Annotated in this window: 38 protein-coding genes, 1 tRNA gene and 1 pseudogene; 15 read left to right on the top strand and 25 right to left on the bottom strand. The window is 68.9% G+C overall.

Annotation, left to right across the window (positions count from 1 at the left end):
* A partial coding sequence (locus tag F8M74_RS29845) for an MYXO-CTERM sorting domain-containing protein (protein ID WP_141607780.1) occupies positions 1-1,608 on the top strand: 1,608 nt, incomplete at its 5' end.
* 31 nt (positions 1,609-1,639) lie between these two features.
* On the opposite strand, the gene F8M74_RS29840 is transcribed toward F8M74_RS29845, so the two are convergent.
* Positions 1,640-2,437 carry a TIGR00266 family protein gene (locus F8M74_RS29840; RefSeq protein ID WP_140860201.1) on the bottom strand — a complete coding sequence of 266 codons (798 nt, stop codon included), beginning with the start codon at positions 2,435-2,437 and terminating at the stop codon, positions 1,640-1,642.
* 55 nt (positions 2,438-2,492) lie between these two features.
* Positions 2,493-3,017, bottom strand: coding sequence for a hypothetical protein (locus tag F8M74_RS29835; RefSeq protein ID WP_141256200.1), 525 nt, complete (start codon positions 3,015-3,017; stop codon positions 2,493-2,495).
* 179 nt (positions 3,018-3,196) lie between these two features.
* Here F8M74_RS29835 and F8M74_RS29830 point away from each other — a divergent pair, with 179 nt between their 5' ends.
* The 4 genes from F8M74_RS29830 to F8M74_RS29815 all read left to right on the top strand — a co-directional run bounded on the left by F8M74_RS29830 (position 3,197) and on the right by F8M74_RS29815 (position 7,115).
* Entirely contained in the window at positions 3,197-4,414 is a 1,218-nt protein-coding gene (locus F8M74_RS29830; protein WP_141256199.1) for a metallophosphoesterase, read from the top strand.
* A gap of 51 nt (positions 4,415-4,465) precedes the next feature.
* Positions 4,466-5,560, top strand: coding sequence for a type IV pilus twitching motility protein PilT (locus F8M74_RS29825; RefSeq protein WP_141256198.1), 1,095 nt, complete (start codon positions 4,466-4,468; stop codon positions 5,558-5,560).
* 237 nt (positions 5,561-5,797) lie between these two features.
* Entirely contained in the window at positions 5,798-6,331 is a 534-nt protein-coding gene (locus F8M74_RS29820) for a hypothetical protein (RefSeq protein ID WP_228560223.1), read from the top strand.
* Positions 6,332-6,341: 10 nt separating this feature from the next.
* Positions 6,342-7,115, top strand: coding sequence for a hypothetical protein (locus F8M74_RS29815; protein ID WP_141256197.1), 774 nt, complete (start codon positions 6,342-6,344; stop codon positions 7,113-7,115).
* 196 nt (positions 7,116-7,311) lie between these two features.
* On the opposite strand, the gene F8M74_RS29810 is transcribed toward F8M74_RS29815, so the two are convergent.
* Entirely contained in the window at positions 7,312-8,193 is an 882-nt protein-coding gene (locus tag F8M74_RS29810) for a LysM peptidoglycan-binding domain-containing protein (RefSeq protein WP_141256196.1), read from the bottom strand.
* Positions 8,194-8,253: 60 nt separating this feature from the next.
* Here F8M74_RS29810 and F8M74_RS29805 point away from each other — a divergent pair, with 60 nt between their 5' ends.
* Both F8M74_RS29805 and F8M74_RS29800 read left to right on the top strand, forming a co-directional pair.
* Positions 8,254-8,817: a dual specificity protein phosphatase family protein gene (locus tag F8M74_RS29805; RefSeq protein WP_228560227.1), complete on the top strand. Its 564-nt coding sequence runs from the start codon at positions 8,254-8,256 to the stop codon at positions 8,815-8,817.
* 204 nt (positions 8,818-9,021) lie between these two features.
* The gene (locus F8M74_RS29800) at positions 9,022-10,137 is read left to right on the top strand and encodes a hypothetical protein (RefSeq protein WP_141256194.1); all 1,116 of its coding nucleotides are present in this window, start codon (positions 9,022-9,024) and stop codon (positions 10,135-10,137) included.
* Positions 10,138-10,203: 66 nt separating this feature from the next.
* Here the strand turns inward: F8M74_RS29800 and F8M74_RS29795 are convergent, their stop codons facing one another.
* The 9 genes from F8M74_RS29795 to F8M74_RS29755 all read right to left on the bottom strand — a co-directional run bounded on the left by F8M74_RS29795 (position 10,204) and on the right by F8M74_RS29755 (position 20,849).
* On the bottom strand, positions 10,204-12,018 hold the full coding sequence (locus F8M74_RS29795; RefSeq protein ID WP_141256193.1) for an acyl-CoA dehydrogenase: 1,815 nt from the start codon (positions 12,016-12,018) through the stop codon (positions 10,204-10,206).
* A 55-nt stretch (positions 12,019-12,073) separates the two neighbouring features.
* Complete coding sequence (locus F8M74_RS29790) at positions 12,074-13,198, bottom strand: slipin family protein (protein WP_141256192.1); 1,125 nt, start codon at positions 13,196-13,198, stop codon at positions 12,074-12,076.
* Positions 13,199-13,511: 313 nt separating this feature from the next.
* Positions 13,512-13,576, bottom strand: a tRNA-OTHER gene (locus F8M74_RS29785).
* Positions 13,577-13,867: 291 nt separating this feature from the next.
* Complete coding sequence (locus tag F8M74_RS29780; protein WP_228560229.1) at positions 13,868-14,836, bottom strand: hypothetical protein; 969 nt, start codon at positions 14,834-14,836, stop codon at positions 13,868-13,870.
* Between the two features lie 240 nt (positions 14,837-15,076).
* On the bottom strand, positions 15,077-15,862 hold the full coding sequence (gene bla / locus F8M74_RS29775) for a subclass B1 metallo-beta-lactamase (protein WP_141256191.1): 786 nt from the start codon (positions 15,860-15,862) through the stop codon (positions 15,077-15,079).
* Positions 15,863-15,968: 106 nt separating this feature from the next.
* Positions 15,969-16,343 (bottom strand): hypothetical protein, encoded by a 375-nt coding sequence (locus F8M74_RS29770; protein WP_228560231.1) that lies wholly within the window; start codon positions 16,341-16,343, stop codon positions 15,969-15,971.
* Between the two features lie 264 nt (positions 16,344-16,607).
* Positions 16,608-17,258: a class I SAM-dependent methyltransferase gene (locus tag F8M74_RS29765; RefSeq protein ID WP_228560233.1), complete on the bottom strand. Its 651-nt coding sequence runs from the start codon at positions 17,256-17,258 to the stop codon at positions 16,608-16,610.
* Positions 17,259-17,384: 126 nt separating this feature from the next.
* Positions 17,385-19,511, bottom strand: coding sequence for a glycogen debranching protein GlgX (gene glgX, locus F8M74_RS29760; RefSeq protein ID WP_141256188.1), 2,127 nt, complete (start codon positions 19,509-19,511; stop codon positions 17,385-17,387).
* A 66-nt stretch (positions 19,512-19,577) separates the two neighbouring features.
* A complete protein-coding gene (locus F8M74_RS29755) occupies positions 19,578-20,849 on the bottom strand; it encodes a hypothetical protein (protein WP_141256187.1) in 1,272 nt (423 codons plus the stop codon).
* A 257-nt stretch (positions 20,850-21,106) separates the two neighbouring features.
* On the opposite strand from F8M74_RS29755, the gene F8M74_RS29750 reads away from it, so the two are divergent.
* The gene (locus F8M74_RS29750; RefSeq protein ID WP_228560235.1) at positions 21,107-21,325 is read left to right on the top strand and encodes a hypothetical protein; all 219 of its coding nucleotides are present in this window, start codon (positions 21,107-21,109) and stop codon (positions 21,323-21,325) included.
* Positions 21,326-21,474: 149 nt separating this feature from the next.
* Here the strand turns inward: F8M74_RS29750 and F8M74_RS29745 are convergent, their stop codons facing one another.
* From F8M74_RS29745 to F8M74_RS29730, 4 genes are all read right to left on the bottom strand, one after another.
* A complete protein-coding gene (locus F8M74_RS29745) occupies positions 21,475-22,008 on the bottom strand; it encodes a hypothetical protein (protein ID WP_228560237.1) in 534 nt (177 codons plus the stop codon).
* A 152-nt stretch (positions 22,009-22,160) separates the two neighbouring features.
* A complete protein-coding gene (locus F8M74_RS29740; protein WP_228560238.1) occupies positions 22,161-22,862 on the bottom strand; it encodes an MOSC domain-containing protein in 702 nt (233 codons plus the stop codon).
* 128 nt (positions 22,863-22,990) lie between these two features.
* Positions 22,991-23,488, bottom strand: coding sequence for an Erp protein (locus F8M74_RS29735; protein WP_141256183.1), 498 nt, complete (start codon positions 23,486-23,488; stop codon positions 22,991-22,993).
* Between the two features lie 28 nt (positions 23,489-23,516).
* Entirely contained in the window at positions 23,517-26,048 is a 2,532-nt protein-coding gene (locus F8M74_RS29730) for an RND family transporter (RefSeq protein ID WP_228560248.1), read from the bottom strand.
* Between the two features lie 399 nt (positions 26,049-26,447).
* Between F8M74_RS29730 and F8M74_RS29725 the strand changes: the two genes are divergently transcribed.
* Positions 26,448-28,928 (top strand): RND family transporter, encoded by a 2,481-nt coding sequence (locus F8M74_RS29725; RefSeq protein ID WP_141256182.1) that lies wholly within the window; start codon positions 26,448-26,450, stop codon positions 28,926-28,928.
* 52 nt (positions 28,929-28,980) lie between these two features.
* Positions 28,981-29,259, top strand: a complete 279-nt coding sequence (locus F8M74_RS29720) for a hypothetical protein (RefSeq protein WP_141256181.1) — start codon at positions 28,981-28,983, stop codon at positions 29,257-29,259.
* Between the two features lie 12 nt (positions 29,260-29,271).
* Here the strand turns inward: F8M74_RS29720 and F8M74_RS29715 are convergent, their stop codons facing one another.
* Positions 29,272-30,144: a hypothetical protein gene (locus F8M74_RS29715; RefSeq protein ID WP_141256180.1), complete on the bottom strand. Its 873-nt coding sequence runs from the start codon at positions 30,142-30,144 to the stop codon at positions 29,272-29,274.
* Positions 30,145-30,346: 202 nt separating this feature from the next.
* Here F8M74_RS29715 and F8M74_RS29710 point away from each other — a divergent pair, with 202 nt between their 5' ends.
* The 3 genes from F8M74_RS29710 (at position 30,347) to F8M74_RS29700 (ending at position 33,792) form a co-directional block, all read left to right on the top strand.
* Positions 30,347-31,396 carry an NAD(P)/FAD-dependent oxidoreductase gene (locus F8M74_RS29710; RefSeq protein ID WP_141256179.1) on the top strand — a complete coding sequence of 350 codons (1,050 nt, stop codon included), beginning with the start codon at positions 30,347-30,349 and terminating at the stop codon, positions 31,394-31,396.
* Positions 31,377-32,303 (top strand): AraC family transcriptional regulator, encoded by a 927-nt coding sequence (locus tag F8M74_RS29705; protein WP_141256178.1) that lies wholly within the window; start codon positions 31,377-31,379, stop codon positions 32,301-32,303. The genes F8M74_RS29710 and F8M74_RS29705 overlap by 20 nt, the downstream gene beginning before the upstream one ends.
* Positions 32,304-32,394: 91 nt before the next feature.
* On the top strand, positions 32,395-33,792 hold the full coding sequence (locus F8M74_RS29700; RefSeq protein WP_141256177.1) for a DUF4340 domain-containing protein: 1,398 nt from the start codon (positions 32,395-32,397) through the stop codon (positions 33,790-33,792).
* A gap of 16 nt (positions 33,793-33,808) precedes the next feature.
* Here the strand turns inward: F8M74_RS29700 and F8M74_RS29695 are convergent, their stop codons facing one another.
* From F8M74_RS29695 to F8M74_RS29660, 8 genes are all read right to left on the bottom strand, one after another.
* The gene (locus F8M74_RS29695; RefSeq protein WP_141256176.1) at positions 33,809-34,237 is read right to left on the bottom strand and encodes a hypothetical protein; all 429 of its coding nucleotides are present in this window, start codon (positions 34,235-34,237) and stop codon (positions 33,809-33,811) included.
* A 77-nt stretch (positions 34,238-34,314) separates the two neighbouring features.
* A complete protein-coding gene (locus tag F8M74_RS29690) occupies positions 34,315-34,863 on the bottom strand; it encodes a hypothetical protein (protein ID WP_228560240.1) in 549 nt (182 codons plus the stop codon).
* A gap of 135 nt (positions 34,864-34,998) precedes the next feature.
* Positions 34,999-35,580 (bottom strand): dual specificity protein phosphatase, encoded by a 582-nt coding sequence (locus F8M74_RS29685; protein WP_011550581.1) that lies wholly within the window; start codon positions 35,578-35,580, stop codon positions 34,999-35,001.
* On the bottom strand, positions 35,577-36,575 hold the full coding sequence (locus tag F8M74_RS29680; RefSeq protein WP_141256174.1) for a hypothetical protein: 999 nt from the start codon (positions 36,573-36,575) through the stop codon (positions 35,577-35,579). Before F8M74_RS29680 ends, F8M74_RS29685 begins: the two co-directional genes overlap by 4 nt.
* Complete coding sequence (locus F8M74_RS29675) at positions 36,565-37,815, bottom strand: GtrA family protein (protein ID WP_141256173.1); 1,251 nt, start codon at positions 37,813-37,815, stop codon at positions 36,565-36,567. Before F8M74_RS29675 ends, F8M74_RS29680 begins: the two co-directional genes overlap by 11 nt.
* The gene (locus F8M74_RS29670; RefSeq protein ID WP_141256172.1) at positions 37,808-38,734 is read right to left on the bottom strand and encodes a phosphatase PAP2 family protein; all 927 of its coding nucleotides are present in this window, start codon (positions 38,732-38,734) and stop codon (positions 37,808-37,810) included. The genes F8M74_RS29675 and F8M74_RS29670 overlap by 8 nt, the downstream gene beginning before the upstream one ends.
* A complete protein-coding gene (locus F8M74_RS29665; protein ID WP_011550585.1) occupies positions 38,712-40,046 on the bottom strand; it encodes an inositol-3-phosphate synthase in 1,335 nt (444 codons plus the stop codon). Before F8M74_RS29665 ends, F8M74_RS29670 begins: the two co-directional genes overlap by 23 nt.
* Before the next feature lie 397 nt (positions 40,047-40,443).
* Positions 40,444-40,971: a pyridoxamine 5'-phosphate oxidase family protein gene (locus tag F8M74_RS29660; protein WP_141256171.1), complete on the bottom strand. Its 528-nt coding sequence runs from the start codon at positions 40,969-40,971 to the stop codon at positions 40,444-40,446.
* Between the two features lie 124 nt (positions 40,972-41,095).
* Here F8M74_RS29660 and F8M74_RS29655 point away from each other — a divergent pair, with 124 nt between their 5' ends.
* On the top strand, positions 41,096-41,590 hold the full coding sequence (locus F8M74_RS29655) for a hypothetical protein (RefSeq protein WP_141256170.1): 495 nt from the start codon (positions 41,096-41,098) through the stop codon (positions 41,588-41,590).
* A 379-nt stretch (positions 41,591-41,969) separates the two neighbouring features.
* A pseudogene (locus F8M74_RS29650) lies at positions 41,970-42,507 on the top strand (hypothetical protein); the annotation flags it as partial.

Raw genomic sequence — 42,507 nt, 5'->3', positions numbered from 1 at the left:
GGCCGGGGCGGTGTCGGGGGCCGCACGTCGGAGGCGGACATGATGCGGGACGAGGGCGGTTTCGGTGGCGCGCCCGCGAAGTACTCGCTCATCGACAAGTTTGTCTTCGGGAGTGGCGGTGGCGCGGGAGAGGGCAACGACGACCTGGGCTCAAGTGGCGGCGCGGGCGGCGGAGTTGTGTTCATCCGGGCCAGGGCATTCTCGGGCGCCGGGCACTTCTCCGCGGATGGGCTCGCCGCCAGCCACACGCCGGGCGACGATGGCGCGGGCGGTGGTGGCGCGGGCGGTGTCCTCATCCTTCGCGCGCAGGACGCACTGTCCTGCGGGAGCGCCCGAGCCGTGGGCGGCAACGGTGGCAATGTCAGCTACCCGGGCTGGGTGCTCGGCCCGGGCGGCGGTGGTGGTGGTGGCGGCGTGCTGCTGCAAGGGGCGACGGCGTCGTGTCCCGGGAGCGTGTCGGGCGGCGCTGCCGGGACCCTCACCCCGTCGGATGGCGGAACGAATGGCGCGGGTACGGGGAGCGAAGGCTTCGCCGAGGAATACCACGTGGCCTACCGCACGCCCGGGACGCCGTCTGTCAGTGCTCCCGTGTCCGGAGCGGTGGGCGTTCCTCACCGTCCTCGCTTCGAAGGCCGGGCGGACCCTGGCGTTCGAGTCCTCGTGTTCATCGATGGCGTGGAGCGGCTTCAGGTGAGCTCTGGCGCGGATGGTGTGTTCACCGCAGGCATCCCTCCGCAGCAGGCGCCGCTCGATGTCGGCACGCGCACGGTCCACGTGGTGGCGGAGGCGATGGGGGCGTACAGCGCGCCCTCCGCGCCTGTGCCGTTCTCTGTCGCGGCCACCCTGGAGGATGGTGGCGTGGTGGTGGAGCCCATCCTGGTGATTCCGCAGGACGGGGAGACGGTGGGAACCACGCCGCTGTTCGCGGGCGTCGCGCCCAACGGGCAGACGGTGGGCATCGAGGTGGACAATGGCCCCGAGGTCATCATCCCCGTGGATGGCGCGGGCCGCTTCCGCTACCAGTGGCCTGCTGAATCGCCGCTGACGCCGGGCCCTCATTTCGTCACCGTTCATTCGCACAACGAGGCGGGAATCAGCGGGCCCTACTCGCAGCCCATCCGGTTCGAATCCCAGGCGGTGAGTGGCGAGGGTGACGGAGGGACGTCCGGGCAGGATGCGGGCACGTCCCAGGGAGATGGCGGCACCCAGGTCCCAGAGGACGGTTGGCCGGTGCTGGTGGTTCCCGCTGATGGCGAGGTGGTGGACTCCACGCCGCTGTTCGCGGGCGCGGCGACGGCTGGCGCCACGGTGGTCATCGAGGTGGACGGCATTGAAGTCACCACGGTGACGGCCGATGACACCGGGGCCTTCCGTTACCAGGTGCCCCGCGAGAGCGCGCTGTCCGTGGGCTCGCACAGCGTCGCGGCGCAGGAGCGCCTCGTCACCTCCAGCCGCGTGCCGGCGCGCTCGCGGACCACGGGCTTCGAGGTGCGGGGGCCCGCGGCGCTCGACGTGGGGTGTGGCTGCGGCGCATCGCCCGTGGGCGTGGTGGGCCCCTGGGTGCTGCTGGCGGGACTGGCCGGCCTGTCGCGGCGGCGGCGCGGATAGCGGTCCGCGAACGGCCGGCCTGCCCAGCGCGTTAGTCGTCGCCGAGCAGGCTGCCCAGGCCGACACCCCCCAGCACGCTGCCCTCGTCGCGAGCGCCACCCGGGCGCGAGGCGGAGAGAATGCGGCCCGCGAGCCGGCTGAACGGGAGCGACTGGAGCCACACCTTGCCGGGGCCGCGCAGCGTGGCGAAGAAGAGGCCCTCGCCGCCGAAGAAGGCCGTCTTGATGCCGCTCACCATCTGGATGTCGTAGTCCACGGTGGGCTGGAACGCGACGATGCAGCCGGTGTCCACGCGCAGCAATTCACCCGGGCCCAGCGTGCGCTCGTGCAGCGTGCCGCCGGCGTGGATGAAGGCGAGCCCGTCACCCTGGAGCCGCTGCATGATGAAGCCCTCTCCGCCGAACAGGCCGGTGCCCAGCTTCTTCTGGAAGGCGATGCCCAGCGACACGCCCTTGGCCGCGGCGAGGAAGCTGTCCTTCTGCGCAATGAGCTCGCCGCCGAGTTCGCTCAGATTCACCGGGATGATTTTTCCCGGGTAGGGCGCGGCGAAGGACACCTTGCGCTTGCCGCTACCGCTTTTGTTGAGGAAGACGGTGGTGAAGAGGGACTCACCCGTCAGCAGGCGCTTGCCCGCGCCGAGCAGCGAGCCGAAGAAGCCGCTCGTCTTCTCCGAGCCGTCACCGAAGATGGTCTCCATCTCGATGCCGTCCTCCATGTACATGAGGGTGCCGGCTTCGGCGACCGCGGCTTCTCCCGGGTCCAACTCCACCTCGACGAACTGCAGGTCCTCGCCGTAGATGTGGAAGTCCACTTCGTGCATGCGTGCCATGGATGCGCTCCGTCGTGAGGGAAACGGCGCGCACCATAGCCGCCCCGCGGTGGGGCTACCGCGACAGAATCAAAGCCAGGGTGGCCACGAGCCGGGCGTCGTCGCCGCCAATGGCAGGCGGAATCGACAGCGATACCGGGTTCTCCAATCCGGCGAGACACGAACGCCAGCCTTGATAGCGGCCTTCTTCGGAGGCCGTGAGCTGGTAGCTGCACCGGCCCACGTCGCCCTTGAACGTTTGCGGCGTCACCTGGAAGTCGGTGAGCTGCCCACCGAACGTGCCCTTGGCGCGCAGGGCTCCTTCTGCCTGCGTCATCCGCAGGTCCACGGGACCGCTTCCATAGATGCCGCGGATCCGCGCGGCGTCCAGTGTGAGGTTGAGGGGCCTGCCGAAGGCGCGGCCTCGAAGGGAGTTGTCGCTGAAGCCGACCTGCAGGTCTGGGCTGGTGAGGTCGCGGTCGGTGACGCGCGCGTTGAGCGCGACCCGAGGCGTTCGCAGGTCCAGGTACTGGACGGGCTGGGCCCAGGCCGAGCCAGCCGCTGCAAGCAATGCGGCTGTGAAGATACGTGAAGTTCTCATGCTTTGAACGTAGCTGGCTCGCCAACCCGTCGCCCGTGTCTTAGGTGTGGTGCACGAGATGAGGCGTTGACCCGCCTGGCGTACGGGCGGGTTGCCGGGCATCGGCCATGGGCGGTCGTTATTTCCCCGCGTTCCGGGCGCGGTCATGGCGGGCACTGGTGAGAAGGAGGACGTCGTTCGTGGCGGAGCTGACCCCAGGTGTGGAGCAGGAGGCCCGGCGGCCCAGAGTGTCCCTGTCGCTGGCATTGCGGTGGTTGATGTCGCTGGGTGGCATCCTCACGCTGATGGGCGGGCTGCACGCGTACATCGCGGTGCGCTTGTTCGTGAGCCCGCAGCTGCCCCTGCCGTGGACATGGCTGGGGCCCGTCCTGGTGGCGCTGCTCTTCCTGTCGCTGCCGGTGGGAATGGTGGCGTCGCGCCGCGAACCGACTCTCTGGGCGCAGGTGCTCCAGTGGACGTCCTACGTGTGGCTGGGCGCCTTCGGCATCCTGCTGAGCGCGGTGGTGGTCGCGGACCTGGTGGGGCTGGGCCTGTCGTGGTCGGGCGTGGTGACGGACGCGTTGGCCCTGGCCCGGGGCAAGGCCCTGGTGGCGGTGGGGGTGACGGTGCCGGCGGTGGTGTACGCCTTCATCACGGCGCGTGGCCGGGCGACGGTGGAGCGGGTGACGGTGCCGGTGGCGGGCCTGGCGCCCGGGCTCAGTGGCCTGAAGGTGGTGCAGATTTCGGACATCCACGTGGGGCCCACGTTGGACGGCCGCTGGCTGCGGCGCGTGGTGGAGCAGGTGAACGCGCTCCAGCCGGACGTGGTGGCGGTGACGGGCGACCTGGTGGACGGCACCGTGGACGCGCTACGGGACGAGGTGAAGCCCCTGTCGGAGCTGCGCGCGTCACTGGGCGTCTTCTACGTCACCGGCAATCACGAGTACTACCACGGGGGACCGGCCTGGGCAGCGGAGGTGGCGCGCCTGGGTCTCACCGTCCTTCAGAACGAGCACCGGGTGGTGGAGCGCGACGGAGCGCGGCTCACCATCGCGGGAGTGACGGACCATGACGCGGGCCACATCATTCCCTCGCATGCCAGCCGTCCGGAGCTGGCACTGCGCGGGGCGCCGCAGGGGGTTCCGCGTCTGTTGTTGGCCCACCAGCCCCGGTCCGCCCTGTGCGTGGCGGAGGCTGGCGTGATGGTGGACCTTCAGCTTTCCGGGCACACGCACGGCGGACAGGTATTTCCCTTCATGTTCCTCGTCAAATTGCAGCAGCCGGTGGTGCGCGGTCTGGCAACCATTGCCGGGGTGCGCGTCTATACCCACAGGGGGACAGGCTATTGGGGGCCGCCGCTGCGGTTGGGGCCCTCGCCTGAGATTGCGGAACTGACCCTGGTGTCTGCCCCGGGGTGATTGCGCACCATGTGCAACTGTTGAGTATCCGCCTAGAGTCCGGGACTTTCCTTGCTGAAGAGGTTCACTCCCCTGGATCTGGCAACGCTCAACAAGCTGCTCGCGGTCGGTGTGCAGAACGGTGCATCGGACATCCACTTCCGGCCAGGGGACCCGCCCATCTACCGGGTCAATGGCGCGCTCCGGCCCTTGAAGATGGAGAAGCTTCACGCGGACCACACGCGACAGGTGGCAGTCCATGTCGTTTCGGACCCCGAGGTGAAGAAGCAGATTGACACGCTTCAGGAGTGCGACGCGTCCTACAGCCTCCCGGGCGTGGCGCGCTTCCGGGTGAATATCTACCGGCAGCGGGGCTCGCTGGCGTGCATCCTGCGCATCATCCCGGATGAAATCCCAACCATTGATGGACTGGGATTGCCGCAGGTGTTGAAGAAGATTGCCGGCAACGAGCGCGGGCTGGTGCTGGTGACGGGCGCGACGGGCTCGGGGAAGAGCTCCACGCTGGCGGCGATGATTGACCACATCAATCGCACGGAGAACCTGCACGTCCTCACCATCGAGGACCCCATCGAGTTCATCTACAAGAACATCAAGTCCTCCATCTCCCAGCGGGAGATTGGTCCGGACACGCAGAGCTTCGCGATTGCGCTGCGCGCGGCGCTGCGCCAGGACCCGGACGTCATCCTGGTGGGCGAGATGCGCGACACGGAGACCATCGACATCGCGCTCAAGGCGTCGGAGACGGGCCACCTGGTGCTCTCCACGGTGCACACGACGGATGCGTCACGCACCATCAACCGCCTGGTGTCGGTGTTCCCCGCCGAAGAGCAGACGATGGTGCGCATGCGCCTGGCGGACTGCCTCAAGGCCACGGTGTCGCAGCGCCTGCTGCCCCGGGCCAGCGGCAAGGGCCGCACCGTGGCGTTGGAAATCATGGTGCAGACGAAGACGGTGGAGCAGTACATCCGCGACGACCGCGCCAACGAGCTGAAGGACGTCATCGAGAAGGGCCGCGACATGTTCGGCATGCAGTCCTTCGACCAGCACCTGACGCAGCTCTACCGCGAGGGGCTCATCACCCTGGAGACGGCGCAGAGCGCGGCCTCCAACCCGGCCGACTTCCAGCGCGCGCTCGAGTTCGAGTGAGCGGCGCGGCTGTTGTCCTGGGCGCGCCCGCGAAGGCCGCGGGCACGCGGCAATCCCTTGCGGAAAAGCAGGGTCATTCAGGACCCGATACGCCTGGATAGGTGTTACTTCCGACTCACTGAACGGGTGTGTCAAGGCGCCCACCTCCACGGGTTTGGAGGTCCCGAAAACCAGGAACTGTGCCCAGAAATTGAAGCAAAGATTGATATTTCCGCTATTGCTGGTTATTGTCGCGTTGTGTCCAGCGCCCCCGCCCCCCTGATTCGCCGTGCGCAGTCCCTCCTCGATGCCCGCCATCTGGTGGAGGCTGGCGCACTGCGTCTTCCCATCGAGCCCACTCCCGCGCCCGCACGGCGTCACCGGAGCGTGCCCAAGGGGCCTCGGGTGATGCTCGTCTCGGAGGAGCCGCTCTTCCGGCTGGCGATGGGCCGCGAGCTGGCGTCAGACTTCGAGCTGGTCCCCACGTTGGGCATCGCGTCGGCGGATCGCCGGATGGACCTGGGCGTGGTGCCCGAGGCGGTGATCGTGGATCTGGACTCCGTGGAGCGAGCGGCGGTGCCGACCTTCCTGGCACGGCTGGTGGAGCGCGACCTGGCGGGGCCACGCATCCTCGTGTCGTCCTACTTCCGTCCCGAGGTGGCGGCGGCCTACAGCGCCTCCAGCCTCACGCACTTCGCGCTGTCCCGCCCGTGGCGCCCGGGTGCGTTGCGCACGCTGGTGGAGTCCGTCATGGGGCTCTCCGGGCTGTGCGCCATGACGGCGGGGCGCTGAGGAACATGGCATGAGCCACGCGGCCACCTTCTCCGAGCGGCTGGTGGATGCGGGCCGGGGTCTGCTCACCGGTGTTTCGAGCGCTTCGGTGGGAGTGGCTCGCAGCGTGGGTGTGGTGCTGAAGGCGATGGGCGGAGGCGTGGCGCAGTGCGCGCGCGGCCGGCCGCGCGAGGGACTGCCCCAACTGGGCCAGGGCCTGACGCGCGTGGCGCAGCTTCCCGCGGATGCCGTGTTGATGGTGGGCGGGCGCGTGCTCAGCTCGGTGCAGGTGCTGGTCGGTCTGGAGCCACCGGGCCGCCGCCTCTCGGCGGATGAAATCGTCCGCCTGCGGCCCATCTTCGGAGACAGCCTGAACTACGCGGTGGTGCGGGTGAAGGTCGGCCGGCTGGGCCTGCTGGGCCTTCCCGGGCGGGCCTTCGCGCACGGCAACACCGTCTTCGTCCCGCCTCGGAGCGGGGGCGTGGACTTCGGCCTGCTCGTTCATGAGCTGACGCACGTGTGGCAGCACCAGCACGGCGGCACGGCCTACCTGAGCGCCGCGCTGGCCGCGCAGTGGTCCGGCGATGGATACGACTGGCGCAAGGGTGTGAGCCGCGAGAAGCGTTGGGCCCAGCTCAACCCCGAGCAACAGGCTCAGCTCATCGAGGACGCCGCCGTCGCCGGCCTCATCCCCGTCACCACGTCTGTGTCCTCGCGCATGAAGCTGCGGGGCTGGTCAGACGCGGCGCTCGACCTGCTGGACGAGGCCGTGGTCTGCCTGCACGCGGGCCGCGGCGCGCCCTGAGCGCTCACAGCTTGGGCGGGGCGAGCGGGTCGTGCTCGGAGAGGAGCCGGGACACGCGCGCCTCACCCAGGCCGCGTTGTCGCTGGCGCCCCGCCTCTGAGCCGCCGCGGGCGCCTGAACGCCAGCGGGGCCCCGTGTCCGCCTGGAAGGTCGGACGCGGAGCCCCGTGGGTGCTCGCTCATGTCTGTGCGGGCGCTCAGCCCTGGTACTGGTGCACTGCCATGATGGGGTAATTCATGCTGGAGATGGTGACGCGCTGCGAGCCATCCGAGTTGACGTTGTTGGAGCCGATGAACGTCGGCTTGCCGTCCTTCCAGCCCGCGAACATCACCACGTGCTGGCCGCCGTTGGTCTTCATGGAGACCACGTCACCCGGCTTCGCGTCCTTCAGGTCGATGCGCTTGAAGTTGGGGTCCCTGTCCAGCTTGGCCATCAGGCCCATCACGCTGTTGTCGTGTTGCGCGTCGGAAATCTGGCCGGCCTGCTCCAGCACGGCGGACACGAAGTTGGCGCAGTTGACGTTGTTGGGGACCCAGTCCTCCATGTCCGCGCCCACGCCATTCTTCTCCAGCTTCAGCGAGCTCGCGTTCTTGTTCAGGTGCTGCGACGCGATTTCGAAGGGGCTGCCCTTGGGGCCGCGGATGCCGGGGCCGGAGCTGCTGGGGCCCTGCACGTCCTGGGCACCGCCGCTGCTGCCGCCGCCGCCCGTGGCGCCACCCGCACGGCCCGCGGAGCCGCTCTCGAAGGAGTCCTTCGAACCGGGGATGTTCAGCGACTTGCCGGCGTAGATGAGGTCCGCGTTCTTGATCTGCGGATTCGCCTTCATCAGCGCGCTGACACTGGTGTTGTAGCGCTGCGCCAGGTGGGAGAGGGTGTCGCCCGACTTGATGCGGTAGCTGCTGCTCATGGGGGGCTCCGTAGGGGTCTGGAGCGGCGCGAGGGCGCCGCATGTACGTCTTGCACCTATTCTCGGAGCTTGAGACCCGGAGTTGCGTGCCTCTTGATTTTCAAGGCCAGCGCCCGGAACCCCCCGTGATTCCAGCGAATTTTCCAGAAGGTGGGTCGAAAAACACTTCAAAATGCGTCCTGGCGTCCGTGGAGGCTGCCAGCGCCAGCGAGCTGCCCTACCTTGGGCCGTATGAGCGCGCTGTCCCGGAGATTGAACCTGGACTGGGTGCTGCCCTCGCTGGCGGTGGGGGGCCGCTTCCCCATCGATACGGCGGAGCACCTCGCGGGGGCGCTTGGCATCCGCTGTGTGGTGGACGTGCGGGTGGAGGCCTGTGACGACGAGCACGTCCTGCGTGAGCACGGCATCACCTTGTTGCACCTGCCCACCGAGGACCTCCGGGCCATCCGTGGCGACCGGCTGGATGACGGCGTCGCGTGGGTGACGGACCAGATGGCCCGGGGTAACAAGGTCTACATCCACTGTGAGCATGGGGTGGGGCGCAGCGCGCTGCTCGCCTTGTGCGTCCTGGTGGCGCTGGGGCATCCACCATTGGAGGCGCTGTCCCTGGCGAAGCGGCGGCGCTGGCAGGTGTCACCCAGCACGGAGCAACTGCGCACCTTCATGGCGTGGGCGGATGCCTGGCGTCAGCGGCACGCGGCGACGTGGCGTGTGCCCAGGTTGGAGGAGCTGGCCGCGATTGCGCACAGCCACCTGACGCAGCCGCCACCCGCTTCCCGCGGGAATGAGGACTGAGGGAGCGCCGCGATGCTGGTGTCCGGAGAACATCCTACGTCGTGAGCTGGCCCCGGCAGCAGCCGCCCACGGCTGGGCGGAGTGGGAGTGGACGCGCGGATGTAATGACGCGCAATCCCGGCTTTACTGTCGTCCCCTGACATCTGGTGGCCCGAGGATGCCGAGGCGCTTGAAGCGGGCCAGGGCTCCGCGCATGGTGCTGGTGTGAGCTCCATTCCTCATCCTGACTTCACGGCCGCGCGTTTCTCCTCCTGTCCGGATGCGCGCTTCCAGCCTGCGCCCGCGGACGGCGTGTTGCCGGAGGGCTTCTTCACCACGACGAATCTACCCACCTACGTGCGCGTGGGCGGCGCGTGGCGCATGCCGCGCGAGCCGCGCATGGACGGGGCGCTGGTGCTGGATGCCCAAGGCGAGCTGTGGATTCGCGAAGGCCGTCGCGTGCGTGCGGGCGAGCGCGTGGTGGTGGGCCTCGCGGAGGACGGTAGCGAAGGCGTGTTTGTGAACTCCGCCTACCTCGCGGGTGAGGGCGAGGGGGAGTTCAAGTTCATGACGAGCGCGGTGTCCCGCGAGAAGCCCATCGACTACGCGCACATGGCCCGGGTGCTGGTGGACGAGCGCGAGCGCGGGGGCTACCCCATCTGGGTGACGGGGCCGGCGCTGGTGCATTCGCGGGCGCGCGCGGACATGACGTGGTTCGTCGCCAATGGCTTCGTGGGCGCGCTGCTGGCGGGCAACGCGGTGGCGGTGCATGACATCGAAGCCTCCATCTTCGGCACCACGCTGGGGATGAGCGGCTCGGGCGAGGCCACCTCGGGCGGCCACGGTCTGCACATGCGCGCCATCAACAAGGTGCGGGCGGCGGGCTCCATCGCCAAGGCGGTGGAGGCCGGGGTGATTACCAGCGGCATCATGCATGCGTGCGTGGTGCACAAGGTGCCCTTCGTGCTGACGGGCTCCATCCGTGACGACGGGCCGCTGCCGGACGTGGTGACGGACAACCTGGAGGCGCAGGTGGCCATGCGCGAGCACGCGGTGAAGTCCACCATGGCGGTGATGATCGCCACGGCGCTGCATGCCATCGCCACCGGCAACATGCTGCCGGCGTTCGTCACGGAGAAGGACGGCTCGCTGCGGGAGTTGCCCACCATCTGCGTGGACTCGTCCGAGTTCGTGGTGAGCAAGCTGAAGGACCGCGGCACGCACCAGGCCTTCGGCGTGGTGACGAACGCGCAGGACTTCATGCATGTCCTGCGGCTGTACGTGGAGCGTGACCTGGCGGCGCGCGGATTGCCGGTGCCGGGCGACGCGCTGAGGAAGTAGCGAGCGCCTCCCGGCCGCGACGGCGGGCCTGGCACCAGTGGCCAGGCTCGCCTGGGTGTCTCTTCGTCAGAACGACTCTTCCGGCACCTCCATCAGGTCCAGGTTGCCGTGCTCCACCATGCGGGCGGCGTGGGCGACGCCGGGCAGCACCTCGTGGCAGAACCAGCGGGCGCTGGCGAGCTTGCCCACGTAGAAGGCGCGGTCCCCGGAGTTGCTCTTCATGCGCTCCAGCGCGACCTCCGCGTGGCGCACCAGCAGCCAACCGATGACGACCTCCGCGACGGCGGCCAGCACGCGGTTGCCCTGCAATCCCACGTGGTAGACGGACTCGCCCAGCTTGCCCATCAGCGTGCCGAGCATCGTCTCCAAGTCGCCCAGCGCACGGCCCAGCGCGGCGCGCTCGGCCTCCAGCTCCTTGCCCTCTCCGGTGCGCTCGGCCGTCTCGCGAATCTGGGACAGCAGGCCCTGGAGCGTCGCGCCGCCGTCACGCGCCACCTTGCGCATGAGCAAGTCGAGCGCCTGGATGTGCGTGGTGCCCTCGTAGAGCGTGTCGATTTTCTGGTCCCGGATGTACTGCTCCACCGGGTAGTCCTGCAGGTAGCCGGAGCCGCCGTGGACCTGGAGCGACAGCGCCAGCAGCTCGTAGGCCTTCTCCGAGCAGTAGCCCTTCACCAGCGGCAGCAGCATGTCGTTGAGCGTGTCCAGCTCGCCCGCCTCGGTGGCGCGGTGGCCGCCCTTGCGCTCCACTCCGTCCTGGATGAACGCGGTGTAGAGGCACAGCGCGCGCATGCCCTCCGCGTGGGCCTTCTGCGCCATCAGCATGCGTCGCACGTCGGGGTGACGGAAGATGGGCACGCGGGGCGCCGTCTTGTCCCGGGCCTGCATCAGGTCCGCGCCCTGGAGGCGGTCCTTGGAGAAGGCCAGCGCGCGGCCGTAGCCGGCGGACAGCGTGGCCATGGACTTCACGCCCACCGCCATGCGGGCCTGCTCGATGATGTAGAACATCTGCCGGATGCCGTCGTGGACCTCGCCCAGAAGCAGGCCGCGACAGGGCTTCGCGTCGCCGAAGGTCATCTCACAGGTGACGGAGCCCTTCAGCCCCATCTTCTTCTCCAGCTTGGTGCACACCACGCCGTTGGCGTCACCCAGGCTGCCGTCCTCGTTCACCCAGTACTTGGGCACGACGAACAGCGACAGGCCCTTGGTGCCGGGCGCCGCGCCCTCCGGACGCGCGAGCACCATGTGGATGATGTTCTCGGACATGTCCGAGTCACCGTTGGTGATGAAGCGCTTCACCCCTTCGATTTCCCAGACGTCGTCGGAGACGCGGCGGGCCTTGGTGCGGGCGGCGCCCACGTCACTGCCGGCGTCGGGCTCGGTGAGCACCATGGAGCCACCCCAGCGGCGGTCCAGCATGTGCGGCAGGAAGCGCTGCTTCTGCGCGTCCGTGCCCAGCCGGTCGATGATGCGCGCAAGCAGGTTGCCCAACGTGTAGAAGGCCAGCGAGGCATTGGCGCCCACCAGCAACTCGAACGCGGCCCAGCCCAGGGAGGGCGGCGCGCCCAGGCCGCCCAGGTGTGGCGGCTGCTCCAGCAGGTGCATGCCCGCGTCGAAGAATGCGTTCATCGCCTTCTTCAGTCCGGGCGGCAGCGTCACCTCGCCATTCTCGAGCTTCGGCGGGTTGTGCTCCGGCTCCTCGAAGCTCTGGGCCAGCTCGTTGGTGCTGAGCTGGGCGAACATCTGGAGCATCTGGCGTGCGGCCGTCTCGTCCAGGTCGCCAAAGGGTGCGTGGCCCAGCGATGCTCGGCCGATATCGAGGAACTCGAAGAGGTTGAACTCGATATCGCGCAGGTTGGGGACGTAGTGGTTCGAAGACGACATCTCGGGCTCCTCGCGGGTGTGGGTCCGCGAGGCTAACCCGAGATTGATTCGCGAGTCAGTGACTCTTGAGCTGCAGGGTGGGCACCGCGCCCTCGCCGAGGACGAGGTGCACCTGCCCCACCTTGGACGCGAGGTCCTTGTAGGCTTCCAGTTCCTTGAGGCGCACCAGCAGCGGGTTCTCCGCCAGCACCTTGGCCGTCTGCGCCATGGAGCGGGTGGCGGCCGTCTCCTCGCGCCGCAGGATGACGTTGGCCTCCGCTTCCTTCTGCGCCTGGATGACGCGGTTGAGCAGCTCCTTCATCTCACCCGGGAGAACGACGTCCTTGATGCCGAAGCGCAGCAGGTCCAGGCCCACCGTGTGGGCGCGGTCCTTCACCTGGGTGAAGAGGCTTTCGGCCACGGCTTCTCGCGAGGCGAGCAGCTCATCCAGCGTCCGCTCCGACACGGCCTCGCGCGCGGCCAGCTGCATGGCCAGGTAGAGGACGTCATCCGGAGCGCGGGACACGACGGCGAGCCGGCGCGCGTCCGAGACGCGTAAGGCCGCTGACAGGTTGAGGCGCAGCGTGACGCGGTCTTTCGTCATCACCTCCTGGCCGGTGACGTGGAGCAGGCGCTCTCGCAGGTCGATGACGGCCAGCTGCACCTTGCGGGCGACGGTCCACGCGGCGTGGCGGCCCGGAGGAAGTTCGGCGTCCAGCACGCCATCCACATAGCGGAGCACGACGGTGCCCTCGGTGGCGGTGGCCTCTGTGTAGTCGCTGGCGGGGACCAGGGCACGCACGTCGTCACGCAGCGGCGCCGTGGTGACACCCGAGGTGTCCACGCGCTCCACGCGCACGGTGGGCGCGCCGGGCGTCAGTTGACGGCTGGGAAGACGCTCCACCGTCCACACCTGGTGCAGGCCCCGGCCGAGCCACCGCACGGGGCGGCCCTTGTGGAAGAGGATGGCGCGCTCGTCGGCGCTCAGCTCCACGACCTGCAGGTCCGTCTCCGGCACGAGGGCCAGGAACGCCGGGTCGAGCTGGACGAGCGGCTGCTCGGTGCTCACGCGCACCAGCCGCACCTTTCGGAAGGGGTGGAGCAGCCAGTACCGGCCGGGAACGAGGTAGCGCTCCGGCTTCTCGTCCACCAGCACGAACGCCCGCTCATTCTGCCCGACATCCACACGCATGATGCTCATCGCGCACCTCCTTTCCCCCTCCGGGGGAGCTTGAAGAACCGGGACGTTTCAGTGCGCGTTGTCGCGCGTGTCCCGGGTACTGCTGAAAAGTGAGGGCCCCACCGTTCACGGACGTGGAGCGCGGACTGCCTGTCCTGGCCGCTTCCTGGCTGCTCGCGCCTGCGCGCCGGGCACCTCCGCGGACGGCGACAGGGGCTTCCGCTGACGGCTCGGAAGGGGCCCTGTCGCCCTGGCGGAACGCCGGGCATCGAGGTGGGAGGAGTGGGAAGCAGTGGACCCGCGCTCACGTCAGCTCGCGGCGGAACCCTCTGGATTGAACGAAGGAATCGAACCTTCTCCGCAGGATTTGGACCTGTGCTCTACCAGTGAGCTAGTTCGGAGCCAGGCGCATCTGGCGCCTGCTGCCTGTTGGACCCGACGGGGGCCCGGCCGGGCGGTCCGATATGAGGAAACCACTGCGAGCGATGGACACGGGAACACCCTCGCCGGCACCTGGGCGCAGCGCGCCCCTGCCCGGAGTTGGGAGCCCGGGGACAGCCCCGTGACACCTCTGGATTCCGCCGAGGTCGAGCGACGGGACGCGGCGTGGAGTCTGACAACGTTGATGGCGAGCACGCTGGAGGCCGCCCACTTCGTGTGAAGGGCGGCCCGCGGCTGCGTGCCTCGGAGTTACTTCACGGCGTCAGCGTCCTGGGGCACCAGCGGGATGGGCGCCTTCGCCGTCTGCTGTGCGGGCGTTGCCAGGATGGCCTCCTCCGGCTCGGTGGGCTGGAAGGACGGTTCAGGCTTCATCGGCGAGCACTCGGCCGCGTTCCGGACGCCGGGCCGCTTCTTCCCCGAGGACGACCGCGACTGATTCGCCTTCGCCATCGTCGCCGAAGACAGCTCGCACATGGGCGGCGTGTCTGTGTCGATGATGGGCTTCATCACCTTCGGCGGTGGCGCGGTCTGAGTTCCCTGTGATGACGAGCTCCGTCGTGCCGAGGACGACACGTCACCCCGGAGCGCCGCGTCGCTGCGCTGCGTGGAGTCGGTCTGCGTGTTCGCCATGCCCTCGCTGCTGGACGTGGAGGTGGCCGTCGCCACCGCGGAGGGCGCGGGCTTCTTCGCTGCTTCGCCCAGCGCCTCCGCGAGCAGGTTGTTGCTCTCATGCATCTGGTTGCGCGCCCGCTCCATGCTGGCATCGTGACGCGTGAGCTGCTCCGTGAGGGTGGCTTGATGCTGGTTGCGCTCCTTCTCGATGCTCGCCTTCAGCGTGTCTCGCTCTTGCGCCACCTCGCTCAGCCGCTGCTCCAGCTCGCCCTTCTCCGTGTTCAGGAGGTTCTCCGCCCGGGACATGCAGGCCGCGAGGGCCTTCTCCTCGGACTCCCGTTCCGGCAGGGGTTCGCTCCGGTTCCACGCCACCAAAGCGCTGCTCTGCCAGCGGTAGTCCGTGTGCATCACGCACTCCTGCACCAGCCGCGTGAGCCGGTCCTCGGACCAGACGGGCACTGGCCGAGCGCAGGGCCCCACTTCCTCCTTGAGCGTCGAGGGAAAGGCCCGGGTCTGCTTCACCCAGCAACCGTCCCGCTGCTCCATTCGCACCGAGGTACACGCGCTCGCCACCATCGCGAGCGACACCGCAGCCACAAGCCTCATGTCTCCCTCCGTCCCCTGCGCCCATTGGCCCGTGCTTCTCCGCGGGACGGTAGGAACGGCAAGGGCCCGCGCCCATGCCCGTGAACCCTGGAGCCGTGTGGGAATGTCCGGGGACAGACCTTCAACGGCAGGCGAGCGAGCGTGGAACGACCCACCACGGTGTGTTGGCCAACGCTCCTGCCCGTGCGGGCGAGGCACAGTCACCTCGCCCGCGCCTGCCCGGTTGCTCCGCGAGGCCGCTCAGCGGAGCAGCGCTTCCGTGTGACCCAGCAACTCCGGCCCACCAGGCTGTCCGTGCCCCGGGACCACCACGCGCGCCTCCGGAAACCGCTGCCGCATCCGCGACAGGCTCGTGGGCCAGGCCGCCACGTCCGCGTCCTCCACGTTGCCCAGGTTCGTCGAGGCGCCGTCCTTCACGAAGCAGCCGCCGAACAGCACGCCGCTGTCCCGGTGCCACACGATGATGTTGTCCTTCGCGTGGCCCGCGCCCGGAAAGAAGAGCTCCAGCGAGCCCACCGTGCTTGTCTCTGCGAAGGTCTCCGTGGGGCCCGGCCGGCCCATGCCAGCCGCAATCCGTGCCGTCTCCTCCAAGCCATGGACGGGGATGCCATGCGGGACGAGCGCCGGGACACCGCCGAGGCGATCCTCATGGAAGTGCGTCACCACCGCCGTGCGGACCGGACGCCGAAGCGTGTCCCGGGCCCAGTCGAGCAGCAGCGCGCCCTGCCGTGCATCCCAGCCCGTGTCGACCAGCAAGGACGTTCCACCGTCCTCGATGATGAGCCCATTGGTGGAGACTCGGCCGTATGGCTCCAACGTCACCACTGTGACGTGCATCCACACGCCAGGCGCGAGCTTCCGCACGCTCACGTCATCCGCCAGCACGTATTCGACCGGACCCTGGGACTGCGCCTCCACAGGGATGTTCCGCTCCACCGTCGCGGCCGGCGTGGAGCGGGTGCAGGCGGTGCTCAGGGGGATGAGAAGAGCACCGGCACAAAACCAACGAAGGGGAAGCAACGTCATCGTCAAGAGGCCTCGGCAGCGGCGATGCTGCGTCGGAGTGGAGGGATTCGAGCGGCACACCGAGACGGGCCTGGGACCTGGCGCGGTGTGCCCCGGTTGTACCGAATCAGTGCGCCTCGGAGAGATGGGAGGTGGCGAGCCAGCCCTTGCCGTCGAACCGGTAGAGCCAGGTGGCATTCCCTTCACCCCAGTCGACCAGTCCTTGTCCCGGAGGCAGGGACGCGTCATTGGAGGCATAGCGCTGAAGGCAGCTCAACTTCCGCGGCAGCGTCTGGACTTCCCGCAGGTGCCCGCCTCGCGTGAAGAGCACCCGCACCGGGACGGGCCGGTCGCACGAGTAGCCTTCGCCCGGAAAGGCATAGTCCTGCGCTCCGTCCTGGTCGAAGTCCCCCGGTACGCACGGCCAACCGTTCCTTTGCAGGGCGTCCAGGTCCACGCCGATCTCTTGAAGGTGGGGCGCCGCGTCTCCGACGTTCCCCATGCACAGGCACCGGAAGTTCGTTTCCGGGTCGCATCCGCCCTCCACGAGCGCAATCGACACGCTCGGCGGCGTTGTGTCTCCGCGGAGGGGGGCCTCCGCACAACCCACGGCCATTGCCAGCAGAGACGCCCCGATGCAGGTCCAACGCAGCCGAATCACGTGTCGATGTCTCCTGGGAGGAGTCCAGTGCAAGCCTCGTGCACACCTTGGAATGGCCGGGCTGTGGCCCTCAGGCACCGGAAGTGCGGTCCTGGAGCCACGCGCTCAGCGCCGCTCCACCTCCCACCACCCGAACCACATGGTCCGCTGTTCCGTGAGCTGCACCCAGCCGGGCGCATGCGCGTACGTGCGTGGGAGTAACCCTGCTTCCGTGACGGCCCGAGCGGTCTCCTCGAATGAGTACAGGTGCAGCGTCACCGCCGGCCCCGCCGTTTGAATCGGCTGCACGGGCGCCTCGTGCCCGTCCAACCCCGGCCGCCGCTCCAGCACGGTGAAGAGCAGCTTGCCGCCCGGCTCCAGCGCCTCCGCGAGGTGCTTCAGCACGCGCGGCAGGTCGTCGCAGAAGTCCAGACAGCCAATGGCGAGCGCGACGGTGAAGCGGCCCCAGTCGGGAGGAATCGGCTGGTGGTAGCTGTGTACATGCCACGCGCCACCCGGCCGCGCTGTCCGAGCCAGCGCGAGCATGTCCTCGGAGAGGTCGGTGCCAACCACGGCGATGGAGGCGTCCAGTCCCCGGGTGTGAAGCCCCGGCCCGCACCCCACGTCGAGCACGCGGGCGCCGGGCACCACCACCGCCGCGAGGAACCGCTCCACTCGCTCCTCGTACCGGTGCAGGACGGGGAAGAGCGCCTCGTAGGCCGAGGCAATCTCCCCGTACACCTGCTTCACGCCCTCTTCCTGTGCATCCCGCGACACGGTTCCTCCGGCTCGTGCGAGCGCCCTGGCGGCGGACCTGCTTCGCTCATGCACACGCTCCGGCACCGGCATGCCGCACCCGCCGAGGAGGGCCTCGGCGGGGAATCCTAGCATGCGGCATCTGTCTCAGTCCGCGACCTGCCGGAACACCGCGAGCGAGCGGCCGATGAGCTCGAACGTCTCACCTTTCACCGGCTCCGGTCCCCGGTTGTCGTCGGTGGTGCAGAGCTCCAACTCCCATCGCTGGCCCTGCGCGGCGGGCGGCAGCTTGTACGTCACCGGCTCATGGTGCGAGTTGAGCAGTATCAGCAGCGCGTCCCCGATGATGCGCTGCCCGCGCTCGTCCGGCGTGGGGATGGCGTCGCCGCCCAGGAGGAACGCAAGCGAGCGCACGAAGGGCTTCTCCCAGTCCTCCGCCTTCATCTCCGAGCCATCCGGCCGGAACCACGTCAGGTCCTTGTGCTCGGAGTCCCACAGGTGCTGGCCCTTGAAGAAGCGGCGGCGCTGGAGCACCGGCTGGCGGTGGCGAAAGTGGATGAGCTTGCGCGTGAACTCCAGCAGCTTCCGCCGCCGCTCATCCAGGTTCCAATCCACCCACGACAGCTCGTTGTCCTGGCAGTACGCGTTGTTGTTGCCACCCTGCGTGCGGCCCATCTCGTCACCCGCGGCAATCATCGGGATGCCGGTGGACAGGAAGAGCGAGGCCAGCAGGTTGCGCTTCTGCCGCTCGCGCAGTGCGATGACATCCGCGTTGTCCGTCTCACCCTCCACGCCGCAGTTCCACGACTGGTTGTCGTCCGCGCCGTCGCGGTTGTGCTCGCCGTTGGCCTCGTTGTGCTTGTGGCTGTACGTCACCAGGTCGTGCAGCGTGAAGCCGTCATGCGCGGTGACGAAGTTGATGCTCGCCTGGGGCCGCCGGCGCGCCTCCGCGTACAGGTCCGCGTTGCCCGTGATCCGGTAGCCCATCTCACTGGCGAGGTTCTCATCGCCCTTCCAGTAGCGGCGCAGCGCGTCCCGGTATTTGCCGTTCCACTCGCGCCAGGGCGGGGGGAAGCCGCCCACCTGATAACCGCCGAGGCCCACGTCCCAGGGTTCGGCGATGAGCTTCACGCGGCCGAGCACCGGGTCCTGATGGAGAATCTGGAACAGCGCCGCGTCGCGGTCGAACGCGCCTTCACCCGTGCGGCCGAGCACCGTGGCGAGGTCGAAGCGGAACCCGTCCACGTGCATCTCCGTCACCCAGTAGCGGAGGCTGTCGATGATGAGCCGCGCAGCCTGCGGGTTGGACGCGTTGACGCTGTTGCCGCACCCGGTGAAGTCCAGGTAGTGCCGCCCGTCCGGCATCAGCCAGTAGTAGCTCGCGTTGTCGATGCCCTTGAGCGACAGCGTGGGCCCCAGGTGGTTGCCCTCGCAGGTGTGGTTGTAGACGACGTCGAGGATGACCTCGATGCCCGCGGCGTGCAGGTCCCTCACCATCGTCTTGAACTCGGCGACGGCGGCGCCGGGCGTCTTGCGGCTGGCGTAGTACTGCTCCGGCGCGAAGTAGCCCAGCGTGTTGTAGCCCCAGAAGTTGGACAGCCTCTTGTCGTCGAGGAACGAGTCGTCCGCGAAGGCATGCACCGGCAGCAACTCCACCGACGTGACGCCCAGCTTCTGCAAATGCTCGATGACGGGCGGGCAGGCCAGGCCCGCGTAGGTGCCACGCAGGTGTTCGGGCACGCCGGGATGGCGCATGGTGAGGCCGCGCACGTGGGCCTCATACAGCACCGTCTTGCGCCAGCTGATGTCCGGGCGCCGGTCATTGCCCCAGTCGAAGTAGTCGCTCACCACCACGGACTTGGGTGCGCCCGCCGCGCTGTCACGTTCGTCTCGCGCCAGGTCCTGCTGCTCGTGCCCCAACGGATAGCCGAACACCGGCTGGCGCCAGTCCACGTCGCCGTAGAGCGCCTTGGCGTAGGGGTCCACCAGCAGCTTGTGCGGATTGCAGCGGTGTCCCTTGGCGGGCTCGTACGGGCCATGAACGCGCAGACCGTAGAGCGTGCCTGGCTCCATGCCCGGCACGTAGCCGTGGTGCACGAAGTCCGTGGACTCCGGCAGGCCGAACCGTTCGATTTCGCGCGCAGGGTCCGCGGGGTCGAACAGGCAGACCTCCACGCGGGTCGCGACCTGGGAGTAGATGGCGAAGTTGACCCCTGAACCATCGAAGGTGGCGCCACGAGGCCAGGGCTTGCCCGGCCAGACTTCCCGACTCATTGCAGGCTCTCGATTCTGATGGAAAGGCCTGCCCAATGTGGGATGGCACCTCTGGGCGGGCAAGCGTCACGCGGCGACAGCGTGGTCCAGTGAGCGCCAGGTCCCCAGCGCCCAGTCCTGCTCGTCCGGGTCGTCGAAGCTCACCACGCACAGGGCGCGGCGCTTGCCCGAGGTACACAGGGCGGTCAGTCGGCACTCACCTGGCTCCATGCGGAGTGAGGCCCGTCCGCTGACCCGCTTGCCGTGGTGCTCCAGGTCCATCGCGCGGCGCTCCATGAAGGAGGGCATGAGGCTGTCGGCGCCACCGTCCTCCAAGGGGACGAAGCGCACGCTGCGCCGATGGTCCCGGGCCACCCATGTTCCATCCTGCAGGTGCGCCTCCGCGAGCGACCCCGGGATGCGAATCTCCCAGCCCGCTGGTAGCGCCACCTGGACCTCGCCGCGCCGGTAGCCCATGGGCGGGCCGCCGGGTGCCTGTGACGCGCGCTGGTGGACTTCCTCGGCCAGGGTGCCTCCCACGCCCAGGAAGCCGAGCACCTCCTGCCACTCCCGCCACGGGTAGGGCAGGGACGGGTCCTCGCGCCAGGCCTGCTCCAGCAGGCGGGCCACGTCGCGCATCAGGTGGCGTTCGTCGTCCAGCAGCGGTGGGCGCCAGACCACGTCCGACCACAGGCGGCACCGCGCGCGATTGAGCCGCATGCGCGCGTCGATGCCCTGCGTCCACCAGGGGAACACGTCGATGCCTCTGCGCGGGTCCTCGTATACGTCTACCAGCCAGCGCGCGTCGCGAGGCCCCAGCGGCGTCAGCAGCGCACCGGGATATTCGAAGGTGTGGCCGAAGCGCATGGACAGCGCGAAGCCGGACTCGCCCTGACGGCGCATGCGCAGCACCCACCCCACGGCTTCCTGGAGCGACGCCAGCATGTGCACATCCACGGGCCCGGCGTCTCCCGTGTGGAAGTAGCCGGTGGGGTCGCCCCCCTTCGAGGACGCGCGGCCCTCCGCCCAGACGATGCCGAGCGCGTCACCCATGGCCCTCAGCGTGTCGCAGAGGAAGCGGTGGTAGCCGGGGCCCACGGCGGACGTCTCCGCGGACACGGAGACGTGGGCGCCCGAGGTGGCCGCCAACACGACCTCGCCCGCCGCGGGGTGCAGCCGCAGCCGGAGCGTGGGGGCGCCCAGGGGGCCGGTGCCCAGTACGGCGCTTTCGAGCAGCTCGCCATGGTGCTCGTGGAACCACGAGGACATCCGCTGGAGCCAGGGGATGGGACCCTCAGGAGGGGAGAACAGGTGTTCGCTTCTCCGTCGCCTGCCGGCCAATGCCAACTTTACGCTCATCACATCCCACCCAGCTTTTGAACCGCGGTTCAGGTTCGGTTGACTATTTCAGCGTGGCTCTCCTTGAAGGTGCCACTGACGGGCAGTGGCTGCCCGCTCGTCCTCAACGTGGTCACGCACGGCAGGCGTGGGTTCATCCATACGGCGGCCGTGTGCGGGCAACCCATCCGAAGTCATGAGCATCCGTTCGGGAAGGCGGCCAGATGCCAGGTGCCCATTTCGGAGGGGGGCCCCAGGTTGGAGGAAAGGAGGCCGCCATGAGCAAGAAGGACGTGTTGCACATTCCGCCTGAAGCCGTACCCACCGCGCCTGACCGGAATGCAGACACCGAGGACGGGCAGCGCTCGCCGCGCGGCGGTCCGCCCGCGCTGCAGCCGGAGGGTGGTCCCGCAGGCACGCCGGGGACGGGTGGCAGCCAACGCATCATCGAGCCGGTGAAGTCACCGCAGCCGTATCCGGGCTTCAGCGTGAGCTGAGTCCCACGCTGATGACACTCAGGGCGATGCCCTCGGCGCAGGCGCCGCGGGCATCGTCTCTTTCGCTGTCGTGGCGTGCGCCATAAAGGACAATGCCCGCGGCACGGTCGCCGCGGGCATCGCCTTGTTTCGGTGAAGTGAGGGCCGGCTTAGCGCGTCGAGCCCGTCTCCGGGAGTGGCGTGGGCGGCGTCATCCGGGTGTCCGGGTCCGTCATGCCGCTGCCGCCGGTGCCCGGCTCCAGCGTGGCGTCGTCATCGGCATCCATCTCATCGGTGTCCGTGTTGTCGAGCGGCTCCACGTCACCCGCGCCGCCCGTGCCCGGCTCGCTGCTCATGTCCGGGTCCAGGTTCGGGTCCACTTCCGTACCCGTGCCGCCGGTGCCCGGGTTCAGCGTCGGGTCCGCGTTCGGGTCCACGCTGTTCGGGTCTAATGTCTCCGACTCGGGCGACAGGGCCGGGTCATCCATGCCCGTGCCGCCCGTGCCAGGTGGTGTCGTGGTGTCCGTGCTGGTGTCCGTACTCGTTCCGGTGTTCGGGTCACTCATCGTGCCCATGTCGCTGGTGTCAGGGGTGTCCGTCGTTTCTCGGGTCGCACTCGAGTCGGACTTACAGGCGGTGCCAAACGCGAGGGCACCGGCGGCGAGAGAGGCAAGGACGGCCTTCGTCTTGAGGAACTTCGTCATGGTTCGTTCTCCGGTTGGTTTGTGTCTGACTGCTGCTGGCCGGGAACGTGAGCAGCCGATGAGCGGTCTGCTAGAGGCCCCTCCCATGGCCGCTTGCTTGCTAGGCGGCGGGAATGAGACGCGGGGGCGGCTTGCCATGCGGGCACTGTCCTTCAGTCGGCGCTGTTGGGGCCCACCAGTCGCGGGCGGTCATCTCCCCGGTTGCCCTGCGCGCGTCTGCGGAGCGAGTCACGCCAGTTCGGCGTCAGCAAGGGACACTCCGCCAGCAGCGCGGCGTCCTCCGGCGCGTGGCCGTGCATGGCGTGGTTGGCGAAGGCGACGGTGAAGGTGGGAAAGGGCCGCTCGAGCAACGCCACCGCGTCGCCTTCCTGGACGGGCCCTTCCTCCAGCACGCGGTAGTACCAGCCGGTGCGGCCGGTCTGCTGGAGCAGCAGCGACAGGTTGCGCTGTCCCCAGCGGCGCGCGGGCTTCCAGCAGGGCTGGCGGGGTTGGGATACCTGCACGCGTGCGCCGCCCACGCGCAGCACGTCTCCGATGCAGACGTCCGCTTCCGTGCCCTGGGAGAGCACCCAGTTCTCACCGAATGCGCCCGCGCCGACGTCGTCTCGCGCCAGACGTTCGCGCCAGAAGTCGTAGTGCGTGATGGGATAGGCGAGGACCGCCTTCTCCGGGCCGCCGTGGACCTTGCGGTCCGCTTGGCCATCTCCGGCGAGCCCCGTGCGTGACAGCCACACCGGCCCTGTCACCGGCTCCTTGAAGATGGCGCTGGTCCAGGGCCGCTCCAGCGGCGAGGCGGCGCCGGCCACGCCCAGTTCCCGGGGCATGCCCACTCGCAGCGACAACAAGCGCGTCACGAGGGTCTCCATGCCCGCGGGACAAAACAGGCGCGGACGCGCCTGTCCAGCATGGCAACGCCCCATCAGCGGCGCCGCGAGTCCCGCGGTGCCGGATGGGGCGCTGCTTCAGGGTGACGCCGCGAGGCCTAGAAGCCAGTGCCGCCGTCGTTTACGACGCCGGAGGGCGCGGGGACGGTATTGGACGTCCCGGTGCCCGTCGGGGCGTCGAGTTCGGGCTTGGTGCCGATGCCTGGCGTGGGCAGCACCCCGGAGCCGCCCGTGCCCGCGTCCGTGTTGTAGGGCGTGGTGCCCGGAACGGTGGACGTGGCGCCCTCCGCGCCCGTGTTGTAGGGCGTGGTGCCCGTAGCGCCGGAGCCGCCCGTGCCCGGCGTCGTCGTGGACGTTCCCGGGGGCAGGGTGTTGGGGTTCGTCGCCGGGGGCAAGGTGTTGGGGTTCGTGTTCGTCGAGCCCGTACCCGGCGTGGTGTTGCCCGGCGTGGTGCCCGGAGTCACCGTCTGTCCGGTGGACGGGTCCACCTGCGCCACCTGCACCGGAGCCTCCGTCGCGCTACACGCGGTGCCCAACGCCAGGGTACCCGCCAGTGCTCCGGCCCACATCCAACCCCGCTTCATCTGCTTCGCCATGTTGCTCCCTCCGTCGTGGGTGTGTGTTTCAGCTTGCGTGCGTGGGCTCGCCGCGCCCCGAATGGCGCGGCGGCTCCCGTTTCTGCGATTCCTTTCGGGCGGAATGGCGCTTCAGCCTGCGCTCCGACAGCACCAGCAGCAGGGCCGGGAAAGCCACCAGCATGACGAGGAGGTTGGTGGCGAAGCCCAGATTGGCAAGTGCGCCAATGGAGTTGAGGCCCGGGTGGTCAGCGAGGAAGAGCGCACCGAAGCCCATCGCGCTGGTCAGCAAGCCGCCGCAGATGGCCTTCCCCGTCTCCGAATACACCGACACGAAGTCATGGCCCGGTGACGACAATCGCGTCAGCAGGTGCACCCCCGCGTCCACCGTCGTTCCGATGAGAATCGGGATGACGAGGATGTTGAGGTAGTTGAACTCCAACCCCAGCAGCGGCATCAGCCCCAGCAGCGCCACCAGTGACACCACGGTGGGCGCCATGCACAGCAGGGCGATGCGCAGGCCGCCCAGCGTCAGCCACATGGCCAGCAATACCGCCAGCGTGGTGCCGCCGAGGATGAGCGGTGCCTCGTGCGTCACCATGTCGAGGATGTCCGCCATCACCATGGATTCGCCGGCCGCGGAGACGTGCGTGCCTTCCGGTGTCCCCACGCCGCGAACCTCCCGCGCCAGCGTGCGGACCGCCATCCCATCCGACTGGTCCACGGACGGGTAGACCATGACGTAGCCCCCCGACGTGCCCTGCCGGCCCAGGAACTGTTGCTGGACGCTCGGCGGCAGGTCGTCACGGGTGAAGGGCGGTGAGGCCGCCTGCCTGCGCAGCGACGCCACCTGCTCCCGTTGCCGTGCATCTAGCCGGCCCTCCGGGACGCGCTCCAGCAGCCGCGAGATGTCCTGGAGGACGCGCTGCTTGCGCGGCTGGTCCTCGGGCACCAGCGAGGACAGCGAGGCCACGAAGTCGATGGTGGAGTCCTTGCCCCGCTCGCGTTGCCGCGCGTGGAGCCGCTCCACCATCGCCTGTTCCTCCTCGGGCGATTGGGTGAGCACCACCACCGGTGTCTGCGAATAGCCGATGAGCCGGTTGACCTCTCGGTCCAGCGTGAAGGACGGCAGGTCCTGGTCCTCCAGCGAGCCGAAGTCGAAGTCGAAGCGCACGCGCCCCGTCTGGCTCAGCAGCCCCAGCAGCAGCACGGCGGACACGGCGGTGATGACGTGGCGGCGCCGCATCAGCAATTGGCCCGTGGGGGAGCGCGCGGTGGTGACGGAGGAGCGCCGGGGTGTCCACCCCCAGCGCGAGGCCAGGCCCAGCAGCGCGGGCAGCACCAGCACGTAGGCGGCGATGAGCACCACCATGCCCACGCCCGCGATGACGCCGAACTCACGGAACGCGCGGAAGCGCGAGGTGCCCAGCACGAAGAACGTGACGGCCGCCACCAGCGCGGAGACGAGCGCCGCGCCGCCAGTGTGCGTGAAGGACGCGCGCGTGGAGGCCTCGGACGTGTGGCCTTCGCCGCGCAGGTGCAGGTAGCGCCCCAGCAGGTGGATGCCGTGCTCCAGGCCCAGTCCTCCGAGGATGGCGCCCAGGAAGCCCGTCAGGAGATTGACCTCGCCGAAGACGAGCGCCACCAGGCCGTACGTCCACGCCAGGCCCGCGCCCACGGGCGTCAGCACCAGCCCCACCGCCAGCGCGCTGCGGAAGTGGAAGAGGAGGTAGAGCAGCATCAGCGTGGTGGCCACCGCCGAGGCCACGCCGATGTCGCGCGCAATCTGCTTCTGCTGGTCCAGCTTCTTCTGGAAGGTGCCGGTGATGTCCACCCTGAAGCCGGCCCCGTACTTCGACAGGTCCTGCGCGGCGAGCAGCCCGCGCACCTCATCGGTGACCTTGCGCGAGAAGCCCAGGTTCGCGGACGTGGTGTCCGGCTTGGCCAGGAGCACGATGCGGCGCTGGCCCTCATCCAGGTAGTAGTCACCCTGACTGGTGGACAGCCGCTGTCCGGCCCCGCCCGCGTACTTCGCCTCCAGGTCGGAGAAGTCCAGGGACGGCGGCTCCTCCTCCACCAGCGGCACGTAGAGCGGGTTGGCCTGCTGCTGTTCCCACTGGAGCCGCGCCTCCAAGCGGCGGTGCACCTCCCGCAGGTCCTCTTCCGAGAGGAAGTACAGGGCCCGGTCGCGGAAGAAGGCGCCGGGGCGCTGCGCCTCGACGAAGCGGATGCTGGGCAGGGCCTCCAGCTTGGGCGCCAGGTCGTCCGCGAAGCGCTTCAGGGACTCGGGGTCCGCGCCTTCGCCCACCACCGCCACCCAGCCGAGCGCGCCGAAGCGGCGCTCCAACTCCCGTAGGTCCTGCACGCTCTCGAAGGAGGATGGGAGCAGGTCCACGAGGTTGGCGTTGAGGTGCAGTCCTCGCGCGAAGAAGCCACCCATGGCGGCCAGCACCAGCGCCAGCAGCAACGCCAACACCGGACGCCGGTGGTTGTGCGCGGCCATCGCGCCCAGCGCGCGCTCCACGCGCCCCATCCACCGCGGCTCGCCCGGAGGCGTCGTGTCGTTCGGATGCGGTTCCATCATCGGCCCGCGGCCACCACCCGCGGCCCCGGACCTCCCGGTCGCGCGGAGGGCGGAGCGGCTTCCCCTCCCTCGTGTGCTCGCATGCGCGAGCCCGTGTCGCCGGGGAACGTGGCCACGGTGGGGGTGCGATGCAGGCGTCCACGTCCGCTTGTCTGCCCACCAGGTAGGGACAGCCAACAGCGCGGATGGGGGCCATCCAACCCGTCACATCCTCCAGGGCGGCGGCGTGTCGGGTGTCACAAGCAGGCGAGCATTCGCTCAAGGGGCGCGTTACATGAGGCAGGTGATTCGCAGCCTTACTTTCCGCCTCACGGCATAAACGCGTTGACTCTCCCGTTAGCGCGTGCCCAAGGTGTCCGGCGATTCGGCCAGTCAACAGATGCAGGTGTCGCAAGCATGAGTGAGAAGCGTTGGTCGGAGCGGTTCGAGGGCGCCATGGGCCGCCTGGCGGTGCGGAACCACCGGAAGCCCTTCCAGGCGCTGCTCCTGGCTCTGGTTCTCACCGTGCTCGGCGCGTTCTTCGCCAGGACGTTGACGCTCAACGCGGACTTCGTGGGACTGCTGCCGAAGAACTTCCCCAGCGTCCAGGACATCGAGAAGCTGCGCAAGCGCTTCGGTGGCCAGGGCAACGTGGTGGTGGTGGGGATGGGCGCGGATCCGGAGGTGCTCAAGCGCTTCGCGGACGACATGGCGCCGAAGCTCGGGGAGCTGTCGGAGATTCGCTACGTCTCCCACCAGCGGCCCCGGTCCTTCTTCGACGAGCATTCGCTCTACTACGTGGACGTCGACGACCTGGAGACCATCCAGGAGCGCATCGACGCGCGCATCCTCTGGGAGAAGCAGCAGGCCAATCCGCTCTTCGTCTCGCTGGTGGAGGAGGACCCTCCGTCAGTGGACTTCGCTGACATCGAGCAGAAGTACACCGGCCGCGCCAACCAGCGCCTCTCCGGGCAGGGCGATCTCTATTACATCAACCCCACCGAGCGCATGGTGGTGCTGATGGCGAAGCCCCGGGGCAGCGCCGCGGACCTGAACTACTCGAAGAAGGTCGTGGGCCAGGTGGAGGACTTCCTGGCGCAGCAGGACCTGTCGAAGTACGGGCCCGGCTTCAAGACGGCCGTCACCGGCACCTTCCAGAAGAAGATTGATCAGCAGCGCGTCATCGTTGGCGACCTGGCGAGCGCGTCCACGCTGGCCATGGTGTTGCTGCTGGCGTACCTGGCCTTCCACTTCCGCAGCGCGTTGTCGGTGGGCCTCACCATGGCGCCGGTGATGGCGGGCCTGGGCTGGACGTACGGCTTCGTGGGGCTGGCCTACGGGCAGGTGAACCTCCTGACGGGCTTCCTGGCGGCGGTGCTGGGCGGCCTGGGCGTGGAGCACGGCATCCACCTGCTGGGGCGCTACACGACGCTGCGCTCGGAGGGGATGAACTCAGAGGAAGCGGTGGATGAGTCCTTCCGGCACACCGGCTTCTCCTCGCTCATCGCGGCGCTGGTGGCGGCGCTGACCTTCCTCAGCCTGGCCATGTCGGAGTTCAGGGCGTTCCGCGAGTTCGGCATCATCGCCGCGGTGGGCATGCTGGTGAGCATCTTCTCCTACGTGCTGCTGCTGCCCGCGCTGCTGGGGCTGGCCACGCGCTTCGGCTGGGCGCCGCGGGTGCAGCAAGAGGGGGCGGCCGGGCCGCTGAGCCTGCTGGCTCGCTGGCTGCCGCGCTCCTACCGGGGCGTGGGCATCGTGGTGGGCGTGGGCGTGCTGGCGCTGGTGTCACAGGCGTACCGCATCTCGTTCAACTACGACTCGCGCACGCTGGAGGACTACAAGCAGGCGTCGGCGGTGCTGGACCAGAAGGTGAACGACATCCTGGGCTACTCGCAGACGCCGGTGGTGGTGCTCACCGATTCGCAGGAGATGGAGCGCGAGGTGGTGCGCCAGTTGGAGGCGCGCAAGGCGGCGCGGGGCAAGGAGTCCACCATCGACTTCGTGGGCGCGCTGGATGACCTGGTCCCCAAGCGGCAGGACGAGAAGCAGGCCATCCTCCAAGCCATCTCCGCGAAGTTGGGGAAGCTGGACCCGGAGCGGCTGCCCGAGGACACGCGCAACACGCTGGTGCGCGCGCTGAACATGGCGAAGGCGAAGCCCTTCACCCAGGAGGCCCTGCCCACCAGCGTGCGGCACCAGTTCGAGAGCCTGGATGGCAGCACGGGCGGCGTGGTGCTGGTGTACGCCGGTGGCGTCAGTCTGTCGGACGGCGAGGGCACGCGGAAGTTCGCCAAGGAAGTGCGTGGCCTGCAGATGCCGGACGGCAGTCAGGTGTCGGCGGCGGGTGAGGCGCTCATCCTGGCGGACATCCTGGACATGGTGTCGCGCGAGGGGCCGCGCATCCTCGCGGCGGCGGTGCTGAGCGTGCTGGTGGCCATGTGGCTGACGCTGGGCAAGTTGCGCACCGCGCTCATCTGCATGTTGCCCACGCTGCTGTCCGTCGTCGGCCTGGTGGGGCTGATGTCGCTGCTGGGGCTGCAGTTCAACTACCTCAACATCATGGTGCTGCCGGTGCTGGTGGGCACCACGGTGGACGCGGGGGTGCACCTGGTGCAGCGGCTGGGCGAGCGCGGCGCGGACTTCGTCTCCGTGTACGCGGAGACAGGCCGGGCGATCATGGGCGGTCTGCTGACGAGCGCCATCGGCTTCGTCGCGCTCATCCTGGCGAAGCACCCGGGCCTCAACTCCATTGGTGACCTGGCCAACCTGGGCTTCGGCATCAACATGGTCATCGTGCTGCTGGGCTTCCCGTCGCTGCTGCTGCTGGTGGAGCGCTGGCGCCGCAAGCACAGCACGTCCTCGGAAGAGCAGACCGAGCAACCCGCGCCGGAGGCGTGAGGGCGGCTGGCCGCTGGCTGCTTCGCTCGATATGCGTGCCTTGAGGTGGACCATGACGCGGATGTGGATGCGGAGCAGTGGGCAGCGGTGGCTGATGCTGGCGACCGTCGGAGCGGCGGCCCTGGCCGGCTGTCGTCACGGTTCGGAGCGCGAGGAGAAGAAGGGCGAGACGCGCTGTGCCGAGTCTCGGAACCTCACGTGTGTCACCGGCGTGAACTGCACCATGGACCGCGACCGTGGCTGTGAGGTGTGCCGGTGCTCCACGGCGAGCGGGCTGGAGCCCACTGATAATCGCAGGCCCGCGGCCATGGAGCCGGAGCGGCGCTGGTAGGCGCCGCGTGCTTCAGCACCCGATGACGGGATAGTCCGCGGGGCGCAGGAGGAGGCGCCACGCGTTCCCCTCGCGGAAGAGCAGCCCGGTGACGGCCTGCCCCTTGAGTCCCACGTGGACCAGGTACTGCGTGTCGCCGCCGACGCGCAGTGAGGCGACGAGCTCCGTGGTGGCCTCGCCGTAGTCCGCGAAGCTGACGACGAGTGGCCGCCGGTCGACGTAGAGCAGGGATGCGCCAGGGGAGTCGCCCGGCGCGATGTGCGGCGCGCCTGGGAAGCACTCCAGCCGGGTGAAGGGGCCCTGTCGTTCCTGTGTGCACGAGTCCAGCGGGACGCGTGTGTCGTCGTTCTGGCCATCGCGGCTGGACTCCAGCGTCACATGCCCTTCGGGCGAGGTCTTCCACCGGTAGCCAGGGGCGGGGATGCCCGCGGGCGTGAAGGGGTCGGCGCCTTCGTCCACGGGACGCTCGAACGCGTCCGAGGTCCACTGCCTCGGGACAGGACGCTCCCGCGCCGTCTTGGGCGCGGGCATGCTCACCGTGCCCGTGACGGTGCCCGCCAGGGCCACGATGTGCTCACCGATGTCCGGCGTCCCCTTCGCCTGTGTGTAGACGCCCACGGTGTGGCAGACGGGCGGCAGGTCCACGTCCTCTTCGACCGTGCACACGGCCTCCGTCCGCTGGAAGCGCGCCACCGCCATGCCCTGCGTGCCGACGAGCGTCATGAGCTGGAGCCGTGAGGCCACGTCCTCCGGCGCCTGCTCGCCCAGGACGACGCGGGCGGTGCGGCCGGAGACCGCTTCAATTTGATACGGCGCGGTCCACCGCTCCTCGGCGGCGGCTCCGAACGAAGCCAGCGTGACTCCCAGCACCATGGCGTAGCGCATGACATCCTCCTGATGAGGGCTGGGATAGCAACGCGTGTACCAAGGCCTGGAGGCTCGGACCGCGGCCCGCCAGCCACACCCTGGTGTCAGGCCGCCCGCCGTGGCGCCGCCCGAGGGAGTGCCGCAACGAACGCGCGAATCCGCCGATTCGGCGTGAAGCCGCGCCCTCCCGGGGCCGGGGGCCGCCGGTTAGCACTTCTCCATGACGAATCGGGCGGCGTGGACGCGCCGTGAGGCCCTGGCCCTCGCCGGGCTGGGACTGGCCGGTGCCGCGCTGCCCCTGGGCTGCAGACACGCAATGGACGCGACGAGGACGGATGACATGGAGCGCAAGGACGTGAAGGACGTGGTGGTGGTGGGTGGTGGCCCAGGGGGTTTGAGCGCGGCGCTGGCGCTGGGGCGTGGCCGCAAGAAGGTCCTGGTGTGCGACGCGGGTACGCCTCGGAACGCGGCAGCAGAGGAGGTGCACACCTACCTCACGCGGGATGGCATCCCGCCCCGGGAGTTCCGGCGTGTCGCCTGGGAGCAGATGCGCCCCTATGACGTGGAGCTGCGCGAGGCGCGGGTGCTGAACGTCGAGCGCGCGGGGACGGTGTTCCGCGTGGCGCTCGAAGGGGGCGGCGTGGTGGAGGCCCGCCGGGTGCTGCTGGCCACGGGGATGGTGGACGTGATGCGCGAGCTGCCCGGCTACAGCGACTTGTGGGGCAAGGCCATCTTCCAGTGCCCGTTCTGCCATGGTTGGGAAATCCAGGACCGGGCCTGGGGCGTGCTGGCCACGAACGAGGTGTCGCTCGACTTCGCCGTGATGTTGACGGGGTGGACCCGCGACCTGGTGGTGTTCGCCATGGACGGTTTCGAGGTGCCCGCCGACAAGCGTGCGCTGCTGGAGAAGGCGGGGGTTCGGCTCGAGACGCGGCGTATTCGCGGCCTCATCGCGGCGGGGGAGAAGTTGGATGCGGTGGAGCTGGAGGACGGCACCCGGGTGCCCCGGGAGGTTCTCTTCGACCGTCCACCCCAGCGGCAGTCGTCGCTCGTGCAGCGGCTGGGGCTCGAGCTGAACGAGGAGGGCTTCGTGAAGCTGAAGGGCCCGGGCGAGACGTCGGTGCCGGGCATCTACGCGGCGGGGGACCTCGGCACCCGGGCGCAGGCGGCCATCGTGGCCGCGTCCGCGGGGATGATGGCGGCGGGCATGTTGAACCATGACCTGAACCTGGAACGGGCGGGCACCGCGCATGGACCTGCTCAGGGTTGAGCCCGGCGGCTTCGCTCGCTACGAAGGGGCGATGCCGTCCGAGCCACGACAGCCGTCCTGGGGGCCCGATTCGTCGTCGCGTCTGGACTTCGAAAAAGGGCGGCTGCCGATATGGGCGGGGCGCCTTCAGGTCCACCCTCGGGGCGGGCGCGCCACCGCCGTGCACGCCTACGCCGTGGTGATGCTGGTGACGCGAGGCGAGTCGAAGATGCGGCACGCGGGGGACCTGGTGGTCCGGGCGGGAGACGTCCACCTGATTCCGCCCGGGGATGCGCACGGGGCCGGCGCTTCGAACGCGGAAGGGTGGGGCGTGGCCTTCCATCCGGATGCCTTGGGCGAGGACGGTGGGGCCGCGAACCGCCTGGGGCCGTTGCTGCGGGTGCGCAAGGGCTGTCACCCCGTGCTGCGGCCCACGCTGCCGCAGCGCCGGAGGCTGGCGCGGTGGATGCGCCTGCTGTCGGAGGAGGTGGCCCGGAACGAGCCGGGGGGCGAGGAAGCCGCGCGCTCGCTGCTGCGGCTGGTCCTCATCGAGCTGGAGCGCATGACGGCCCAGACGGGTACGAGTGAGCCGCCGTCCCTGGGGCTGAGCCGCAAGGCGCTCACGTACATCGAGACGCACTGTCTGGAGCCGTTGTCGCTCGCGCAGGTGGCGAAGGCGCTGGGGCGCTCCTCCGCGCACGTCGCGGGCGTGGTGCGGCAGGAGACGGGCCGCACGGTGGGCGAGTGGATTCTGGAGTGCCGGATGGCGGAGGCACGCCGCCGACTGCGTGGCACGGACGAGCGCGTGGACATCATCGCGGAGCGCGTGGGCTACGCGGACGTGACGCACTTCATCCGCCAGTTCCGCCGCGTTCACGGGGTGACTCCGGCCGCGTGGCGGCGCAAGGCGACGGCCGGGGCTCCATGAACCGTCCCCTCCGAAAGTCACGGAGGGGGGATGCCGAGACGTGCGGGGGTGAAGTAAGGGTTCTCCCTGGGCCCGGAGCCGAGGGAGAGCCATGAAGAAGGCGCTGGTCATCGTCGTTGGCGCAGCCGTGCTGCTGCTCGTGTTCATGTTCGTCGCCGGTGAGCAGCCGCCGGGGCAGCCGGAAGCCAGCGGTGGTGGACGCCAGTTGGACCTGTCGGGCTTCGACCCGGCCCGAGTCTCCGGGCTGGAGCTCTCGGGCGTCCGCCGCGCCACGCTGCAGCGGGACGGCAGTGGGTGGACGGTCGCGGACCCGGGCTCGCCGGAGAGCCGCTTCCTGGCGGACGAGGCGATGGTGAAGGGCGCGCTGGAGTCCCTGACCCGGGTGGCCGGGGCGAAGTTCGTCACCGGCGAGGCCGACCGGTTGAACGAGTTCTGGCTGGATGACGCACGCGGGCTGAAGGTCCGCATCCTCCAGGAGGGCCGCCCTCCGCTGGAGCTGGTGCTCGGGAAGGATGGGGCGTCGAACGGTGGAACCTATGTGCGCAAGGCGGCCAACGCGGACGTCTTCGAGCACCCCACGTTGTTGGGCTGGTTGTGGCGTCGGCGCGTCATGGACTGGCGTGACGCGCGACTGGTGCGGGGGGCGCCCGGGGACATCACGCAGTTGGTGTTTCGAGTCGGGGACGAAGCGCCAGTGACGGTGACGTCGAATGGCGCGCCCGGCGGCTGGCGGCTCGCGGAGGGGACGCAGGTGCCGGAGGGCTTCCGGTTCAGCGCGCACGTGGTCGAACAGGTCGTGCGGGACTTATTGGAGGTCGAGGCGCAGGACGTGCTTGCGGGGGAGGCCGCCACGGAGGCGAAGGCCGCGCTCACCCAGGCGCATGACACGGTGGAGGCGCGCCTCAAGAATGGGAAGACGGTGGTGTTGCGGCTGAGCCGTGCGTCGGAGTCCAAGGACACCGTCTTCGTCCAGTTGGAGGGAGATGCGCGGGTGTACGAGGTGTCCGCGGTGGCGGCATCGCAGGTGCGCAAGCGACTGGTGGACTTCCGCGACCTGCTCCTGCTGCGGTTCGCGTTGGAGCAGGTGAACCAGGTGCGCATCCAGGCCGGTGACACGACGGTGGTGGTGGCGAAGGAAGCGCAGGGCTGGGTGCTGCGTGAGCCGCAGTCGCCGCCGGAGTCCTTCCGGTTCGACGCGTCACAGGTGGAGGCGCATCTCATCTGGCTTCAGCGGCTCGAGGCCTCGCGCCTCCTCGACGCGGCGGTGGAGGACGCGCAGGCGGGCCTGTCTCCGCCCGTGGCCTCCGTGGAGGTGAGCGAGGAGGGCGGCGCCGTGCAGACGCTGTGGCTCGGGAATGCAGTGCCGGACGCACCGGTGGGCTACCAGGAGGTGTACGCCCGCGGCTCGCGCGACGGCTTCACGTATGCCGTGGAGGACAGGGCTCGCGCTTGGTTGTCGCGTGGCCTCGCGCTCTTCAGCGGGCCGTAGCGTCTGCACGAGCGAGCTAGAGCTCGCTCAGAATCCGCCCGTGCCCATCGATGGCATATGTCGCGCCCGCATCCATGATGGGGGCGGCGAGCTCGATTCCGCATCGGGAAAGCCTGGGAAGGAAGCTGACGAAGTAGAGCTGGTCGTCGTGCTTCAATACCGTCACGTCGTAGGTGCTTCGCTGTGACAGGCACCGTGCCAGTCCCTCGGTGCGGGCCTCTGCCTTGGCGTCCGGGGGAAGGAAGTCGTTCATCGCGACTTCGAGTGCCGCCATCGCTGGACCGTCCAGGTGCGTTCCCTGCTCCATGGAGTCAGGGAACGTCACTTTCGCTGCCTCCTCCGGCGATGCCCGCTCGGCTTTGGGGAGCTTGTAGTAGCCAAATAGGGCGCAGCCGTGCAGCAGGCTGGAACAGGCAAAGAGCGTGACCAACGGGAACGGTTTCATGAGGCGATTCCCATCATGAACACGCCGGGAGGAATCTGGAATCTGGAATCGGCAGGAGCCTGACTATGCGCGTTCCATTATTCAACGTGCCAACCCATGCCTTCGAACATCCGGATGTTGCCTCTATCGTCGTACACTTGGCCAATAGGGACCCATTGGCCATCACGGAGCGCGGCTACGATTCGCGTCGCGTAGTTGAAGCTGTACGCCGTGCAGGGGGCGTTGCCTCGCTTGTTGAAGACGTAGAGTTCGCGCTGAAGAACCCTGCCTGAGCGCGGAGACACCGCACGCGTGGGATGCCATTTCCCACTCAAGTCCGCCGCGGAGAAGCGGGGGTTGTGCGGATGTGTGTGGTCGCCGCCAGTGATGATGGCATTCACGCGTTCCGGGTCGTTGAGGAGTTCTGGCATCGAGCACGTCTTGGCCTCGCGAGTATCCGCCCGGTCTCTGAAGTCGGAGAGGTAGCTCAAGTAGAACGCATCCTCGTCAGGGGCGTAGTAGTTGAGCGCGCAGTACTCGGAGCCTGTGGGACCTGCCGAGGCGCCGCCCTGCCGGGTCATGAGTTCACAGCCCGCAGCGGCGAGTTCCTCTGTCGTCTTGAAGGGGCCGGCGAGGGGACCGTCCACCTGAAGCCGGCCATTCTCGAGCCGCCTGACCCGAACGTTGGGATTGGTTCCGCACCCCAGTGTGCCTGTCGAAAGGGCCAGCACGACAGTCCATGCCACAGTCGCGGATAAGGGACCCTGGGGTATCATCTGCGTCTACGCCGCCCGCTCGGACGTCCGTGCCTGCCACGCGGCGACGAAGTCCGCGAGCCCGTTCAGTTGCCGGTCATTCAGCGTGGACTGCCACCGCGCCTGCCGCAGCTCGCGGTACGCGGTCGGCGCCTCCCAGCCGCGCGCCACCATCACCGCCAGCCCCACCAGTGGGCCCCGGCCCACGCCGTGCTCGCAGTGCGTATACAGCGTGCCGCCCTGCTCCAGCCGGGGCAGGGCCCATTCCACACCCCGCATCAACTGCTCCACCGACGGCGGATAGCGGTCCGTCACTGGCAGGTTCAGCAGTTCGATGCCCAGCGCCTTCAACGCCTCCGCGTCGTCACAGCGCTCACCTCGCACGTCAATCACCGCGGTGATGCCGCGCGCCTTCAGCTCCGCGTACCGCGAGCGAGGCACCGCGCCACCGACGTACAGCCAGTCATTCACCTGAGACACGTTCAGCCCGCGCCCCGGCAGCTTCGTGGTCCATTCCACGCAGCGCGCCACGGAGCGCAGCACCTGCTTGCGCACCCAGCCGCGCACACCCGGCACGTGGTGCACTTCCCGCAGCAAAGCAAAACTCACAGGTCGCCCTCGAGCGTCACTTCCATCAGCCCCGTCACCGGCGCCTTCCCCTCACGCTCCAGCACCGCCCGGTGCAGGTACGTCACCGGCGAGCCCACCACCGAGCGCACCAGCCCGCCCAGCACCGCGCCCAAATCCTCCACTGGCGCGCTGCGCTGCAGCAGCGAGGTGGAGCGCAGCACCATGGCAGAGGAGCCATCCGCGAACAGCTCCACCGTCCACGAACTCCGCTCCCTCACGCCTTCCCGCGCGAGCGTGAAGTGCTCCAGCGAGCGGGCCTTGGTGCCTTCCTCCCACGCGTACACGGGGCCGTATTCACCGTCCTGCCCCTCACGCGCCAGCAGCACCAGCTTCTCGCCGCCGAGCAGCGCCCGGAAGCGCACCCACCGCTTCGCAAGCTTCGCTGGAGCAATGGTGGAACGCGTGTGGTCCGCGTATCCGCCACCCGTGTAGACGACGTCCTCGCCCTTGGGCCGCTTCACCGTCGCCTTCAACGCGCTGAAGGCGAGCGTCACCTCGTGGTGGTAGCGGTCCTTGCCCACCTCCACCTCGGTGCCTTCCTGGCCCTGGGGCGTCATGGGCGCGGCGTACTCCAGCAGCACCCGCCCGCCATCCAGCGGGACTTCCACGCGCGTGGCCCCATCCGCGGAACGGGCCGAGCACGGCCCCATCTTCAGCGTCGAGCTCTCCGCGTCATAGCGCCAGTCACGCGTCTTGACCTTCGTCTGCGCCGACCAGGCCTTCTGCCCCGGCGTCAGCACCGTGGTCCGGCACAGTCCGGTGCGCGAGCCGGGACCGATGTTCGTCACCGTCAGCTGCACGAAGATGAAGGTGCCGCCGTCCAGGTCGCCGATGAAGGTGAAGTTCTCCCCGTAGTTGTCACTGGGGGACAGCTTCGGCTCCAGCACCGCGCCCGCCGCCGCCACCGAGGGCAGCATGAGCGCGGTGGCCACAGCCAGGCCCTTCAGCACCTCGAAGCGCCCATCAGGCCGCATGAGGACGCTGCTCCATGAGAGGGTCCTCGGAAGCAGCCGCGTCGTTGTTGAACACGTAGTCACGCTGCAGCGGCAGGTTCCACGCGAAGTACACCACGCCGCGCACCAGCCACCACCCCAGCGCATAGGCCAGCTGCGGGTGCAGCGTCAGCAGCGCCACGCCGCCCGCGTTGAGCAGCGCGCTGGTTCCACTCACCACCGAGTAGCGCGCCAGCTGCCGCCCCACCGCGCCGTTGCTCTTGAAGGTGAGCACCCGGTTGATGGAGTAGTTCACCACCGCGCCCAGGCCGCAGCCCAGCACCGTGGCCCATGCGGGCAGCATGCCCGCCCACTCCACCAGCGCCAGCACCAGCGCGAAGTCCACCGCCGTGGCCACCGCGCCCGCCAGGGCGTTGAGCCCGAGGATGGCCTTGCCGGAGCGCGCCTCCTGACGCTTGGGCGCCAGTGCCTTCACCAGGTTGCGGAAGCGGGAGAGCGCCGTGATGTTGCTCATGACGGCCACGAAGACGAGTCCCACCACCGCGAGCCAGTGCATGGGGTGCTTCTCCTCGGGCCAGAAGACGGCCTCCAGGATGGGCGACAGCGCCGTGCCCGCGCCCATGAAGAGCACCCGCTCCAGCCGCTGCATGGCGCCGTCGCGCACGTTGACGCCCAGGCCTTCGCCCTTGGCGCGCACGTAGGGCACCAGCGAGGAGCCGAGCAGCGCCATCAGCGCGGGCAGCAGCACCCAGGTGTCCCGGTAGTACCAGGCCAGACCCATGAGCATCGCCGAGTCCACGTACCGGTCCAGCACCGAGTCCAGCGCCGCGCCCGCGGGGTTGGCCTCTTTGCGCGTGCGGGCGATGCGCCCGTCCATGACGTCCAGGATGCCCGCGAACAGGAAGAGCCAGCCGCCCAGCGCGAAGCGGCCCGCCGCCACCGCCACGCCGGACGACACGCCCAGCAGGCCCGACAGCATGGACAGCGCGTTGGCCGGCAGGCCCGAGCGCAGAATCACCGCCCACAGCGGCTGGATGATCCAGAAGAAGTAGTGCCGCAGGAAGAAACCCACCAGCCCGTTGCTGCCGCGCTTGAGCGTCTCCTCGTCGCGGGGAATGCCCTTGAAGGCGCAGCGGATACAGAAGAGGAGCAACCCGCCGATGAAGTACGTGCAGGCGACGATGGCCGGAGCCAGCGCCGTCCAGATGCGGGCGGACGGAGACAGGTTTCCGGTCAACCACGCCATCAGGTTCTCAAGCACGGGTGTCTCCTCTTGTAGTCAACGACACGGCCCACGGTGTGGTGGCCGTCCAACGGGCGTAGACGCTTTCGACCGCCAGGAATGCAACCGCCGCCACACCCAGGCCCGCGAGCACGTCCAGGATGTAGTGGTGCGTCAGGTATACGGCGGAGAAGGCGACGAGCAACGCGAACAGCCCGGTGGAGATGCGCCATGCCCAGCCGCGCGACCACACGAACATCATCACCAGGAAGGGGTACGCCGCGTGCAGTGAGGGCATTGCCCCGAATACGTTGGTGCTGCGCGAGTAGAAGCTCGCGAAATAACTGATGCCCAGCAGCTCGTCGAAACGGGCGGTCCCCGCGGGGTTGGGGGGCGCGGCCAGGTCGGCCGGTCCCGGGCCGTACTGGAGCACGTACCAGGGCGGCGCGGCGGGGTAGAGCACGTAGATGACGACGCCAATGGCGTTCGCCGCCAGGAAGCCCCAGCACAGCCTTTCGAAGAGCGAGTCCTTCTTCACGAAGAAGAAGATGGCCAGGATGAAGACCTCGTACAGGTACGCCGCGTAGGCGAAGCCGCACAGCAGGTCCAAGGCCGGGGTGAAGCGCGTGGCCCACCATTCGGGCCAGTGGGTGCCGCCGGGCGCCGGGAACCACTGGCGCTCCAGCTCCCACAGGTCGCCCGTGTGGATGGGGCCCCGCAGGAACAGCCAGAGACCCTGGCTGTCCAGCAGCATCCCGGTCAGCCACAGTGCGAGCCCACCGCGGAGGAAGCGCTGAAGGCGGGGGCCCGACCAGGCCACCCCCAGAATCAGCGCGTCCGCCGCGACGTGGTCCCACCGCAGCCGGCCGGTGGCGTACACCAGCGTCAAGTGGCTCAACCCCAGGACGGTGGAGAGCCACGTGAGCGCGGTGACCTTATTTGGAGAGCGGGAGGTCATCTCCGTAATAGTCGAGCCCGAGGTGGGTGATGGGGTCCTCGCCCGCGACGACGCGCAGCGTGTTCTTCAGCTTGGTGAGCTGGATGAAGAGGTCGTGCTCCACCGGCAGACCCGGCTGCGCCATGGGGGTCTTGAAGTAGAAGGACATCCACTCCTGGATGCCGCGCCACTCCAGCCGCTTGGCCAGGTCCAGGAACAGCGCGATGTCCAGCACCAGCGGGGCCGCCAGGATGGAGTCGCGGCAGAGGAAGTTGACCTTGATCTGCATCGGATAGCCGAGCCATCCGGTGATGTCGATGTTGTCCCAACCCTCCTTCGCGTCGCCGCGGGGCGGGTAGTAGTGGATGGCCACCTTGTGCGCGTACTTCTTGTACAGCTCCGGGTACAGGTCGGGCTGCAGGATGGTGTCCAGCACGCTCGACTTGGTGACTTCCTTGGCCTTGAAGGCCGCGGGGTCGTCCAGCACCTCGCCGTCGCGGTTGCCCAGGATGTTGGTGGAGAACCAGCCATCCAGACCCAGCATGCGGGCCTTGAGCGCGGGCGCGATGACCGTCTTCATCATCGTCTGGCCGCTCTTGAGGTCGCGGCCGGCGACGGCCACCGACTCCTGCTTGGCCATCTCCTGGAGCGCCGGCGTGTCCACGCTGGCGTTGGGCGTGGCGTTCGCGAAGGGCACGCCCTCCTTGATGGCCGCGTAGGTGTACAGCGCGGTGGGGTTGATGTCCGGGCTGTTCTCGTCCAGCGCCTTCTCGAAGGCGGCCAGCGTCTTGAAGGACTCGGGCAGCGGACGGAAGGTCTCCACGCTGCTGCACACCACCATCACGGCGCGCGTCGCGTTGAGCTCCTTCTTGAAGTCGCGGATGTCCTGGCGCAGCGCTTCGATGCTCTCGCGGTGCGTCTTGGTGGCCTTGATGTGGTTGGCCTCGATGCGGCGCACGAACTCAGGGTCGTGCACGCCCTGCTTCGGCTTGATGCTCTGGAGGAACGGCTTCACCTCCTCCAGGTGCTTGTCGCTGAGCACACCCGAGCGCACGGCCACTTCGTACGCGTCCTCACGGATGATGTCCCAGGCGCCGAAGGCAACGTCCTTCAGCTCCGCCAGAGGCACCAGCTCGTTGAGCTTCACGGTGCGCCCGTCGGTCCGCTTCCCCAGGCGGGCGGTGCCCATCTGCGTGAGCGATCCAATGGGGTGACCCTTGCCCTTGCGCGCCAGCTCGACACCCGCCATCAGCGTGGTGGACACAGCGCCCAGACCCGGAATCAGGACCGCGAGCTTGCCGTCCGGCTTCGCGACCGACCTCTTGTTTTCCATCGTGATGTTCCTTCGTTAGACGTATTCGAGTCGGCCGTATGCGGGTCGGTACGATACCGGTCGTGCATGCGGAAAATCTCGAAAGCGGATGGTTGATACTCTAAAGCGTTCATCACTTCAACTTCATGAGCGTGGCGGCTCTTACCACCCGAGGGTGCCGCACTCATGGATCAGGCCAGCCCGAGGTACAAGGCGAGGCGATCGACGCTGTCAGAGAAACACCAGGTCGTCAGAAGGACGACATCCACGGCACACTCCTCGGACAGGTTCGCCATGGGTTGATGGTGACCCGCCCTGCTTGAAGGATGAAGAAGGTGTCAGTGGGACAGGGGAGGCGGAGCCGTCGCGAGGCGCCGTCCCGGCTTGATATCGGCCCATTCCGGTGGGCCCGTTCGGCTCAGTGGGGCAGCGGGGCGCTGTCGTCCAGGTCGAGCTTCTGGTGGTCGCCCGGCGCGTAGGGCTGTCCGGTGAAGGCGGCCTTCACCATGCCGGCGAGCTGGACCATGCGGCTGCTGGGCGTGTCCCAATACTCGGCCTTCTCCACGCGGACGCAGAGCAGGGCGAGCTCGGGGTCGTCCAGGCCGTCGGGGAACCAGGCCTTGAGGGTGGGGTTCCACAGCTCGCGGGCCTTCTCCTTGTCGAGCACCAGCCGGCAACGGCCGCTCACGGAGACGTAGCGGTCCCGGGTCGGGTCCGAGTACGCGAGGTTGACGTGGTGGTCGTGCGTCACCTCGTCGACCTTGGGGGAATGCTCGCGGGTGAAGAACCAGAGCTCTCCGTCGAAGTCTCGCGCGTGCGTCCACATGGGGCGGCTGCGCAGGGTTCCATCCGCTTCCACGGTGGTCATCATCGCGACCTTGATGCCCTGGATGAGGTCATCGAAGTGCTCGGTGACGTCTTGGGTGTCCTTCTTCTTCCTGGCCATCGCTGCCTCCCTTGGGAGCACAAGGTAGGCAGCGCGGAGGTCGGCGGGCACATGGCGGTGGGTTGGCCGCCGCCAGAGCAGGCGGGCCTGTGGTAGGTGGCCGAGCAGGAAAGCGAGGGTTCGGATGCTGAAGACGGCGTGGAACGAGTGGAGCCTCAAGGCGCTGCAGTTGGAGACGGCGGTGCTGGCGCTGGAGGAGATCGACCTGCCCGAGGAGATGCACGCGCTCCAAGAGGCGGCGGAGGAGAAGCTGCTGGCGCTGGCGCGCGCGTGGAAGGCCCGTCAGCCGCAGCGCGAGCCGCGCACGTGGGAGCGCCAGACGCTGCCCGACGGCATGCCTCGCGACGCTGAGCTCAAGGAGTTGGTGGAGGGCTTCAAGGAGGACGGCAAGTCGTGGACGCTGCTTCGCGCCACCAGCGACCTCAAGGAAGTGGTGGAGACGGTGGTGTCGGAAGGCCGCGCCTGCATGGCCGCGGGCGGCGAGTACTACCTGGGCCAGTGGGACGCGAAGGAGTCCGTGCTGGAGGTGGGCCGCGACGACGAAGCGGACGAGCCCGGCACGGGCCTGGTGCTGGAGCCCACGGGCGAGCTCCAGTACACGCCGGATCCGGAGCTGTAGCCGCCGCTCAGCCCTCCAACTCCTTCACGATGCGGGCGCGGAGCTTCTCGTCGGGCATCCGGCCGAAGCCCCCGCGCACGTTGTCGGCGGCGTGCGAGGGTTTGCGGGTGGCCGGCAGCGGGCGGGCTGTGAGGCGGCGACGCCGGGCAGGAGCAGGCCCCCAGGGTCGCGGTGAGTACGTCGCGGCGGGACGGGGCACGGGAGGACATGGCGGCCGATGTCAGCGGCTGCGCTGAAGTGGACAGGTGACAGTTCCGCGCGGTGCCGGTGTTCTCTTGCACGAGCGGGGCGGCGACGCCTCCCGATGACTCCTCCTGGCCCGGGTGCCCGCGCGATGCGGGCCGGGCCGCATTCAAAACAGTCCAGGAAGGTCCAGGCGATGAATCGCAAGGTCTCGGTATGCGCGGGGATGATGGCGGCGGTGGTGGCGTTCTCGGCCTCCGCCGAGGAGACGGCGGGCGGGCAGTCCTCGAGTTCCGCGAGCGGAGCGGCGTCTGTCGATTGGCCGGGCGTGGCGCGCGAGCTGTCCACACCACCGCTGGTGGCCGCGGCGGAGCAACCGGTGATCCACACCTTGGCCGCCGGGGCGCCCGCGGGGAGCGCGTCAGCGTCCGGCGATGTGAACCCTGTGGCACCGTCGAATGGCGCGTCCTCCATGTCCGTCGTGCCTGATGGTGCCAATGCGCCTTCGGCAGGCGCGCCCGAGGCGAAGGCGGAGGCCGACGCGAACGAAGTGCACATTCCGTTCAGCCTCACCCTGGTGCCGGGGCTGAGTACGTCGGGTTTCCACACCGGCAACGTGGTCAACAACGTGTCCATCGGCCTGGTGGCGACGCACGCGAAGCGGGTGGACGGCCTGGCGATGTCGCTGGCAGGCAACTGGGTGGGGGAGGGCGGGCTGAGCGGCGCGCCGTTCG

The sequence above is a fragment of the Myxococcus sp. CA023 genome (genome assembly GCF_010998615.1).
In the GTDB taxonomy this organism is placed as follows: Bacteria; Myxococcota; Myxococcia; order Myxococcales; family Myxococcaceae; genus Myxococcus.
This window is presented reverse-complemented; position numbering and strand designations above follow the sequence as displayed.

Excerpts from the sequence above, each read along its gene's own strand:
- F8M74_RS29700 (WP_141256177.1), top strand. The coding sequence starts at position 32,395 with ATGAAGAAGGCGCTGGTCATCGTCGTTGGCGCAGCCGTGCTGCTGCTC.
- F8M74_RS29710 (WP_141256179.1), top strand. The coding sequence starts at position 30,347 with ATGACGAATCGGGCGGCGTGGACGCGCCGTGAGGCCCTGGCCCTCGCC.
- F8M74_RS29815 (WP_141256197.1), top strand. The coding sequence starts at position 6,342 with ATGAGCCACGCGGCCACCTTCTCCGAGCGGCTGGTGGATGCGGGCCGG.
- F8M74_RS29730 (WP_228560248.1), bottom strand. The coding sequence starts at position 26,048 with ATGGAACCGCATCCGAACGACACGACGCCTCCGGGCGAGCCGCGGTGG.
- F8M74_RS29750 (WP_228560235.1), top strand. The coding sequence starts at position 21,107 with ATGAGCAAGAAGGACGTGTTGCACATTCCGCCTGAAGCCGTACCCACC.
- F8M74_RS29655 (WP_141256170.1), top strand. The coding sequence starts at position 41,096 with ATGCTGAAGACGGCGTGGAACGAGTGGAGCCTCAAGGCGCTGCAGTTG.
- F8M74_RS29695 (WP_141256176.1), bottom strand. The coding sequence starts at position 34,237 with ATGAAACCGTTCCCGTTGGTCACGCTCTTTGCCTGTTCCAGCCTGCTG.
- F8M74_RS29725 (WP_141256182.1), top strand. The coding sequence starts at position 26,448 with ATGAGTGAGAAGCGTTGGTCGGAGCGGTTCGAGGGCGCCATGGGCCGC.
- glgX (WP_141256188.1), bottom strand. The coding sequence starts at position 19,511 with ATGAGTCGGGAAGTCTGGCCGGGCAAGCCCTGGCCTCGTGGCGCCACC.
- F8M74_RS29665 (WP_011550585.1), bottom strand. The coding sequence starts at position 40,046 with ATGGAAAACAAGAGGTCGGTCGCGAAGCCGGACGGCAAGCTCGCGGTC.
- F8M74_RS29835 (WP_141256200.1), bottom strand. The coding sequence starts at position 3,017 with ATGAGAACTTCACGTATCTTCACAGCCGCATTGCTTGCAGCGGCTGGC.
- F8M74_RS29660 (WP_141256171.1), bottom strand. The coding sequence starts at position 40,971 with ATGGCCAGGAAGAAGAAGGACACCCAAGACGTCACCGAGCACTTCGAT.
- F8M74_RS29805 (WP_228560227.1), top strand. The coding sequence starts at position 8,254 with ATGAGCGCGCTGTCCCGGAGATTGAACCTGGACTGGGTGCTGCCCTCG.
- F8M74_RS29720 (WP_141256181.1), top strand. The coding sequence starts at position 28,981 with ATGACGCGGATGTGGATGCGGAGCAGTGGGCAGCGGTGGCTGATGCTG.
- F8M74_RS29715 (WP_141256180.1), bottom strand. The coding sequence starts at position 30,144 with ATGCGCTACGCCATGGTGCTGGGAGTCACGCTGGCTTCGTTCGGAGCC.
- F8M74_RS29735 (WP_141256183.1), bottom strand. The coding sequence starts at position 23,488 with ATGGCGAAGCAGATGAAGCGGGGTTGGATGTGGGCCGGAGCACTGGCG.
- F8M74_RS29755 (WP_141256187.1), bottom strand. The coding sequence starts at position 20,849 with ATGAGCGTAAAGTTGGCATTGGCCGGCAGGCGACGGAGAAGCGAACAC.
- F8M74_RS29780 (WP_228560229.1), bottom strand. The coding sequence starts at position 14,836 with ATGAGGCTTGTGGCTGCGGTGTCGCTCGCGATGGTGGCGAGCGCGTGT.
- F8M74_RS29790 (WP_141256192.1), bottom strand. The coding sequence starts at position 13,198 with ATGAGCATCATGCGTGTGGATGTCGGGCAGAATGAGCGGGCGTTCGTG.
- F8M74_RS29670 (WP_141256172.1), bottom strand. The coding sequence starts at position 38,734 with ATGACCTCCCGCTCTCCAAATAAGGTCACCGCGCTCACGTGGCTCTCC.
- F8M74_RS29795 (WP_141256193.1), bottom strand. The coding sequence starts at position 12,018 with ATGTCGTCTTCGAACCACTACGTCCCCAACCTGCGCGATATCGAGTTC.
- F8M74_RS29705 (WP_141256178.1), top strand. The coding sequence starts at position 31,377 with ATGGACCTGCTCAGGGTTGAGCCCGGCGGCTTCGCTCGCTACGAAGGG.
- F8M74_RS29745 (WP_228560237.1), bottom strand. The coding sequence starts at position 22,008 with ATGACGAAGTTCCTCAAGACGAAGGCCGTCCTTGCCTCTCTCGCCGCC.
- F8M74_RS29680 (WP_141256174.1), bottom strand. The coding sequence starts at position 36,575 with ATGCGGCCTGATGGGCGCTTCGAGGTGCTGAAGGGCCTGGCTGTGGCC.
- F8M74_RS29840 (WP_140860201.1), bottom strand. The coding sequence starts at position 2,437 with ATGGCACGCATGCACGAAGTGGACTTCCACATCTACGGCGAGGACCTG.
- bla (WP_141256191.1), bottom strand. The coding sequence starts at position 15,862 with ATGACGTTGCTTCCCCTTCGTTGGTTTTGTGCCGGTGCTCTTCTCATC.
- F8M74_RS29770 (WP_228560231.1), bottom strand. The coding sequence starts at position 16,343 with ATGGGGAACGTCGGAGACGCGGCGCCCCACCTTCAAGAGATCGGCGTG.